Origin of the sequence: Viridibacillus sp. NPDC096237, from assembly GCF_050278625.1 — a bacterium.
Lineage (GTDB): Bacteria > Bacillota > Bacilli > Bacillales_A > Planococcaceae > Viridibacillus.
Map to the genome: position 1 here is coordinate 1 of NZ_JBNNTI010000021.1, position 57,671 is coordinate 57,671.

Sequence of the window (57,671 nt, forward strand, 5' to 3'; positions counted from 1 at the left end):
TTGTGCGATAAATTGCGCGCTACGTGAACTAAACAGGTTTGGTAGTGTGCCTTCGGGAAAATCGAAGAAATGGCGCCAACCATGCCTTTTAAGCCATCCGAGATAAAACGATTTTCTATTTGTCGATCTAACTGTTTCTTTCCCACACTTATACCTATTGTGCAAATGAACATTGTAATTGCCAAAACAAGTAGCATTTCGATAAGAGTAAAACCCTTCTGATTGTTACTATGACATTTAGTATGAAACGTCAACTTTTCCATCTGCTATCGTAATTGTTTTCCCTTCACATGTTTTTGAATCACTTGCTTTTAAATATTCTTTATTTTCTAATTCTGATATCGACGTCGGATATTGTCCTAAATCAATACGATAAGCCTCTACTTGTCCCTGTACCATTTTTACATAGGCATCGATTTACAATAAGCTGAAAATTGAAATCCAAAACTTATAAAAAATTTTAGATTCCAAGAAGGTTTTTGGAAAAATTTTAAGAATAAGTATTAATATAGTCAACAAATGAAGAAATTATTTAAATGAAGGAGAAAAATTTTATGAAACGGATAGTAACATTAATAGTAGTTATTATATTTGTAGGAATAGGAATCTCATATTATGTAAATATAGATAAAAACTATCATACATTAAAAGATTATTATGATTTTCCAGTTCCTAATAGTGCAAAGTTAGGAAATGAAAATTCCAGTGAAAATACCAATACTAAAAGTTATTTTTGGGATAAATCATCAGGCACTGATGTTCCACTTAGTTATAGATTAATGATTAAAAAAAGTGGCTGGAAACAAGTAGAATTCGAAGGAACTGTTATAACTTATAAAAAAGATGGAAAATTTATAAAGCTCGCTTTTTCAAGAGACTATATTGACATTGTAAAAAATGAAAATAAAAAATAACCATCTTTTTATATTTTCAAAAATTTGGCAAAATTATACAATATTTAACTAATGCCTCTTTTGATATTTGGTAAAATATAGTATAAATTAATTATATCGTTCAAACTAAATAAAAAAGGGGTATTTTAATGAAAAAAATATATTTAATGGGTTCTTTATGTTTGAGTTTCATATTCATTTTAATGTTTAATGTTGGAAATGTTTCTGCGGAAAAACTAGATAACAATACTAACGCATCTTCTGTTAAAGACGACGTCAATAGTTATACTTTGGCGGAAGTAGAAAAAATTATAGAAGACTACCTTGAATCTAATGGTAAAAATTTTGATCCTGGTTCCCCTCAATATTCTGATTTTATTTTTGACCAATATTTAAATGGTGCTAATCCTGAATTAGCAAATAGAGATGACTATCAAGCTATTGCTGTTTATTTGAGTGAATATCAATACCAGTTATTATTACAGGAAGAAAAATCACCTAGCAATCTTATTTCTATAGGAAGTAAGTTATATCCTGCTAAATTTGATTTAGGTAAAATCAAAGATTTAACTATAGGAGAATTAAACAAACAAATCTTGGAAGAAGAAGCTGCCGCTGAAATACTAAATTCTAATATTAAATATAGAAAGTAGTGTTATCTCTATCGGTGATAATGGAATTGGTTTTGATATTGATAGCGTTAACTTAGGGCTAGGATTAAAAATTATAGAGGATATTGCTAGATCACTGAATATAAAATATACTTTAAAATCAAATCAAAATGGAACATTATTTTCTTTCATAGCCGAAAGATATATAGAGTAAACTATTTACTTAATTAAGCTGGGATAACTAATATATGAACTAAACCCCGTATAGCGGACACATAATAAAGTGGCGCTATACGGGTTTTTTTCAGCTTAAAATCTCATTATAGGTATTACACTCCGTGGAAAAATGGAAATACATTTACCTAAAGATCACAAAACCTTATACACTTAAGTATACAGCATTTTAAAATGCAAGTGATGTAGTATTTACTCCACCAACCACCTTGATTGAATCTTTTAACAAGCTAATAAAAAAATACAGCAGGATATCGGCTCTGTAACTTAATATCTTAAAGAGACATCTACATAAATATTCGACAATCGCTTTTAGTTAGATTTAATTTTTCATAGAGTATCTTTTTTAATTGTTAATAAATTCAACACCAGTTGTACAGCCATAGCATCGTCTAAATAACCAATTGGAAATGTGTAATCTGGAATAACATCTACTGGTAGTATGAAATATATGAGCGCACTTCCAATTAAGGCTAGTTCAGCCGGAGTACCCTTCTTTAGGCGGAAATTCTCATACATTCCCTTCAAATTGCTAATAAACGGACCTATACTACCCACCTTCTGAACCTTCTCCTCAAAGCTATTCAGTATCGTTTCTTTCCCATCCTCTGTTTGTGTATATTGTTCATAATTAGCTAATTTCTTTTCAACACTTGCTATAGAAAAATTCTTATCATATAAATTAGCAGATTCGAGGAAGGTTTGAATGTTGTCAACTGAAGTATGAATATCTGAATCTAACTTATCCTGCTTCTGTTCAATATCATATCCAGCCGCAGCAAATAACTCTGAAAAGGGGACTCCAAGATGTTTGGAGAATTTTTGTATATGATCAGGCTTTGCTTTCCGTTTACCGTTGATAATTCGTGAGATTGTAGCTGGATCAATATCAGTGAGTTCACTAAGTTTCCGCATTGATAATGATCGTTCCTTTAATAAGTCTTTTAACACCAAACCAAAATCACTATTTTTTCTTCCTACAGACATATTCTATTTTCCTTTCAGTATAGTTCATGTTCAAAAAGAAGCAATAAAAGAGTCGTGAAGACGAGTTTTCGAATGTAGAAGCAAGTCTTTGAAAAAGCGACAGCTATTTTTTTAGCAGACTTTTTGAAAATCCTTTATAAATAATCAATGCGATTTGTTACAATTGTAGCATAAAAAAATGAACAAACTACTCATAAAAATTCTCAGATAACGGTAAGATTGAACTTGATTTTACTTTATGGTAACTATATTCTTTCACTTGATTTTTTTAAACAGCTGAGAAAAAAACGCTTACCATTTCCCCTATCATACTGCACTTCTATTTCTCCTACAATTTAGAAACTTAATTTGTAAAAGAGTATATGTGATTTTTTATCACCATGTATTTCAATCACGAAAACAAAGTTTTTTGAAACTTCACAGCCCTCTTAAACCTACTCTTAATCATTCTTCTATCCTAAAAGAAGTAATATCTTTTCAAAATGCTCTAAGTTAAACAATTAAGCCAGAACATTCTCTCCTTTTAAAAATTTGTAAAAAATGACAAAACATCAACTCTATAACCACTTATTCCTTATCCATCAACTATATGAGAGTGACAATAGTGAATAATATCCATCTTTTAATCTATACATTTGCTCCATCAAATATATTTCAAACTTGACGAATTGTCAACACCATAATTAGACTGATCCCTTCCCCATTAACAATACGAGAGGGGCAACGGTGCATAAACTTCATCTTGTTCATTTTTTCATAAAAATAAGACATTTTATTTCCAATGAAAGTTGGTGATATGTGCCCAAGCTACCAAAAGATGAATTTTACATAATTTCACTTTTACTAAACATATATTTTTTTGTACGTATATTTACACTGAATACCAATCCCAGAGCAAGCATATTGGTTAAGAGTGCACTTCCTCCATAACTAAACAGTGGCAAGGCAATTCCAGTAACCGGCATTAACCCGATTGTCATAGCAATATTTTGAAAAACTTGGAATGATATTAACCCAATAACCCCAGCACAAATATAGTAGCCTAACACATTATTAGAACTTAACCCGATGATCATTATTCGATAAAGCAATATAAAATACAATAATATTAATATAGATGCACCAATAAAACCAAATTCTTCACCAATCACTGAAAAGATAAAATCAGTGTGTGCTTCGGGGATTTTGCCACTTTGCACTTGTATCCCCTGGTTGAACCCACTCCCATACATTTGACCTGATCCAATACCCAGAACGGCTTGTTTTAGTTGATATCCATAGCTTAAGGCATACTCATCAGGACTAAGCCAGCCATATATTCTCTCCAATTGATGAGGTTTAATGATTTTTATAAAAATGTCATAAAAATTATTGTGTAAATAAACAAGAAAGCCGATTAATGCTATAAAACTGGAAACTACGAGTCCAACTATTTTGTAAGCTATTCCAGAAACAAGCATTAAACTAAGAGCTATTGCTCCAATGACAAGTGCGGAGCCTAAATCAGGTTGTACCAAAATAAGATAGAACGGAACAATTGATAACAAAAGTACTTTTATGGTAATGGAAATACTATGTTTAAATGAAAGCGCTCGATTTGCAAAACGTTTTAATATTACTGATAAAAATAAAATTAGAAACACTTTCATAAACTCAGATGGCTGTAAATCAAAAAAGCCGAAACTTATCCATCTTGTAGAACCATTTTTAAACGTTCCGAAAAAGTGTACAAGGATTAACAACACAATTCCTACAGAATAAAAAGGCAGTGCCCATCTTTCAAGCAATTCAAAGTCGAATAACGCCACTCCCACCAAAACAATTGCACCAATGCTGTACCAAATTACTTGTCTTTTCACATAATAATAAGGATCATGCGTTTGATATTGCCCTGATCCACTATAAACAGCAATCAAACTGTATATGAATAAACAGCATAAAGTAATCAGCAATATATAATCCAACTGAATTTCACTTCTCTTCAAATAATCCCCACCTTTCAAAACCTATAATACATCGTAATGAAACTCTATTTTTTTAATAGAAACATAGGCCGAATAGAATGTTTAAGTGAATGATGATTCCAGATTATAAGGAATTTAAATATTTTAACAATTCACTATAAAAGATAGCATCTCTGGACATTATTGGGCATCAACGTATTTCTTTTATAGGAGCCTCACCTAACAAGAATCATATTCAAATAACATCCACATCATATATATTTAAGTAGCGTGGTGTCAATGTGAATTACTGTCAATACTCGATAGAATGTCTACAGAATACGTTGAGTTTAAGTGTGACAATTATTCCTTCATGCTTAGAGACAATAAAATAATAGAACCATCATGTTTTTACAAATTGGTTTCTCGTCATCATTTTCCATGATCTCAAGATTATTCTTACTATCAACTATAAAAATGAATGAGTAAAGATAGATCAGGTTTTCCGAAGCTTACCGCTTGCTTTTCGCGGGCGAGCGCCGAGCCGCTTCGTCGCTACGCTCCTGCAGGGTCTCGTCTGTCTCGCTTTTTCCGCAGGAGTCAAGCGGACGCTTCTCCAAACCAATAAAATGCTTGTACAAAAAGAAAAAGACTGTAGAAAACTCGTTTTTCGAGTCTGTCTACAGTCTGAGCATTGCAAAAATGCAACGCTTTTAACAAAGCAATATAACCGTAAGAAACTAGCCATTAGTTAGCATTTTTCATCCGAACTATTTCCCGCATAGCTTCAAAAATTTGTATCTAGTATATAACATTTATCATTACTCGATAATGTCACATACACGTCCAATTTGACCATCTGTAAGACGGACTTTAATACCATGAGGATGGAATGAAGAATTCGTCAACAAATCCTTAACAACACCTCTTGTTTTATTGCCTGTTCGTTGATCTTTCTTTAAGATAACATCTACGACAAGTCCAGGCTTTACGTCACTTCGATTTTGTCCGTTCATTTGATAATTCCCTTCTCTGCTGCTTTGATGATTCATTTAGTATAGCATAATGATTCTACTGAATGGATAACAAGCAGCTAAAAACAATATAGAGTTTATTACCACAATATATGTATTAATTCAGAATTCTGTCTGTGCTTTTTTATCAATATCCTTCATTACTTTCCATCATTTATTTCTAAAGTTAATCTTAATGACAATAAAAATTGAGCTTACAAAAATGACTATCGTAAATAGCCATGCAACCCATTCACCAATATACTGTAAGCCGAACGGGAGTGCGATTACAATAACACCTATAAATATCGAAAAAATCCCCATATCTTTTGCAAGCTTTTCCTTGTCCCCTTTAAATTCAGATTCTTGGAAACCTGCGATTAAGCCAAGCTTTTTCTTTTTCCATATCAACCATCCACATAAGAACATAAGTAAACCCAAAATCAAACATATAAGAACAGCTATTAAAAACTCCGTATTTGAAATCATGTATTCAACACCCTCTTATAAATATTTATTGATTATTGCTTATTTCGACATTTTGTTTATAATAGTCATGAACACACAAAACTGTAACCTTCTTAATAATAGCATTTCATCCTTATTTTGTATATTTATGCAGATACTTAAAATTGATAGAAAACTTCTATCAATCGACAGAAGTTCTCTGTTACAATACTATTTTAAAAGAATAAAATGTCTGAAATAATTATTTCACTATATAATGCAATTGGACAAATTGTCCAAAGCGTTTTGTATCAATTAAAGTCAAATTGATTTGTGGATTTTTTTCTCTAAATAATGGAATACCAGAACCCAATATATGAGGTGTAACAGTTATAATATACTCGTCAATTAAGTTTTCTTTTATAAAGTCATCCAATATACTTGCTCCACCAACCATCCATATTTTAGCGCCTTTTTGATCTTTCAATTTTTTCGTAAACGCTACTACATCCTCATTTACAAAATCCACATATTCATTAGACCCTTGGTCAGAAGTCGTAAAGACATAGTTTTTCTTTTCAGGATATGGGAACGATTCTGCATGTTCGATTACATAGTCATATGTTCTTTTTCCCATAATAGTAGTGTCTATCGTTGCATACATCTCTGAATATCCATTATCCCCTTCCCCTTCTACTTCATATAACCATTGCAAGTCATCATCTTCTTTAGCAATAAATCCATCTAAACTAACACCTATATATAAAATAACTTCTCGTGACATAATTTTTGTCTCCTTTTATCTTTAGATTGTCCCTAATTGATAAAATCATAAGGTATAAACTATACTAACGATAAAACATGACAAGTAATGGCATGTTTAAAAAGAAAAGGTGAAATAAATGTCAAAAGCAAAACGATTGTTAGATATTCTTATGTTTGCTAATGCAAAAAGAAAGTTTACGGCACAAGAAATTGCGGATGAATTTAATATTTCCATTCGCACAGTTCATCGGTATATTTTAGATTTGAACGATATGGGCTTACCGATTTATGCTGAACAAGGACGGAACGGTGGATATACAGTATTACCTAATAGGCTGCTCCCTCCTATTTTATTTACAGAAGAAGAAGCTGTTTCAATCTTTTTTGCTTTTCAATCTTTAAATTACTATCGCAACTTGCCTTTTAATACAGAAATCAACTCCGTTGAACATAAGCTTTTTACTTCACTTCCGAACGATGCCAAAGTAAAAGTAGATAAAATTAGTTCCTATATCGCTTTTTGGAATCCTAAAAGGACAATTGAAACACCATTATTAAGAGATGTTTTAGACGCTTCTATTAAAAATAAAAATTTACATATTCAATATGAATCTAAATCGGGTAATAAAGCAAAGCATGTTCGTCCTATTGGTGTCTATGCCCATGATGGATTATGGTATTTGCCCGCTTATGATTATAGTAAGCAAAAAATATTACTGTATCGTGTTGATCGTATTCTTTCAATTATTTCAACTGAAAATAATGAAGATGAATTTATGAATTTAGAAGAATGGTTTGGCTCTTATGAAGTGAAAAATCCAATTCGGCTACACGTTCAATTGAAGATGGAAGGCGTACGCCAATGTAAAAGCGTGCCTAGTTTTGAAGGGCTTGTAGTAACAAACGAAGATGGTACTGGTTATATCGATTCTTTCATTGACCAAGGGGAGCTTGGCTTTATAACACCACTATTTTTTAGGCTTGGTATTCATGCACGCGTTTTAGAACCAAAGGAATTAATAGACGGTATGTGTTCACAAGCTAAAGAAATTTTAGTTATGTATCAAGATGGTAATTAAGGTATTATTTTTTATTAGTCTTGTCGATCTTCCGAAATCTGAATCTGAAATGTTTTTTTATAAGTCTTTTACTTCAACTAATCTGCCTTAGAGCAACAAAATTTTATCCAACACAAATTAAAAGCCAGGGTTAATGTGCTCTTGCTTCAGATTGAATACAAAACTTGATTTTGGTTTCTAGCCATCATTTTCAATCACCTCAAAATTATTCTTACTTTCAATTATTAAAATGAATGCGTAAATAGAAAAGTAGAAAGGTCATTTTATTGGTTTGGAGAAGCGTCCGCTCGACTCCTGCGGGAAAAGCGAGACAGACGAGACCCTGCAGGAGCTTAGCGACGAAGCGGCTCGGCGCTCGCCCGCGGAAAGCGAGTGGTAAGCTTCGGAAAACCTAATCTATCCTGTATAAAAATGAAAAGACTATAGAAAACTCGAATTTCTTCGCAGTTTGTCTACAGTCTGAAGTCTATTTAATTGAATGAATCAATAGAAAATTAGAAGGCAACATTTTATTGGTTTGGAGAAGCGTCCGCTCGACTCCTGCGGGAATAGCGAGACAGACGAGACCCTGCAGGAGCTTAGCGACGAAGCGGCTCGGCGCTCGCCCGCGGAAAGCGAGTGGTAAGCTTCGGAAAACCTAATCTATCCGGTTTAAAAATAAAAAGACTGTAGATAATCCGTTTTTTCCTAGTTTGTCTACAGTCTTACATCTATTAAAATGAATGAGTCAATGGAAAAGTAGAAAGTAGCATTTTCTTGGTTTGGAGAAGCGTCCGCTCGACGCTCGCCCGCGGAAATCGAGTGGTAAGCTTCGGAAAACCTGATCTATCCTGTTTAAAAATAAAAAGACTGTAGATAATCCGTTTTTTCCGAGTTGGCACATGAAGTTATTTAATGGCATCTGGAAGCATAGAAACAGGATTAACTGACTTGAAAATCACAATTGAAGGGGAATCTAACATACCTTTTTGGAATCATGATTTGAAAGTTAAAGCTTTTTGACACTATTAGAATCCATCGACATTAAACATTATTATGAAGATAACAAAGTTGATGAAGCTGATGAATCGTATAACAAAATCATCCAAACAGCTAAAGCGGCTTTTGGTTATGACTTAGTAAATTTTGATTGATTAAATTCCCCCTCAAATTGTTCATTAACTTAAACAGGAAATAACCTTCGAATAGCTTGTGCAGTATCTTTATGCTCGAAAATGACAAAAGGCATCGAGAGTGAGCTTCTTGATGCCTTTTGTCGACAGTCTGAAACCTGCAATAAGCAAGGTTTTTTAGGACTCTATTTTTATTTAATTTCTTTCCATAAAGACAATGCGAATATCCAATTTGGATCTCCATTTCCTTGATGGCTTTGAAGAGCTTCATATATTTTACCTTTGTGCTCTACTTTATCACCTTTTGTGTACGCTTTATGAGGATTCCAAATATCACCAGAAACTGATGTATCCGGTTTAATTGGATTAGAATCGGTACTTTTCCAAATTTCAGCTGTTAAGTTTGGATACCCTAGGGCCGCCACCTTTTGGATCGTATTATTATTTGGGCGTAATCCCCATTTTTCAAAAAATGGAATTAAATTTTGTTGAGCTGCTTTGGAGGCTTCAATCATAAATAATTGTTTCTTATCTTCATTATTTTTAGGTAATACACTATCAGACATATCTCTATACGATTGATGCAATTTTGGATAAAATTCTTCTCCATACGCTAGATTTAATTGCCATAGCATAGCAAGTTTAACAAAAAGATCACTAATCTCGTCATAATTCTTATTCTGCTGTTCTAAGTATTGAAAAACCTTAGGATAAACACCTTCTTTTTCTAATCTGGTCCGTTGACCAAATGCTTTTTCTACAGCAAGACTATAAATATTGTTCTGAACATCTGTCATATTATGAAATGCCCAAGGACTTTGTTGTCTCATATGCCCCGCCTCATGCCACGGGCCCCATCCATCATTTATAAATTTATCAATATCTAACACATGTTGGATTGCATCTCCTACATATGCAGTTCTATAAGGGTATGCATACATAAAATAATCTAGAGAATTGTTATCCTCAACATAATGTAGATAATGTTTATCTACTTGTCCTTCAGATAAGCCAGATATTTTATCTTGAATCCTAGTAGCTTCATCCAACTTTTTCAATAGTTGAGTAGGATCTGTGTTAGAGCCGATTAAATATTTTTTAACACGTGCCGGGCTAGCAGTTATCAATACACGCTCCCCTTTTAATTCCACCGTATGTGCATTTGGATATTGATTAAGCATATCTATTAAATCTTGTTTCGTATGCTTTCCAAGTTCATAGAGAGGGGTAGCCGTTCCGCCTGTTGTTACTGTTGTTTGAATGGTGCCTCCTTGTTGTTTATTGTAAAAATAAATCATCCCACCATTTGGAGACTGTATAGTGTTTGGACCAGGTTTTAATGTAAAGGATTTTATTTTTGAATCTTCTCTCCAAGAAGCATCATATGAAAAAGTTCCAATGTATGCTTCGATATTTTGATTTCCTGCTACCTGAATGATTATTTGTTCATTAGGCCTAGCGTATATCCCAGTCGGTTCATTAGGACTAAATTGTCTATCTCTTCTTTCGCTATTTTGGAATTTCGCGATATCTCCTTTTCCTGGAACTGAAAACTCCCGATTTTCCACTTTCGCAAATTTTTCGTTTTTTAACACGTTAGATACTTTCTGTTGCTGTGTTTGTTCTTCCGCAAAGACTTCTAATGAAGGCGTTATTCCGGTAGCAAACATAGAAAATAGAGCAGTTGCCATCACTAACTTTTTTGATTTTTGTTTCTGTCTTCTTTTCATCATATCTCTCCTACTATTTTTTATTTATTCAAATCAAGTATATACTATTACCTATATTTCCATAGTACCTTTTGATGCATTTTTTTACATTTTTTCTATAAATCTTCCAATATCAGCGCATTATAAATCATTCTTAACTCCTTATACAGATCAAATAAACATATCAATAAACACTTTGAATAGTATTATTAATACAAAATTATAGAAAATAATACCTTTATTGACATAATTTATTTATTATGTAAGACATCATTCAACGTCATATATGGAAAACGTAAGTGGCAATAGCCGACCATTTACGACATTCTGATGATATCAAGCAAATCTATGCGAGGCGTATAGAAACAATTGAACGTGTTTTTGCGGATGCTTACTTTTACTGCCATGAATTTGAAAAATATTGCTACTTGGACATGACAAGCTTTTTATAAAGAGAATATTGCTAGAAGAGTATGTTCTCTTTAGTAGGAGAATGCTATTTGCTGAACATAAAAAAAAGACAAAAGGCATCGTGAGTGAGCTTAGCTTCGGAAAACCTGATCTATCCTGTTTGAAAATAAAAAGAAAGAGAAAGAGTGTAGATAATCCGTTTTTTCCGAATCTGTCTACAGTCTCTATTTAATTGAATGAGAGTAAACAGAAAAGTAGAAGGTAGCATTTTATTGGTTTGGAGATGCGTCCGCTCGACTCCTGCGGGACCAGCGAGACAGTCGAGACCCTGCAGGAGCGTAGCGACGAAGCGGCTTGGCGTTCGCCCGCGGAAAGCGAGTGGTAAGCTTCGGAAAACCTGATTTCTTGCAGAATTAAACAACTTTATTTCCATAAAAATAGACTAAGAGCTGTGACAGCTTTTAGTCTACTGTTGCATTTATAATTAATTATCACTTTACATTAATTGTTCCATCTTCACTTTTGAGATCCAATGTATTAGTTGCATCACCAATTGTACCTACTTTAGATTTTTCAGTATTCGTGTTTATCTTCAAACCATCTAAATTCAGTGTTATATCAGATGAATTACTGCTAGCAGATACCATTAGTGAAGTAGGAACTTCTTTAAAAGATACCGCAATATCACCTGACTTTGTTTCTACAAGTAATGACTTTCCTTCTGCTGCATCTTCAACTTTTACTTCACCATCTTTTGAAGTAATTTTCATCTTAGTGCTGGCCACATTTTTAAGATAGTTATCACCAGAAGTAGATACTACATTTAAATTATTTAACGAACTGTTTTTTATACTTAGTTCCCCATCTTTTGAAGTAAATATACCTTTCTCTACTGACAGCCCTTCCATTTTCCCAGTACCGGAGTCGTTTGAAACTATAATATTTTTTATCTTTACAGCATTCATTTTTATATCACCAAAGCTATTATTCACTGAAAGCGTATCTAATACATTATTTGGGATAGAAATGTAGATAGTTCCTCTTTTTCCGAAACTGAAATTATTAGTAAAACTTCCACCTTCGTCTTGCTGATTAATTATTATTTTTTCACCATTATTTTCGATTGTTACTGGGTCACTCTTTTTGTCTTTTTGTTTTCCTTCAACTGAAATTGTTAATTTGTTTGATTCAGTATTTTTAAACTCAAGATCCCAAGATTCATTGTTTATGACTACTTCTTTAATCGCCTCTATTTCAACTGAAATTTCTTTCCTATAATTCTTTCCTTTTCCCGCCATCAAACTTAAAACTAATCCACCTATAGCTATGATTGCTATGGAAACTATAAAGATTTTTTTCACTTTTTATTCCTCATTTCCTTTTAAGCTAAATCTAGTTTTTCAACTTTATGGTAAGAAAGATAGCCTATTAGAAGTCCAAGTAGACATAGTGTAATTGGTACTCCAATGAATTGAAACAAATTAACCTGACTTCCACCATTAGATACATTTCCGTTAATTATGAAGCTAATTAATACTGCCGAGGTAATCGTTGTAGCCGTTGATTTTTTTCTCATACCAAAATAAAGAGGAATTAGGCTTACTCCAGCAATCATAAAAGCACTAATAATAGTTGTTGGCACTGTAGAGATCATATCACTCAAACTAACAGGTGTTTCAAAGAACCCAAAAGTTGGATTAAAGAAGTAAACTAATATACTTATGATAAAAGTAGAAATGATTATGCTAAAAAAACAGAATACAAAGACAATAGATAACTTAGCTTGCATTAATTTTTTTCGTTTCAGCGGATAGCTGAATAATAATTGAATCGTTTTGTTCCTGTATTCTTCAATTACTAAACGAGATAAAATGACACTCGAAAAAATTATAAATACGATTCTTATAAAAATATTAGCTAAAGACATGAATTCAACATAATCTGTAAACATCAGATCATCTTCAACTTTAGAACCCCACGCCATAAGAGAAACTGCCGCGAAGATTCCCACGATACAGATTATTAATCCTTTAAGATAACCAGATAACTGATTTTTTTTCCATTCTAATTTCATTAATTTAATCAAGTTAAACATCTCCATATAATGTTTTTTATTTTATTCTCAAGCAATAGTGACTAGGTTATTACCAATTCTTTTCTTGAACGTATTTCTAATTAAATCACATCTTCCTTCTCAATATTACGAATGGCTAAGTAAGCATTCATTACTCCGATGACGGCGAGTCCTAATTGAAAAGGAATGATAGTGACCATTGAAAATACAGGATTAGTAGAACAAGCAATCATCACCACTAAGAGCGATGAAAATATAGTGGTCGGAACAGAAAATTTTCGCATTCCAAAATACAAAGGAATCAAGCTAATTCCTGTAGAGGCCATGGAATATGGGATCATTTTGAAGACCTCAGTAAAATATTGACTGGCAGTGATTGAGAAAGGAACAAAGTGATAATAATCATTAATGATAGTAAATAGACCTCCAACAATAATATTAGTCAATAACATGGTGATAAATGTCAATGCAGATGTAATTAACAATTTGCTAGCAATCATTTTCTTTCGATTAACTGGATATGAGAACATAATTAATATAGTTTTATTTTTATATTCTTCAATAACTATTTTCGCAATTAATACTGCGGCAAAGACAATAAATGTAGCTCTGACCATTGCGCCTATCAATATAAAGGCATCTTGATGTGTTGTAACGATTAAGTCGCCTTCTTTTTGTGTTATATACATAATGAAACACAGTATTGCTGTCATGAGGATGTTTGCGATAATTGCGCTTTTTATATACCAACCAAATTTGTTTTTCACTAGTTCTAATTTGATTAATTTAAGCATGAATCCCTTCTCCGTTCATTAATTTCATGAAGTATTCTTCTAATGAGCTATGCTTTTTGTTGATACTTTCAATCTCAATATCATTCATAATAAGTGCCTTTGAAATCTCTTGTTGAGTTACAGTCATTTCATAAATGCGGATATTCTTTTCATTCATAATTTTATAATTATTTAATCCTAGATGATGATCTAAAATGTAAGCTGCTTTTTTAATATCTTGAACCGTTACCTCAATATAATCCGTTTGTTCCCCATTGATACTTTCCATCGAAACTTCTTTTAACAGTTTCCCATTTTGTATGACTCCTATTGTATCCGCCATTTGTTCCATTTCAGCTAATATATGGCTCGAAACTAATAGAGTAATGCCATATTCTTTACAAAGCATCTTAAAAAGATCTCGCAATTCTTTAATACCAATAGGATCTAGACCATTGATAGGTTCATCTAAAATTAACAGTTCTGGTTTTGTCGTAATCGCTCTAGCAATTCCTAATCTCTGTTTCATACCAAGAGAAAAATCTTTTACTTTTTTGTCATCGACATTGTGTAACTTCACAAGATCTAAAGCATGATCAATAGACTTCTTATCATAATAGCCCATGTACTCACAATGTAAGTAAAGATTCTCTCGAGCTGTTAGTTTGTCATAAAAAATAGGATATTCAATAATTGTTCCCATTCGTTTTAACACTTCATATGAAGTATTCGTTAACTTCTCACCGAAAATTTCTATATCACCACTTGTTGGTTTAATTAAATTTGTAATCATTTTCATAATCGTTGTTTTACCAGCCCCGTTCGGACCTAAAAACCCGTAAATTTCACCTTTTTTAACATTCATATTTACTCCGGAAACAACCTCTTTTCCTTCAAATACTTTTGTTAGTTGATTTGTTCTTAATATATATGTCATATTGTTTTCCCCTTTCGCTGTCTATTTTAATTGTATGGAACGATCTTCTCTTTTTTCTTACTCAATTCTTACAAAATCCTTAAGCTTAGAGAAAAGCACAAAGGGGACACTTAATAAAAGTCAACCCTTCCAATCAGAATGGGATATGAATCGTTGTTAATTTTCATAATCTTGAGGTAGTGGTTTGATTGACAATGAGTCCTAGAAAAAGAAAAAAGCTTGTAGAATGCTTCTTCCTACAAGCTAATATTTCATTCTTTTTAACATAATTGTAAATACTGTTTTGTCAAAAGGCTTGCTGGAAAGATGAATTTCCCCACCCAAAGCCTCCACAAGACGCTTCGTAATCGTCAACCCAAGCCCACTACCTTGATATATACGGTTTCTTGAATCTTCTAATGTGTACATACGCTCAAAAACCTTATCAATATGTGACTCAGAAATCCCTTTTCCTTTATCCCAAATATCAATGTACACATTCTTTTCATCGCTTTTTAAGGTCATACCAAGTGTTTTACCATCTTCGCCATACTTAATTGCATTTGAAATCAAATTATTTAATACTCTACTTAACACTTCTGTATTTCCATGTCCATATAACTGTTCATTTGGTATATCAATATCAACTGAGAAGCCCTTTGCAATAAGTAAATCGTAGAACGATAAAATATTTTCCTGACATACTTCATTCATATTAATTCTAGTTAACTCTATTTCTTTATCTCCTGACTCTAATTTCGATAAATCGAAGAATTTATGAATGAGTTCCATTACTTCAATCGTTTTTATATGTACCTTTTTCAATAAAACTTGTCGTTCATCCTCGGTCATTGTAGGATCTGTGTGTAACATTTCGACATAGCCAAGAACAACCGTCAGCGGTGTTTTCAAGTCATGCGATATATTAGAGAGCATTTTGCGCATAGACATTTCTACCTTCGCTTGATCGGCTTTTGTTGTCTGTATTGCTACTATTAAATGATTAATGGTAACTAATAACTTTTGCATTTCTTTATTGTCTGTCACAACTAATAACTTTTCAACTGTTTGCTTTTCTAAAATATTCTGTAGCTTCTCATATATGTATCGTAAATCCTCATCTTTATTTTTCTGCATTCTATATTGAAAAGAGATAAAACCTATTAATATAGCAATGATCATTAGCAAAAAAAATACCATTTTACATCACTTCCAACTTATATCCGATTCCCCACAACGTTTTAATGTATTCTGGGTTTGATGGATCATCCTCTATCTTTTCTCGCAGTCTTCTCATATGAACATTAATAACATTTTCATCGCCAAAATATTCTTCATTCCAAATGAGATTATAAATTTGAGCTTTTGAAAATACACGATTGCGATTCTTTGAAAATAGTTTTAATAGCTCAAACTCTTTAGAGGTAAGTTTAATGACTTCACCTTTCTTCCAAGCTGTAAAATTGATTATATCTATTTTCAAATCACCAATTTGTATAATTTTCTCTTCTACCTTTTGAGGAATTGAATATTTTGTCGAACGACGAATCCCCGCCTTCACCCGTGCAGACAACTCAATCATTGAAAAAGGCTTACAAATATAATCATCTGCTCCTAGCCCTAATCCAATCGCCTTATCCACATCTGTATCCTTTGCAGACATCATTAAAATTGGAACAGCACTACCTTCGCGGATCAATCTCACAACTTCTAAACCATCTAACTTCGGCATCATTATATCAAGAATGACTAAATCAAACGCACCTTTCATAAATTTAGCCAGTCCATCTTCCCCATCCGAAGCTGTTGCTACAACAAATCCCTCTTTTGTTAAATAGTTTTCTACCATTTCTTGAATAGAAATATCATCTTCGACAAGCAAAATATTAGATTGCATTCTTTTCTCACCTCTAGTTTATATATATAATTATACCGCAATATGGATTGCCTGTGAAAAAAAGGTTGTATTTTGATTTAGTAAAAATCAAGAATATCCAAATACCAGGATTTTTCATTTTTCTTTTTTGGTATCCTATACCCAATCTACAACTATGTGCATTAGTGTTAGTTCCAACAGAAGAGGGCCCCTTTTATAAAAGGCTCTTTTTTATGAGTGAAGTAATCGATGATATTCCATGTAATCATGGCAACAATGAAATATAAATATTTTTTTTGATAGATTTTAATAAACTCAGCACTCCCATTTCATGCGCTACTTTTATATTATTCATATATGTTTCTGGATATCTATTGAGGTAGAGCCGATTGATTATTTTCAAATAACTTCTTCAATAATTCTTCTTTAGTAAATTTTCCATAAAGACCATAAATATATTATTAAACCGACAATTCCTAACGTAATTCCTATTAATGCTTTAATTTTTGATTGAACTTTTAACCAAGTGAAAATGCTATGTACTACTATTCCAATAGAAAAGAGCAAACCGCTAATTATTTTCAAAAAAACTATGTCAAATATTCGTTCAATTAATAAAATTAGAATACTAAGTGCTATCAAACCGTAAGTAGAAAGAACGCTTTTTTTCGTCAACTCTTTCTTAAACTGATTTCGCTCTACTTCTGACATCTTCTTAAAAGCTCGCCTCATCATAACAGTTGGTATCAAAGTAAATAATAGCAATTGTATAATTGCATCTATTTTCATCAAATCCCACTTCCTTATACTTCATTGCCCTAAATTTCAAAACTTACTAATTTATCTAATTGTAAAATAAGATAAATAAAAAAACGAACAAGTGAAATATGAGGGCACTGAAAAAGTCCATAAAATAAATTTTAGCCATGGCTTTTTCTTCGATATCGTTAATTTCCGTTCCGGCGGACGCTTTCCTGGGGACGAACCTTGAGCCTCCTCGTCGCTAACGCTCCTGTGGGGTCTCAAGATGTTCGCTAGTTCCCCAAGGAGTCGCCGCCTGCACTCCAATCAACTAGTTTTATCGTTACGCAAACACCAAAGGAGCTTCGAGACCAACAAATTGGTAACTTGTGCAAGCTACACAAATTTAGATACGGTTATCGAAAAATCACAAAATCATTAACAGGTATTAGTGAGAAAACGGTGCAACGTGTTATGCAAAAATATAACTGGCAGTGCGGTGTAAAAGTAAAAAAACGTAAACGTACGGGCCAACCAGCTTATATCGCTCCCAATTTATTAGCCCGCGATTTTAGCGCAACAAAACCGTTAGAGAAGCTAGTAACAGATATTACTTACTTGCCTTTTGGACAAACCATGATGTATCTTTCAAGTATCTTAGATCTGTTTAATGGCGAGATTATTGCACAAATCATTGGATCTAAGCAAGATACAGCCTTTGTTTTATGTTTTACATACGCTCAATCAATTACCTAATTTACCAGAGGGCTGCATTCTGCATAGTGATCAAGGATCTGTCTATACATCTTATGTATATCAAAAAACAATCAAAGAAAAGGGAATTACCATGAGCATGTCTTGTAAAGGCACGCCCGTTGATAATTCCCCAATCGAAACGTTTCACTCTTCGCTAAAGTCTGAAACGTTCTACCTCGACGAAATTTATCGCACGACAAATGCGTGCGTAATAAATATGGTTGAAGAATACATTTATTATTATAACAATATCTGGATTAAAACGAAATTAAACAGCCAGTCGCCGGTACAATACCATCAACTAGCTGCAAAATAAGGTGTTTTCTTATTGTCTCAAAAACGATACTCAGTAGTGCCGGTGTTTACTATTAAAGAACATTACATTTACCTAGCTCATTATTGTCCTCTATTTTTGGCCTTCTTATTTCTATATTAAGCATAGATACTTCCTCCAATCACTTTTTCACTATTCTCATTTACATTTTTATGAATTTTAAATTCATTTTCACATAAACAAAGTAAAGGTAATTTAGAGCTGAGAAAATCTTAAACAATCTCTTCAATATCAGCTAAATCTTCGGTTGTAAGTTTTATCTCACTTGCTTTAAAATTTTCTAATATTTGTGCAGTCTTCTTCCCCCCAGGTATGACCGCTGTTACACCTTTTTGTGCTAATAACCAAGCGATTGCTAAATTGCCTACAGTTGTATCTTTCCTCTTAGCTATTTCTTTTAATTTCTCAACTTTTGATAAGTTAGCTTGGAAATTTCCATCTTTAAAAAGATCGACACTATTTCGCCAGTCTCCTGCATCTAATTTCAACTCTTTTGTATACTTTCCTCCAAGGATACCAAAAGCAAGAGGACCATAAGCAACAACAGCTATTTGATGAACGTTACAATATGGCAAAATTTCTGATTCAATATCACGGTTTAGCATGTTGTATTCAAGCTGTACTACATCAATATCCCCAGTGCTATTTGCTTCTTTTAACTGTGAAAGTGACACATTGGAAATACCGATAGCTTTGATTTTCCCTTCTTGTTTCAATTTCACCAATTCGGCAACAGCTAACTCTAGCGAAGCGCCAGGTTCAGGGAAATGGATATAGTAAATATCAATGTAGTCTAAGCCTAATCGTTGTAAACTGGCTTCACAAGCACTACGTAAAAAAGCAGGTTCATTGTTTACAGTTGATTGACCTTGATCATTTACCGTTCTTGCACCCTTTGTAGCTAGTATATACTGATTCCGTGGGAAACTTTGAAGTACCTCGCCTACTAATTCTTCTGAACGACCTGGGCCGTACACATCAGCAGTATCAATGAGTGTTACACGGTTATTTAATGCCACTCTCACTAACTCTTTTCCTTCTTCCTCATTCAAGTTTTCGTATAAATTATGTCCACCTACTGCGTTCGTTCCAAAACCAATTGTAGAAATTGAAATACCTTGTTTTTCGATTGTTGTATAGTTCATCCAAGATTCCTCCTTTTACATTTAGCGTGATAAGTAATGAGTTCTTCAGCAATTAAGCGACTATAACTGATGATTTTTTTGGAAAGCTGATTAAATTTTCGCCGTGATATATTTTCAGTTGAACCAGAAATGGCAAAGGCTGCTACAACTTCTTGGTTGATCATAATCGGGGCTGCTATACATCGCATACCGATTTCAGTTTCTTCATCATCAATAGCATAGCCACGTTTGTTTATTTCTTGGATATGCCGTAAGAATAGATTCTTTTCCTGAAACGTTTGAGAAGTCATTGGCGTAAAGTCGATAGTATCAATTAAGGATTGTTTATCTTCTTCGGACGGAAAAGCCAGTAGTACTTTTCCAATGGCGGAATGATGCACTTTAGATTTTCTCTTCCTTGACTGCACATCAATCTCAATACCCTCTCTATTCACAATTCGTTTCGTAACAAGTTGCTCATCTTCGATAACAGCAATATAAACATTTTCATGTATTTCTTTTACGACTTCAAATGGTGTTTCTAATCGATGCCAAGGAATCTTTTTAGGGTTCACAATGACCGTTTGAAAAAATGCCTGATTCACATAGAAATATGCCTTATCTTTCGTGATCAACTTGTATTCTTGTAAAATTGCTAAAATCCGATAAGTTGATGTAGAACTTAATTCAAGTGCATTCCCAATCTCAGTCGCTTTCAGTTTTGCATGCTGTTTTAATAACTCTAACATCCTAAGACCATTTTGCAATGTTCTTTGCTCAGTTGCTTTCAACTCACTCACCTCACTATATGTTTAGCATAATGATTGCTTGAGGAAATAGAAAATAATTGTACGATTTTTTCGTATATAGGGAAAATAGGCGGATGAATTGCTATTTTTTTGACTCTCAATAACTTGACTAAACGTAAAGACTATCACTTAATTCTTTTAATTGTGTACATCCTGATACCTTTTTCTCTCCATAAAATATATCACAATAAGGACTGAAAGAAGATTTAATAGCGTAGCTGTTAATATCAGCAATAGGCTTAAGCTATGATACGGATTACAATCAACAGTAACAAGATGTAACCACTCACCGCTGTATTTCGATTTAGATCCCAAATATCCACTTTGCATACACTTTTTTTAATTATTATTGAAGAATAGTTAAAATAATTGACTTTATCTGCAGAAACTATTTTCCTATACATTATTTTATAATAGGATATTTTCATATCATGATTAGGAAGCGATTTCTTGTTTTTCACAATATTTCTAGCTATTATTTTTGCTATACTATCAGTTTTAAATACCAATAAGCTAATCTGTTTAAAAGATTATCCATCAACAAGGCAATTAAATTTGCAAACTAAAATACTCATGACAATACCTATAATCGCCTTACTTATACTTTCAATTGTTATATACAATTTTCATTCTTTATATGAAGAATGAATGTCTCACGCATTACTTTTATTAAGTATTTGGATGCTAACTACCTACTCTATTTTTATTTATAGAAATATAAAAAGTCTAAATAATAATTTAACTACTACAATTACATTAGCTTTGATGAGCCTTATTGCAGCAATCTATTTCACTCCTCTTGATCGATATAATAAATTGTTTAACAGCCATTATTACGTAGTACCTTTCTTTATTAGCTTAAGCTTAATTGTCATTACATACATAAATCTAATTAGGATTAGGAAAGCTTTTTTCTCGGTACAAACAAACTAATTAAATTGTTTATAGAGGAAGTATATTAAGGCAGCCAAATATAGAGTAAACCCTTGAATCCGACCAAAACTGGTCTAATCCAAGGGTTTTTTATGTGTGAAATAACGTGAAAGAGACCTTCATAAACTAAAAGGGTCTGCACTTGTTTTCACTGTTTTTTTGAATCACACTCCACGTTTATTGTTTTTGACTATACTAATTGCAATACTTCAAAAGAGTTGGATTTTGAACACTTAAAATTTAATTTTTAAGTTGATTTGAATTCGTTTTTTATTATACAAGCCTAATATATATTGTAAAATTGCTAGGGTGGCTCTTAGGACAATGATTAAACAATGTCCTAAGAGCGTTTTTTCAACATCATGTCTCCCAATCAACTTACCCAGACTGTATAACCAGCCCAATCATCTTCCTCAATAACCGCAACGTAACATCCGTAAACTTCTCCACACTATCTGCCGCAACAGATTGAGGTCCGTAAATCATTCGGAACAACTGCAGCTGCTCCTCAGTAGGCATATCTGTATTCAAGAATAAATGCATAACATGGATGCCTTTCTTCTCTGCTTCCATCACCGCTTCTGCTGTATCAACAATTCCATTTAGCGCATAGCCAAATGCAGAGGGTTCCCCGTCTGAGAAAACGAGTAAAAAGCGATGCTTTTCATCGCAAGCTGCTAATCGCTTCATCATCCATCGAATGGCAAAGCCGTCACGATTATCTTCATGTGCTTCTAATGCCATTATGGCAGAGCCACTATCCTTTGCTCCGTCCTCTAATTTATGCACCCACTCAAATGTATTCGGTTGTTTTTCTTCCGTTGCCTCATACGCATCTTCGTAAAAAGAGACGATTTCATGTGTGATGCCCATCTTGCGTAGAACATCATGGAAAAGTAGAACCGCTTGCTTTGTTTCATCCATTTTATCAATCATGGAAGCTGAGCCGTCAACTAATAAACCAAACACTGCATCTAGAGGCTTTGCTGGTGAATTTTTCTTATAAAAGGGTTTTGGTCTTTCATCGATTAAAAAGGTTGTTAGCTTGGAGGAAAGTCGACCTTTTGTTAAATGATCTCGTCTGGCGATTTCCTTCTGAGCCATACGCTTTCTGAATTCAGCCATTAATGCCTTTACATAAGGCTCTTGCGCATTGCGCCAAGCGACTAAATCATCCATTGAACTTGCTTCTCGGGTCGTTTCAATTCTTCTCTCTTCATAGATAACGTTGCGATGTTCTTCGCCAAAGTATTTGCCAGCACTTTTTTTCTCAGGGGGCAATTTTTTCACATCGTTAGTATCATCTTGTTGAACAGAATCCTTTTGATCTTGTGCACCACCAATACCGACTTCAGAAATCTCTGCGTCTTCTCGTCCTTCTTCTCCTTCTGTTGACATGGCTTTTCCTTCGTTACCATGTTCTAGCTCATAGCGCATATGGACACCCTCATCAGACTGCGATTCTCGGTGCCATGTACGAAACAACTCTTCTATCGTTTCTTTTGCCTCGTCTTTGTCACCTTGTTCTTGTTCCGTCACACCTTTATGTTCTTTAAACTTCGCTGCTTCTGCTATAGAATCCATGACTGCATAGTAAGTATGCATTAAGTCCTTATCCAAATGCTCCAAAATCATAGCCATCATGCGATAAACAAGCCGAATACTATCTTCTGTAGAACGAGTATCATAAAGAGACTGCCAAGTGAATTGAAGAGTTTCAAAAAAGTCTGGCATACTAGATGTATCAAATTGCATAGAACCTTCATGTGCCATGATGAATAAGTAATTTAAAGTGGCATCGGCTAAAAAGCCCTTTTGTAAATTAACTTGAAGCTGTTGTTTATGAAACTCCAAATACACTCTTCGTCTTACATTAAATGCCTCACCTGTACCTGGCCGTTCCTTCTCAACCGCATCCATCAAACGAAATTCTTCTGCCATTAAAACAAGTTGTTCAAACAAATGTACATAAGATCCCCCTTGCAGTTCTTCAAGTAGTTCTAAAAAAGGTTGCACCGAAAAATAGCGCCAAAATCCTGCCGCTAGCAAATAGATATCAGATAATCGTCCTGCATGCATGATTTCTTTCTCACGATGACGCCAAAAAACACTCATTGAAAGTGCTTGCTCCTTTGGACGTAATTCTAACACTTGTCTCTCGGTTAAAGATAAGTATGGCGCATGAGATAGAGCTCGCGTTAATTGCTCATAATGGAGCATCTGGCGTGCATTAATCTGTTCATTATTAAATTGAATAAAGCGATTCATCTGTGACATGCGATATCAACCTCACTTCACCCACGTTTTAGCTAATTCCATTACGAGCTCACGTTCACCAATGTCATCCAATTTTTCTGCAACTGCATAACGAATTGCACGTAGTGGTTCAATATATTGAGCTAATTCAGTTGCGTCCAGTAAACTACGAATAGATGCGGCTTCTTCACTTAGTAAGCCATTCTGTACCTGTCCCTTCAAATCTTCTGCTAAATTGTACATAACATTTTTCAAACTTTGTGGTGCATTTGGGAAAGCATTCTCCCATAAATTTTTAAGTTGCTCACCAGCTAAATATGGAATGCTATAGGAAATAAAACGATTCTTCAGCGCCTCATTCATTGGTGCTGTACCGATGTAACCTTCATTGATTGCCGATAGCACATTAAAATGTGGATGTGCTTGTATTACTTCTCCCGTAAACGGATTCGTTAACATACGACGGTAATCAAGAACACTATGCAAAATCGGTAACGTCTCCGCCTTTGCCATGTTGATTTCATCAATATATAGTAAATGTCCTTCCTTCATCGCCTTAACAACCGGACCTTCCACAAACTCAATTACTGTTTCTCCGTCCTTTTGTACAATCGTCTTAAAACCAAGTAAGCTTTCTGCATCTAAATCAACCGAGCAGTTGATACTGTGCATCGGCTGTCCGAAATAAGCAGACACCGATTCAGCTAACTTTGTTTTACCTGAACCAGCTGGACCCTTTAATAGCACTGGTTTTTGCAAAGCAACACTTATTAATACATCTTGCCACAGCGTTGGATCTGGTGAAATATAGCCGCCATTTCCAATAAGTAATACCTGTTCTTCACTATATATACGAGCTAGGCGCTCATTTTTTACCTTTTCAACTAATTCATGCATGATTAGTTCCCCCTTGTTGTGCTTACATATGATAAAAAACGACTTTCGCATATTTTTGCGGAAGCCGTTTTTGGTTTGATATTACTTATTCAAAGTATTCTTTGTAGAAGCCACCAATATGTCCTGAATTATCGATTACAAAAATGAATTCTTCCGTTTCATTTTTCACTTCATATTCTTTTCCAACTGTTAGTACATTTGATACAAGGTATTTTTTTGCATCTGTTTGTTTACAAGTAACTGTTTTAATTGTTGGTGCGTCTTTCCATTTTAAATGTAACATGTAGAAACAACCTCTCTTATTAGAAAATCCTTAATGAATACGTAAATAGATTACATTCTCCTATTTTAAACGATTTTCACTGGATTGTGCGAGAAAAGCGCATAATTTTTTGAGAAATTGTAACTGAATACTAAAGTTATTTATAAACACAAGCCAAGCTTAACAACTTTTATTAGTTAAAGCTCTTCGTAATTAGTAAAAAATTCATATACAAAAATTCATCATTTTTAGTAACCCACTAATTGTAAGTAACACCATCAAAAGATATTTTATGTTAAAATAGGTTATATTTGAAAAAATATTTAGGAGGGAAGTAAATTGTTATACATAGCTTTGCTTACTAGCATTATTTTATCCATCATATTACCCACAATATCAAAGAAATTCAACCTTACTCAACATACAGGAGGTTTAGCAATTTTTGTTAGTTTTATAATTGGAATGTTTATCGTAAATGAGCAAATACACTATACAAATCCAATAATTATCAGCGCTTCCTTAATCGTTATTACATCAATACTCGTTCAAAACTTTAAATTATCTAATATTTGGACGTTATTTGGCCAAATTCTTGCAGCACTAATAGTTATTTTAATAGGCAGCGTAGAAATCAGCTTTATTAATCATATCGAATTAGGCTATTTAACAATTCCTTTCACATTACTATTTATTGTTTGTTTTACAAATACGACTAACATTGAAAAAAGTCCTGATGGCTTAATAACATCGCTTTCAATAATTACTTTAGTTTCTTTATCAATAATCGCATTTATACAAGGGGACTCGTTTGCTGCAACAACAGGATTGCTACTTATTGTATCTACTTTAGGCTTTCTGCTGTACAGCTCCATTTCATCAAAAGTTGACATTGGTAATACAGGAACTATTTTATTAGGTTTTATGATAGCTATAATTTCATTGTTCCTTGTTAAAACAAGCATCTTAGCGATTTACGTTCCACTATTTACTCTAGCTGTACCTATAGGTCTGTATTACTATTTCATTAAATACAACTTTACAAATAAACAATCTACGTTGATTTGTTGTACAGTCGCAATTCTACTTAGTATACCTGTATTTCTCCTTTCAACTTCAGTGTTGTGGTGCGTAATAATCGTATTAACAATGATCATAGTTATTTCTCAATTCTTCCATAAATACAGATTTATTTAGAAGAAAAATCGAGAAAGGCTTTCTTAAAACGATTGCTTTTGTAGGTTCTTAATAAGATTTATTATTTGGAACTAGAATAGAAAAAATTGCTTAACTTTATATATGATAATTCAAAAAATCTGATATAATCATTTTATATGGAAAACAATGTATAATTATTAACCAATTACTGAGAGGAAATAATCTTGAAAGGAGGTATAAGACAGTGGATAAATTAAGAAGTGACTCTTCAAAATAAAATTTTGAGGAGGATAATAAAAATGAAATTAACATTTAAAAATAGTAAAAGTATCGATAGTGAACAATTAAAAAATTTATATAACGATGTTGGTTGGACTGCTTATACAAAAGATGTAGCATTGCTTCAACAAGCATTACTTCAATCTTTAGAGGTCGTATCTGCTTGGGATGATAACAACTTAGTGGGGTTAATTCGTATAGTCGGTGATGGTTTAACGATAATTTATATCCAGGACATACTTGTATTAAATGAGTATCAAAACAAAGGAATTGCTTCTCAATTAATACAAGATGTTATAAAAAGATATGAAAGTGTTCGTCAAAAAGTACTGTTAACAGAAGAGGCTCCTGATGTAAGACACTTTTATGAAAAACAAGGCTTTCAATCTTGTGATAAAGGCGATTTAGTATCTTTTGCTAAGTTAAATTAGATGATACTTGTCTAGTATTTAGTAATAGAAATGTTATAAAATAGGTAGAGTTGATTCTATAACTCTACCTATTTGTATTTAATCACTGATAAAATTTAATATCGCCTAAAATCATGGTTGGACTGCTGTGAGGTGATATTCAGCCGAATTGTGGTATGCTAATACTATATTACTTGTACTTTTAGCACATGGAGGTGTCCTCATGTCCTTTGGTAGCTTACCGGGATGGTTTTTCGTCATCGCATTTGCCTTCTTCATTATCTTCTTTATCGTTGCAGAATGGAAAACAAGAAAATAACATGACTAAAAGCGATATGAGATGCTGTCTCCTATCGCTTTTTTATATAACAGTAATATAAATTTGAATTGGTTCATAACAAATGCATCTTCGGTATGACCTATAATATCCCCTGCATCATTCTTAATGAAAGGTGGTCGTAATACCTATAAGTACTGGATCAAGTTCTTATCTTTATAATTTATCTGCTCTAAAATCGAGGCAATTATATTTGGCCACACATCTTCTGAGCCATTCATCACCTTTAGTGCAATACCGATTCTTTCTTCTTTCGATCCAATTAACTGCACATGTTATACTACAAAATTGTTTACTTTTGATTTGTTACCGACCATACTGAAAGAATCTGTTTTAATCTATATAAAATGCCTTTGCAATAGGCAGGGCACTGAGTATCATTTTTGAGACAATAAGAAAAACACCTTATTTTGCAGCCAATTGACGGTATTGTACCGGCGACTGGCTGTTTAATTTCGTTTTAATCCGGATATTGTTATAATAATAAATGTATTCTTCGACAATATTTATAACACACGCATTTGTCGTGCGATAAATTTCGTCGAGGTAGAACGTTTCAGACTTTAGTGTGGAATGAAACGTTTCGATTGGGGAATTATCAACGGGCGTGCCTTTACGAGACATGCTCATGGTAATTCCTTTTTCTTTGACTGCTTTTTGGTATGCATAAATCGTCAATTCTTCTAATACTTGCTTAACTGGAATTCCTGCTAACCTCATTTCAATCGCCTTCATTTTTACTTCTACTGGATAGCTCACTCTAGTTCCCATAGAAAAAAACACCTCCACGTTGGTTTTTAAAGATAGGATACCCATTTTTCAACGAAAGGTGTTTTTATTTGTCTCATATTTATAGGTCAGTGCAAGAACTCGCTTCTTTTGAAGGACTTACGCTTCAGAAATTGTATTTGACATAACAATTGAAATAAGTGTATTAATAATGCAATAGAATTAATTGTAACAACCATGGTATTTCCTCCTGTTTCACTCTAATTGTTTAAAATCTATTTTCTCAAAATTAGGGTTTATAAACATATATGTCTTTCCTATTACGATGAAAATCTATCATATTATCAAAAGTACATCTAAATTATTTTATTAAAATAATTTTTTAGCTTGAATGACTTATATTATTTTCCGGGAAATATGTATTGAATTTTCTAAATATTTCAGTCGTTTTGATACTTAAAACTAGTTTAATATGCTTAGGAAATTGTATTTTTAATTAGATTCTTTTAAGCGTCGCCTTCTTTGCAGTTCTGCTCGAGGTATATCGTGTAACTGTTTAGAAGGAGAAATTATATACAAAAAATAGGCTACAATGTTTTATAAGCGAAGCGCAACTTGATAGCTTTTTTAGTGCAACTTAGCAGTTCTTAAGCGTTTCTCAGCTATTGCTTTGGCCTTACTCAGTAACAACATCCTATTTTCCACACTGTACGTCTATCATATTCTGTTTTCTACACGATACATATACGTGCAAAATAAGACTGGTACATTTAGATTTGTTTAATCCAGCGAAAAAGGATTCAATCCCACAGCGTGCTATATGTCGGTGATTACTCAGCGGACACGTCGAAAAGACTTCCTACACGGACTTCATGCCCAGTTACTGTTCCATTTTCGTAATATGTAAAATTATATGCAATTAATAGTTGATAATAATTCTCATTGTAACTATAATAATTACAGGTAGGTTAATATAACTAGATAAATATATTCACTGAACCTAAATTACAATATGAATGGAGATGTTATTGGGTATGAAAAAAGTCATTTTAGCTGGTGCATTAGGAATCGTAGCACTCGCAGGAACAAACTTATCAGGATTAGAAGCAACAACAGCTAGTGCGGCTATACAAGAGTTTAATACAACAGTTGAAGGAAAAGTAGGTGAAGTAAATACAGCTTACTTTGTTGTTGAAAGTAAACAATTAAAAGAAAATGTAACAGTATATACTGACTTTCAATCTAATGTAAAAGTAGGAGAGTATGTAATAATAAATAGTAAAGGCCCATTATTTCAAAATGCATTCACTACGAGTGTAACAGCTGATTCTGTCGAACATCTTGAGTTAGCACCTGGAAACTATAAAGACTTTGTAGTCGGTCATGTAAGTAAGTTATATCCTGCAGATGCAGATTTTGATGATCCAGCTGTAAAAGTTGATTATCCAACAGTTGATGGTAATGTAAATAGTGTTATTGTAACCTTGAGTGAAGGGCAAAGTTTTAAAATCAATGATCTAGTAAAAGTAGAAAGAGGGTTCTGGACTAAATCCATTCCAGCTCAAGCTACTGATGGAATTGAGAAAGTAAAATCTCATATTGATAGTGCTAAAAATTCAGACAATAATGACCAATGGATTTGGTCTTAATTTAGAAATATCTTTTGTTTAAAATATAAAACAATCTCATTTTTAATAAAAAACACCAACCCGAAAAACCTTTGTAGCAAAAAATCTACAAAGGTTTTTCGTATTTAGACACATAACAAAACATAGGAAAAGCGGAACATGCAAACATATTAACAGATTGGTGGAATATAGATTTGCATTGCATTTCTCTTCTTTATACATGATTTTTTCTGAAAAAATTATCGTTAAAGCTGCTATTACAATTGGTGGAGAAGAGCTCTAAACACTTTCGATTAGGTGTAACTTTTGATTATAAACATCCTTATTTAGCTGCAAGTGGAAAGAAGCCAGTTCGATCATTTTTTGCGTTTCTTGTTCAACTCAAGAACCCGCTTAATATACTCTTTTTTATTTTTTTTGAATAAGACCAAAACCAATCCCTGTAGGGTCAACTAAGTAAGCGAGAAAAAATTCATCAAACTCCATCTTATCTCTAACCACCTTAGCACCATTGTCTGTTGCTTTGGAAATAGCATCATTTATAGAATCAACCTCTATTTGAATACGTGTTCCATAAGGATAATCATTAGGTCCTTTACTTATCCCACCGTTGATTCCAGACTGCTCATTCTCAGTACCTTTATCCATAGAAACAGCCCAATAATCCCATTGCGGTACTGATATCTTCCATCCAAAAACATTGGAATAAAATTCTGCTGCTTTCTCTGGTTCCTGACTGTTTAATTCAAATCCAACAACTTTCCCCACTTTTAATCCCCTCTTTCAAAAAATCTAAAATGACTCATTTATATAATTCTCCATTTTCCAATAAAACACCTCTAATTAAAATTACCTTGTACCCTGTACCCTTCAACAAGAAAAGAAAAATCCTGTATTGTCACTACAGGATTTTAATCAAACTTTTTTATCGATTTCGTCAAGCTAGTTAGGTACCTTTATACTATAGATGCTAACATGAAAATTTCTTGTATTTTAAAGTCTGTCATCTTTACTAAATTTCCTTTTTACTCCAACAGTATTGTGCTGAACACAAAACCCATTATTACTTCGCTGGATTCGCTAATCTATTCAACCACTCTAGTGTCCACAGAAATGGTTTCAAATTCGACAGGAATCGTTTTTGTTTCTATCGTTACTGGTTTTCTGGAATCAGTAATGTCAGAAATTTTAGCGTATAGACGAGTTCCAAATTCTGTGCTGAACTGACCTATGCCTGTAGCTCTAATTCCAAATCTATCGTTCCCCACTGCGTTATCTCTGATTACCGGTTCAAATCCCTGTTTATCAGAGGCAAAGCTCAGCGCCGAATATAAAAGTTGAGGGGACATCGGTTGATTATTAAAATAACTAGTAGCATCCCCAAATAAATCTGCATTAATTTTATTTTCCCCCGAAACAGTAATTTTTTCAAACTTATATTCTACCTTATATTTTTTCCCTGCAGGAACTGGAATTCCTTGTGAAGGAACAGTAAACTTTCTCGTTTGTGATTTTTCTGTAGTGTTTGAAGTGGACATATTATAATCAACACTAAAACTATGTGAAGCTGTAAGCATCATAACAGACAGGGTTGCATTATAATTATAACCAAATGTCCAACCGGTTGTATTAGTTGTACTAGTTGTTTCTTTAAATTCGTGCTCGTACCCGCTGGTAGGCAACGTTACATCATGTCCTAAAGTATTTTCTAAAATATTTTCTCCCACCGTTAAAAGTTGAGAATTTTCGATCACAGAACTTTCTATATTGCTTCCATTTAATACAGCATCCTTTATAGTATGGTACCTATATTCTGTGCCTGGATGCGCAGCACTGATCGACATCTTTTTAACTCTTTCATCAAGATCCTGATATACACTATTCTTACTATGTTCAGCAGCTTTAGCGTTGACAGGCGCAGCCCCAAAAATCAATCCCATACTCATGGTTGATACTAATAATAAAGACGATAATTTTTTCATAGAGTATCCCCTCACTTCTAATTTATTTTACTTCAATCACAATTGAAGTATGTTATCACTAGTGTTGTATAAAAAAGACAGAAATTTCAGTTTATTCATACGATTCAAAGCCAAAAAAGTAAACACGCCAACATAGGTGATCAATCTATTTGGTTTTTATTCACAATTAAACAAGTACCATAATTTGTTTGTTAAGGAACCGCTTTTCCCTTGCTTTTTCGAAGCCGATTGTAGGCTCTTTCCATAAAGAAGCCCATAAATATCGGCTAATTTGCAGGATTTTTCGTTTACTCTTGGTTTCAATTTGCACTAAAACATTCAAGCAAAATACAATGTGGGCAATGAACACTTGATTATTAATCGTATTCTCACTTTGACCGTAGAACTTTTTAATGTTGAGATGTTGCTTGATTCATTTAAAAAACAACTCAATGGCCCAGCGTGATTTGTACACGTCTGAGATTTCATCGGGTGCTAAATCAAACCGATTTGTGATCAAGTGGAGTTCATTGCCTTTTGAATCGACGACTTTTAGTAAACGAAAAATTCTGCACGACTTTGTGTGGTACCGATTAACACCATTTGATCCGAAAAAATCGAGAAATCGAATGGGATTTTGAAGCTTTCAATTAGCAACCAATCATCCAATCTATTAATGATTTTACTAAGAACATGAAAACACCTCGCTTTCATAGTGAAATTTACTAGTATAATAGGATTATATATATATACAATACGAAGTGAGTTAAAATAAGCGTATAAGATTAAAATTCATTAGAGGTGATTATTATTGAATCATTAGATTACGGAAAAACGTTTAAGCTGATTAGGTTATCAAAAATCTATGACCAGTCCAAAGTTTCTATAGGGGTTCTACACCAAACCAGTTATTCGAAGTTTGAATTAGGTAAGATTGAGATTACTACTAAAAAATTTGTTGAATTATTGCATAACATTGAAATGAGTTTCGAGGAATTTGAATTTATACATCATTCTTATGACTATTCTTTACGTGATGATATCATTTATAAATTTAGTAATCTAAAATTTATAGATGAAACCCTATTGATTGAAATCATTTCAACATCTGAAACTTACTTAGAAAAAAAAGAAGACCGTTACATTAGAGATATTCTAAACTCTTCGAAGGGACTGTATGTACTAAAAAAAGAGAAGGATTTTAAAAAGGCTAGTTTTTATGCAGAACGGGTATGGAAAAGGCTCCAACAATCGGATACATGGTATTTGTCAGATATACGTTTGGTTAATAGTATTCTCTTCTTATTTCCTATAGACACTGCAATATTTATTGCTCAATTTGCAATAAGCCAGTTAGACAAATATAAAAAATATGATAATTATAAAAAACTAATCCTCCCTTTTAAATATAACCTTGTACATCTATTGTTAAAGGAAACTTATTTAGAAGAAGCATATAAATTAAATGAAGAATTAATCGAAGATTTTAAGGAAGAAAAAACCTATGTGCAAATCGCTTTATGCTATTTAAGAAAAGGTTTAATTCAAGATAAATTAGTAATTCAGAATAAAGAAAATTATATAGAAAGTGCTGAAAGTATTGCTATAATGTTCAATGATAGAAGCTTGCAGAAGCAACTAGAAAATGAAAAGCTTTATTTAAAAGAATTATTGAAGCTATAGAAGCAAAAATCCAACTCTTTTATTTGTAATTTTCGATTTATTCTAAATACTCCGTTTAATGCTGCCGACATATTACATATAATTTCTAATTTAACTATCTTACCCGGTTAGTACATAACCCACGAGCAGTATTTGATATTTATTATTCCATACATGTTCTGAAAACCCTCTATACACAAAATAAAAGCGAGACTAAAATAAAATCTTTAGTTCCGCTTTTATTTTATTCACTATAATGTTGCACATTTAATCAACTTTGTTGATATAGCTAAGTTTTTACTTTAATTCTTGATTTCCAATAAAATATTTTAGAATACTTCCTTCTCGAAACTGTTATACATTTACTTCGAAATCGACGATTACTTGTATGAAAGCTGCACCGTATTTCTCTAGTTTATTCGCTCCTACACCGTTCACATCTAAAAATTCATCTGCCGTTTTCGGACGTTTTGCACACATATCTTGCAACGATTTATCCGAGAAAATAACAAATGGAGGCACATTCGCTTCATCTGCCAATTGTTTTCTGATTTTACGTAGTTCTTCAAATAATGGATCGGTTTCAGCAATTTGTCGTGTGACAATAACACCTTTTCTTTGCACTTTAACTTTACCAAGTAAAACGTCTTTTCCTTTTTCAGAAACAAAAATCGTTGGCATGTTGCCTTGTTTCACTGACAATAAATCTTCCGCAATCATAAACTCGATGAAATTGGATACTTCTTTGACGGTCATATTTTTCATAATTCCATACGTGGAAAGCCTGTTCAAACCAAAGCTGATGACTTTTTGGTTTTGGGATCCGATTAACACTTGAGCTGTCATTGTTTTACCGAATTTTTGTCCCATACGGATGACACAGCTTAGTACTTTTTGAACATCCTCCGTCACATCGAAAATTTCTCGATCGTCTTTGCAGTTTGCACATTCCCCACATACTTCTGCATCTTCTTCACCAAAGTATTTGACGATGTACTGTTGTAAACAATGCTCTGTATGGCAATAATCGGCCATCCCTTGCAATTTAGCGAGTTCACCTGGAATCCGTTCGCGGTCCTGCGCTTGGTCGATTAAAAAACGCTGTGTTTGTACGTCTTGTGAGGCATAAAGAACGACACACTCACTCGGCAACCCGTCACGCCCAGCTCTCCCCGCTTCCTGATAATAACTTTCCATATTCTTAGGCAATTGATAATGAATAACATACCTTACATTGGATTTATCGATACCCATACCAAAGGCATTTGTTGCAACCATTACTTGTGCTTCATCTTTTAGGAAACGTGTTTGCTCCTGTTGACGGAAAGCTTCTGGTAAACCTGCATGGTATTTTGCCACGGAAATTCCTGCTTTCATCAACACATCATATACATGGTCTACAGCTTTTCTTGTTGCAGCGTAAATGATCCCGACTTCATTTACGTTTTTCTTTACGAAATCTTTAATATAGCGGTCTTTGTCTTGTCCTAGAACTACTGAAAATGAAAGATTACTACGGGCAAAGCCAGTAATAACCGTGTTAGCATCAGTTATTTGTAAAATGCGGCAAATATCTTCCCTTACTTCCGGTGTCGCAGTCGCTGTTAGTGCTAAAACAACGGGTTTCTCTTCAAAAATAGTCATTAAACGATTAATAGCACGATAGCTTGGACGGAAATCGTGTCCCCATTGTGAAATACAATGCGCTTCGTCTACAGCAATTAAAGGCACTTGTATATTCTTTAGCTCAGACAAAAACTGAGGCGATTCAAGTCGTTCAGGCGCAATATATAAAAGCTGATATCTTCCTTCATGTAAGTTTTCCATTGTTTCACGTAATTCACTTGCAGACAATGTACTATTAATAAATGCCGCAGAAATTCCTGCTTCAAGTAGCGTGTCTACTTGATCTTGCATAAGGGAAATAAGAGGTGAAACAACTATTGTCGTGCCTTCTAGTAACAGGGCTGGAATTTGGTAACAAATTGACTTCCCTCCACCTGTTGGCATCACACATAAGCTCGATTTTCTTTCTAAAACATTCGCAACAATTTGTGCTTGTCCCTCGCGAAATTCGTCATAACCAAAATACTTTTCTAGCAAATGCTGTGCTTCTTCGAACATTTACATACCCCTTTCAATACGTATATAAGTTCTTCTATTGTACCATTTATTAAATTGAAAGGCTTTTAGTCGTCCCTAACGAGATAAAGGAGAATAATGACTTATTAATTTTACAGATAAATGATATAATGCATGAAAAAAGATATATCAACTTCAATATAAAGGAGTTTTGTTTCTATGAAAAAATACTTATTGGCTTGTATTAGTTTTATTTTACTTTTTAGTTTAATTCCGTCCCTAACAAAAACAGCAACCGCAGTTACTATAGACAAAAATAAAACTTGTACGGTTGGGACAAAGAAAACAAAATACTTCGTAAACGTTCCTGTCACGACTTTATGGACATCCCCAAATCAAGTACGTTCTATAGACAAGCTGATTTATGAGAAAAATCCGGATGTCAGCTTATGGAATCGCAGTTTAACGGTTAGCCAGAAGCTTGATACATTGGGTCGTATTGATACACAAGCTCTTTATGGTCAAGAAGTGAAAGTAATAAAAAGACAGAAAAAATGGCTGAAAGTTGCTGTAACGGATCAATATTCTCCTAAAAGTAAACAAGGGTATATCGGTTGGGTCCCTGCTTCCCATATTATTTCAACGAAAAAGAATGCATCCAAATGCACTATCGTGATCGTAAAAGAAAAAGTGGCCAATCTTTATGCCTCAACAAAAAGTAAGCAAAAATCTATGCAAATTAGCTTCAATACAATTCTACCTGTCATAGGAGAAACAAATAAGTGGTATGTAATCCAAACACCAGCAGGTACGAAACGTTATATCAAAAAAGCAATCGTACATAAATATCGTAATTATGCTAGCATACCAAAACCAACTGCTAAGGATCTCATCACGACCGGTAAAGAATTTCTCGGTCTTCCTTATTTATGGGGTGGCATTTCAGCATATGGTTTTGATTGTTCTGGATTCGTTTATAGTATTTACAAACAACATGGTATATTAATTCCACGTGATTCATCAGTTCAAGCAGTGAATGGCAAGCCCGTTTCTTTAAAGAATTTAAAACCTGGTGATTTGTTATTTTTCGCCAATAATAATGGCAAAGGTAAAATCCATCATGTTGCTATGTATATTGGTAAAGGACAAATAATCCATTCACCTAACTATAATCGAAGTTTAGAAATTCGCTTATTACAAACTCAGCCTTATCAAAATGAACTAGTGTCTGCACGTCGATATTTAAAATAAAATTAGCCTCTTCTGTTATACTAAAATAGTAAAGTACACACTATTTAGGAGAGTTACAATGCGAGAAAAAAAGGCTAGAGGATTAAAGCGAAAAACAAATAGTATGATTAAACAAATTGAAGAAGAAATAATCAAATTTCCGACAGATTATTATCGTGGTTATTGGCATTTGCATTTACCTGTTAGTGAGACATTCATTGACTCAAATAAAACTCCCTTTGGCATTAAACGACTTTGCATGCAGACTTTGATTAATCAAGTTGAGTATTTAATCAGCATTAAACCTAAATCCGAGGAAACTTTACGGGTTGTTGCTGCTATCGATTGGCCACGATTATTTAGTTCTCAAATAATTGTATTTAAAGGCGAGGAACATTACAAAGGATTCTTTGATAGGAATGACGAACAGCAAAAATGGACACTTCTATCCGATGAACGTGATTTACAAAGAGAAATGGGTTTGTCCGTTCCCTCAAATTTACAAATTACAGGATTTAATGAACAGATTTTCGATGAGGATTATTATCATGAAGGTGAAATTTGGTTTATTGGTGAATTAGACTAGCATTGTAATAATAAAAATGACTAATAGCCACTACGTGAACAATCTGTACTGAATTCTCAAACATTTTCTTAAAAAACCTATAATTAATTGACACCCCTATTGTTCAGAATACTCAACAATTGGGGTGCCATTTTTATGCATATTGATTTTTAATATAAAAGACCATTCCGATTACGATGATACAGAAGATAATAACACCCACTGTCATAATCGTCCCCATAGATGCACCGTACAATTTAAACGGTTCTGGAGGCGCCTCATTTGATGGATCACTTGCTAAAAAGTTCGCTACTGTCATCATATGCAAAAAGCGTTTTTCTGAAAAATTATTATGTAATTCAATTTGCTGATCTGCTAAATAGCTTTGATTCCATTTTGTTTCGTCCTCTATAAGAATTTTACCATCATGAGCCATCCAAACAGCTAACTGTTGATCATTGATTTTAGCGACAGCTTTTGCTAATTCACCGTCATTGTCTTGTGGATGATTCATTAAATAAATGCGTAACTGATGTTGAATTTCCGCTACATCATTGCTTATAAGAATTGTTTCAAGTTGAGTAGGCATTGTGCTATCCCCTTTTTCCAAATACTAAGCGCTTACATAATTGTAGTACAGATAGCTCTTTTTCTAAATAGGGTTCACTGAATAGCCTTATATATTCTTTTTGCTTTTAAACTAATCTTCTTACAATATACAAATTTGATATACTACATAAGAATGAAATGATTTAATGGAGGTATTACATTGACTACAAAAGGTTATTTAGCAAATGGATTATTTGGATTAGGCGACCGCTTAGTAAATGAAATGATAGCAAAAGCAGTACGCTATGCAGTGCCAGGTGTGGATTTATATGTACCACAAGAAAATATGGCTATTAACGATAAGTCTTCATATGCTAATAGTTTAGCAATTGCTGGAGCTGATATTGAAGCTCTAAAAGCAAGTGATTTCTTAATTGCTGTCATTGATGGTGTTGAGATTGACTCTGGTGTTGCGGCTGAAATTGGCGCATTTTCGATGCTAGGTCGCTCTATTTTTGCTCTATACTCTGATACGCGCCAGCAAGGTCGAGATAATGCAAGAAAAATCGATGCTTTAATTGCAGATGGTACGGAAAACCAATTTGCCTATCGTAATCTGTTTGTTATTGGTTTGATTAAACAAAACGGTATGATTGCTGCTTCAATTGAAGAATTGATAGAAGGAATGCGTGAGAGTGGTATAGCTGTAAAGGATGAAACAACTATAAATAGCTAATAAGTCCGTGGTTAGAATACTATCACATTACGAAAAAGAAAACTAATAAGGAATATCCCTCATCCTATTGAATATACATAGAAAGATTTTATTATGGAGGATGATTGAGGTGAATAATGTGATAGATGGTATAAATTATTGGATTTATTATGTTCCAAAAGAATTTAAACGAATGTCTGAAGTAGATGTGTCTAAAAAATCTTCATCAACTAAATGGTCAAAAAAAGAGATACTAGGGCATCTGTGTGACTCAGCTATTATTAATATTGAACGATTCATTAAAATTCAGTATGAAAAACAGCCATTTGTCATTCCCACTTATCATCAAGATAAATGGGTTGCTATCCAGAAGTATCAAGATACTCCTATCGAGGAAATTATAACTCTATTCTACGCTTTAAATAAGCAGATCATCACGATTATCAACAATATCCCTGATGAAAAACGCTCCTATCTATGTGACATAGGAAATAATGAACTTAAAACATTAGAGTGGCTCATTCAAGATTATTACGAACATATGGAACATCATCTTAAAAAACAAATTTTCAAGTAAAATTAATAGTAAGTTATAGACATTAAAAAGGTGCTTCAAAAGCCAAATATCTGGCTATTGAAGCACTTTTTATGTTAAAGATAGATTGTGATTTTCTATTTTCAATCCTTGAGTCAAAATTCATTTCAAAAACTTCCCTGTCAAGTACTATTTAGTCATCTATTTAACACTAGTTCTAATATCATTAATCACTTCAGTAAGCCTTTTATATGTATCTGAACGATTGGGTACGCAAATTTAGACATTACAACGTCTACATATGCACACCTTTTAAAATAGCTGCACGAAAAGGATTCTAAGTAAACTACTGACATTTTTGAAGTATCATTTCTATGTATCAAGGGTTTGAAGCGTATTTTAGTTGGTTCAAATTAACCTATCTGAACCTCTCGACGTCCCAGGAGGGATTCGAACCCCCGCCCCTTACCTATATGAGAAGTTGATACTTCGCTACTTGCTTAGGTGTGCGATCAACTACAAGTTTACCGCCATGACTTTACAGATTCAGACGGTCCTGTTAGAACAACAAGCTTGTATTTTGGAATCGAAAGTGACACATTCTTTAGATTCTTTTCTCAAGTACCTTTCAAATAAATCCTCCTCAACATACTACAGCCTCTCGGTAATTGCAGAGACAATTTTATTTATTCGGAGGACTACATTTCAGAATGTAAATCGCACTATTTCTTTGATTAATTTTTTGCATCATCTTGGTTATCTGTTACAATTACTCGTGAATTCCCCATCATGAAAACAAAAACGACTGCAATGATAATTGGAATCAGTGCTAGAAGAAAAACATGTGTAACTGAGCTAGACATAGCATTTACGATGATGTCTAGAACTTCAGTAGGTATTTTTTCACGTACACTAGGTTCAAAAATCTGTCTTATATCACCAACATTAAACATTGCTGAATTGGCACTTTCACCCATACCTTTAAAACCTTCAGATAGTTTGCTAGTAAATACATTGTTTTGAATCGTACCAAAAATTGTAATCCCCATCGTCATTCCTAGCGTGCGTAGGAACGAGTTGGTTGAATTCGCAGTACCTCGATAACGAGCATCTAGATTATGCTGAGAAGCAGTCGGTAACAATGAGAATGAGAAGCCCATCCCAAAACCTACGAGAATCATATACAGCGTAAGAATAATTCGAGCCGTATCGGGTGTAAGTGTACTAAGTAGGAACATACCTGCGAAATAAGAAATAACGGAAATAATCATTAAGTTACGGTAGCTTATTTTCGTTAAGAAAATACCACCACATGCGCTTCCTGCAACGGAACCCAACATCATAGGCATGAGGATTAGACCCGCATTAGTTGCGGAAGCCCCGTATACAGCCTGCACATAAATAGGAATATATACTGTTAAAATAATAAAGGTTCCACCATATAAGAAAGCCAAAATTTGCGAAGATGCAAATAGACGACGCTTAAATAAGAAGAACGGAAGTATTGGTTCTTCTGCTTTTAGCTCTACGAAAAAGAATACAATAAAGAAAACAGCGAAACTAACTAGCAATGAAATAATCGGTGCTGAGTTCCAATCATACTGTTTACCGCCCAGTTCCAATGCAAACATAAGGCTGATTACTGCGAGCACCAGCGTTGCCGCTCCCCACCAGTCAATCTTTTGCTTCGTATGTACTAGAGATTCCTGGTAATTCTTCATAATTAATAAGAATGAAACGATACCAATTGGCAAGTTAATATAAAATACCCATTCCCAACCAATATTATCTGTAATATAGGCACCTAAAAGCGGTCCAACAACACTAGCAATACCGAATACCGCGCCCAAAAGACCAGTCATTTTCCCTCGTTTTTGGGGTGGGAATATGTCAAATACAATAGTAAATGCGATTGGCATTAAAGCGCCGGCACCAATTCCCTGAATAGCTCTGTAAATACTAAGTTGCTCAATCGTTTGAGCAACTCCACAAAGTGCCGAACCAATTACGAATACCGTTAATCCAAAAATAAAAAATCTCTTTCTGCCATACATATCGGATAATTTCCCAAAAATCGGCATACCTGCCATTGTTGTAACCATATAAGCGGACGTAACCCAGACAAATTTGTCCATCCCACCTAGTTGCGATACAATCGTTCCCATAGCAGTCGCTACTATTGTATTGTCAATTGCTGACATAAAAATCGCCAGTAATAGGCCGGTCACAACTAACTTTATATTGTTATTTGATGCTTCCATCTATAAACCCCTTTACAAATTATTAATGACTCCATTAGAATGAACTTGAATAATAACACACTCATCAAATATCTTGTTTACCTAATATCTTGACCATCAAGGTATTAATTATTTTAAAAGGAGGGTTATTTTTTGTCAAGTCAGCAAAATGATCAAACCGCAAATCCGCAAGAACATTTCACCTCACTTATGCGTGGACTAGGCACCCGAACTTTATTACATCAACAAAATGTAGCTGCCTCTCTCGGGTTATATAATATGGATTTTAAATCTCTAGATATTCTACGCGAAACGGGTCCTATTACCGCTGGAGAACTATCAAAAAAAACCGGGCTTACTACTGGTAGCATTACCGCATTAGTAGACCGTCTTGAAAAAATCGGTTATGTTCGCAGACAAAATGATCCTAAAGATCGTCGCAGAGTCATTATTGTTCCAGAGTATGAATCTAAAGAAGAAGTCCGTAATACGTATGAACCGCTTCATAAAGCAATGCTTGAACTCGCTTCTTCTTATACACCTGAGGAACTTGCTCTCATTTCACAATTTATTGGAAAAGCAAGTACTGTCTTAGAAGAGCAAATTCAACATCTCAGCACTTCTACACGTAACAACTCTTCTAAAACAACACGCTAAAAACAAAAAGGACGGTATCTTTTAAAGTCGAATAACTTAGAGGTACTGTCCTTTTGTACATTCTTCATCTATTACGGAGAATTTGTTTCTATGCTTATCTCCATTTACTCCGTTACTTTTTTAGAAACAACTGGTCAATTTTTTTATGTATTTGCCATGTCATCATATGCTATCATCGCTGCTCCGATGATTTCCTCTTGGTTGCCAAAACAAGATATCGTCATTACAGTTGTAATGAAAAAAGTACATCACCTCAAATAAGTGATGTACTTTTTTAGTTATCCCCTCATCAAAGCTTGATATTACTTGGCAAAGGTTGGCAGTGTATCTTTTTCAAATACATCTAATAATTTGTTGTAATCTTCATCTTCAATCACATAATAAAGTGGTACTTTCGCTACATAATCAGAATATAAAATACGCTTATTTTCCTCATCTAACCACATATTATAATTCACAACAATTAGATTCTGCGTTTTATTCTTAAATTGTATATATTGATAAGGTAGACTATTCACTTCTTCATCGCTTAATTTTAAATTAGTTCCATTATTAAAAATATCCATCAGTTCTTTATACTTCGGTTCAGTATCAATTGATTTTTTTACAACTACATTGCCTTTCTCTGTTACATTTCCTAACTCAATTACATTGTTTGATTCCATACAGCCACTTAGAACGAACAAAATACAAAACAACATGAGAAGTTTCTTCATTACTCTATCCCCTTTTAAAAGGTATGAAAAGTATTTCCGTAGTTGTATTATGATTCCCAAATCCCCACAAAATATTACCTCTTTAATATCATTATTTAACTATATAAGTTAAAATTTTCCCAAAAATCGGCAGAATTCAAAAGTGATTCTTATGATGAATAAATCAAAACGTAAAAAATCTATCATCAATATAACTTCCCTATAAAGAAGCACCTTCCCATGGTATTCTACAATTATTAGACCTATTCGTTAATGGACTATACTAAATAATTTTACACATGGAAAAAATTTCATTATAGTAACTTCTAAGTACTCCTTTTAGAAATTTGTACATGTTATATTAATTCTATAAACTTTAGAAAGAGTGAGCGTATTATGCAAATAGTAATAGAAGCAGAACGATTAAAGTTAGCTGTATTTGAAGAGACATTTGTTGAAGATATGAAATATTTTTGGGGTGACTCTGAAGTAATGAGTCAGTGTGATGGAGCTACTTCTCATGAAAAGTTACCACATATTGCAAAAGTATATGCTGACTGCTATCGTACACATCAGTTATCTGTTTTTGCAGTCATTGAAAAAGAAACAAATGAAGTTATAGGGGCCGCAGGATTTAATATTACGGATTCTATTGAAGAAATTGAGCTGATTTATCATTTTAAGAAAAGTGCTTGGGGTAAAGGATTTGCGAGTGAAGCTAGTCAGGCATGTTTAGAATTAGCAAACAATCATCCTTTAGTAAATCGAGTTTGTGCTTCTGCTGATCCAACCAACAAAGCTTCTTTAAAGATTTTAGAGAAGTTAGGTTTGGTTTTTAAAGAAATGCGCTTTTTTGATGATGTACAACAAGAAGAGCCTTATTATGAAATAACGATTAATAGAAATAAACCTTAATATTATTATAAGAGTTAAATAATATTATAGAAGACAATATTTAAAGCCATACCGCTATTGCGAAATGGCTTTTCTATTTTATTCGTTTTCTTTAAATACCTTTTTCAGAACTGCTATCATAAATTCGAGATCCTCATCAGTACAAGACACAGGAGGGCTAATCGTTAGAATATTGTTATAGTTAGCTACTGTCCCCGTTCTTACCAAGGATTAACCATTTTCCTTACAGTCAGAGACAATTTTTAATACATGTGCATAAGATGCTGGTTCCATCGTTATTTTATCTTCTTCCATTTCAACCTCTTGAAAGAAACCCAGTCCGCGAATATCTCCCATATATGGATGTTCAGCTGTTATTAATCCGAAAATCGTCAATACTGGAATCATCGAGTTTCTTAGTACATCGTGTAGTTTTAAATTTAATGCAACACTAGTGAATTATTCCTTATAATTAATGATGTAGTAAAAATTCTTTTGTAGTGCTTACATTTGAATAATATCCATTTAATGCTGCTACAAAAGCAAAATGGACATGCTCTGGAGGAACAATTTGATCTTGTACTTTTAATTCTTTTGTAGTGCAGGCATCTTCTATTAGAATACATTTAAAACCTATATCTTTTGCTGCTCTTATAGTTGCATCTATACACATATGTGTCATCATCCCTATAATTACTAACTCCTCAACTTTCTTTTCTCTTAACTTGTTTAGTAAATCTGTTTCTAAAAAACTGTTTGGAAAATGTTTAATAATAACTTCCTCTTTCATCTTTTTTGGTAGGACGAGATCATGGATTTCAGCACCTTTTGTATTTGGTAAGAAAAATGTAGCATCTGATCTATTTGAAAAATGTTGTATATGGAAAATTGGGTACTCTTTGTCTCTAAACCATGTTAATACCTCTTTTGCTTGCTGAGCTGCTTCTAAAGGTTTATGCAATTCCATTTTACCACCAGCAAAGTAATCGTTTTGAATATCGATTATTAATAAAGCTTTTTTCATTTTAATTCCCCCTAGTTTTGTTCCATGTAATATAATCAAATTATAATTAATAATCCTAATTGGTAGAATACTCTAGTGAAAAAGATTTGTTGTTTTCTGTTTCACGTTGAAAGGAATGTAAAATGCTTCTAGATAAAATCGATATTCAAATAATAAACCTATTATTAAAAAACTCTCGTATGACTTGGAAAGAAATCGGTGAACAAATCCATATGACAGGACAAGCAGTAGGGAATAGGATAAAAAAGTTAGAAGAAAATGAAGTTATTAAATCCTATTCCATCATTGTTGATGAGATGAAATTAGGTAATCATACTTTTCTAGCTTTTATAACAGTTTTTATGAAAACAACCAATCATACTAGTTTTAAAGATTTTCTAAAGAATAGGAATGATGTTTTAGAAGCCCATAAGATTTCGGGTGAAGGCTGTTATCTGTTAAAAGCAAGTGCAAAAACAGAAGAGCAATTAAATGATTTATTAGATAATATTCTTGATTATGGAAATTACCGATTAAATCTTTCAATAAACATCATTAAAAATGGAATACTATAAAATTAGTTTAGTCGTTAATCATCACTATCCACAATTTCTTGCTTTACTTCGCTTAAAAGTGTTTATTTTCTGAATCATAAAAGATTCTTTCTTACTCTGAGTTAATCGCAGACTCCATTTTTCTCACAAGATGTTCATGAGGTACTAGCTGATCTAAAGCAATCATTTCAATTTGATCTCTTTCAGGATTTTTCCCTCGTCATCATTTCTCATAACCTCAAAAGATGTGTTTTTATTACATTTTTAGTTGATTGGAGCGGAGGTGACGACTCCTGCGGGAAAAGCGGGACAGTCCAAGACCCTGCAGAAGCGTAGCGATGAAGCGACTTGGCGCCCGTCCGCGGAAAGCGTCTACCGTAGCGGAAATCAACGGTCTTATCTATTTTTTATAAAAGAAAAAGGCTGTTTTCGAAAAGATTGTTGCTATTCAACTAACGTTGCAGGTTCGTTCAACAAGAACCTGATTAGGCATTACTCTCATCTCATACTTCTTAAAAAACATATTATATAAGAATGTGGAGGTGAATTTATGTCCAAAAAAATTATTAGAATGAAACCTAACGAATGGTGTCCACCGGTTAAGTACAAAGCACTTAATAGTTGTTGTCCTACAGCCGCCCCCTCTTTGAGTATTTGTGACTGTTGTGTTTCCCCGCTTCAGTCCGTCTTAAAACAACTTGTTGGGCAAACTGTAATTCTTGCCACCATTGTAGACCAGGTAAATGCACCGCCCTTCTTTTTTTTATTCACTATTACTAAAGTGAATGATTTTTTAGTTACTGTTACAGATGGGGCAACAACCTATGCGGTAAATATTTCTGATGTTATAGGGGTAGGGTTTTTGACGCCGGGACCTACAATTAACTTGTTGCCACCTGTTGGTTCTGGGTGCGAATGTGATTGTCGTGAACGACCAATTAGACAATTGCTGGATACACTTATCGGTTCTACAGTGAATCTTTTAGTAAGTGATGGTGATACTGCAACTAATTTTAACGTGGAACAAACAGGTCTTGGCATAGTGCTAGGTACTTTACAAATAAATTCTGATATATTTAGATTTGCAATTTCAACTTGCAAAATTACGGCAGTGGGGCAGGTTAATTGAACTCGGTCATTGACTATTGTTCAATTAAGTAATTAAAAGCAACAATCTTTGAGAAAACAGCCAAGAAAAAAGACTGTAGATAAATTCGTATTTCTTCGACTTTGTCTACAGTCTGAAAGGGTCTCGTCATCATTTTTCATCGCCTCAAAATATTTGTTTTTATTACATTTGTAGTTGATTGGAGCGGAGGTGGCGACTCCTGCGGGAAATGCGGGACAGTCCAAGACCCTGCAGGAGCGTAGCGACGAAGCGGCTTGGCGCCCGCCCGCGGAAAGCGTCTACCGTAGCGGAAATCAACGGTCTTATATATATATTTAAAAAACCAGATTCTCCTTTGAGAATCTGGTTTTTAAGCATATTATAATTTAAATTTCTTAACTTGGAGGTTGAGTTCTTCTGCAAGTTCAGCAAGATGATCTGAACTATTTGAAATTTCTTCCATCGAACTTGTTGTTTGTTGCACAGTTGCAGTTGTTTCTTCGACCCCTGCTGCAGATTCCTGAGAGATAGATGCAATTTCGTCAATTGAATGATTAATTTGTAAAGTTGTTTGTGAAATACCACTTAAATTATTTGTAATGATAGATATATTATCAACCATATTATCAATAGCAGTTGATATATTGTTGAAAGTTTCACCTGTTGAAGCGATTTGCTCTGTTCCTTGAATTACCTCTTCATATCCACTACGTAGAGATGCCGTCACATTCTTTGTATCTTGTTGAATCTTTTGAACAATACCTGCTATGTCAGTTACTGAAAACGTTACTTGTTCAGCTAACTTTCTTACTTCATCAGCTACTACAGCAAAGCCTTTTCCTTGTTCTCCAGCACGCGCTGCTTCAATTGCCGCATTTAGAGCAAGTAAATTCGTTTGATCTGCGATACTAGTAATAACAGATACTAATTTTGAAATTTCTAAAGATTGCTCTGCCAAGGTCTCTACTTTTTGCACTGAAGCTTGAACGATATCGTCAATTTTACGCATTTGTTCAGTTGAAGCTATCATTAGTCTGCTACCTTCATTTGTAAGACTTTGAACATTCAAAGAGTGATTGTTCATCTTATTACCTTCAAAATTTGCTTCTTTAACTTGTTGACTAAACGATTCTATAACTGATGCTAAATCACTAGCGTTACTTGCTTGGGATTCTGTTCCTTCAGCAATCTCTTGCATAGTTATTGCTATTTGTGAACTGCCCGTTTTTACTTCTAATGCGGATTGTGCAAGTTCTTCACTATTTGATGCAACTTGGTGAGACACAGATTGAATGTTACTCAAAATTTCATGGACATTATTGCTCATCTCATTTGTAGATTCAATTAATTGTCCAATCTCGTCATTAGTCGTTTTTGGAAGTTCTGGCTGACTTATATCTCCCTGTGATATCTCTGTCATACGTTTTGCTACTAGCTTAATTGGTTTTACGATTAAGCGAGCAGTAATATAAGCCACGATTACTGAAACGATAGTAAGTAAAATAGACGAAATAATACTTATTAATTGATTTTTTTCTCCATTTTCAATCATTTCTTTACCTATTTTCTTAATCTCCACTTCACGTGTTGCTGCTAACTCTTCATAGCTTTTCTGTATTTCACTGGCTTGTTCGTCTACAGACTTCAAATTATCTGCAGCTAGTATCTTATTCCCACGATCGTATTCTGCAAATACATCTTCTTTTACATATGTACGCCACACTCTTGCTTTTTCCACTATTTCATCTAACTCTATCGAAGATGTTAATTCTTTAACAATTGCTTCATTTTCTTCAGCGATATCTGTATAATCCTTAAATTTTTCTTTATATTTACTGTCACCAGAAATAATGTACCCTCTTGCTGCCGCCATTCGATTTGCAAATGATGAAGCTAACTTATCCTCTGCTGCTAAAATTTCTAACTCAAACTCTACAATTTCCTTCGTTGATTTTGTTGAGTTTTGCTGCATAACATAACTATAAAAATTATACCCCGACATCATAATAACAACGATCATAAAGCCAAATGATATTTTCGCTCTTACAGTTTTGAAATTTTTAAACCCTAGTATTTTCCCCAACTTCACTCTCACACCTTTAATTTGATATATGTGTTGCTATAAAAAATGACTCCCTATTTATTTAGATATATTTCGGAAATAATTAATATTCAAAATATAAAATAAGTAAATACTTGGAATTTAATCGATTATTGTCAAATAATCTTCATCTAGAATTATACTTCATTATATCAAAATATAGTATTAATTCACCATAACTTTATTCACATGAAATTAAAATATTTTAGAAAGATAATAACAATTCAGCCTATAAACATAGTAAACACATGAACATTAAGATACACAAACAAAAAGCTAACTCATGATTTCCTCTTCATGAGCTAGCCTGATTTTTGTTATAAATATATTACTGAAGTTAGCTTAAAAATTCAAATTCCCTACTCAAAATCTTCCTTCTGTAATAACTTATTCGACAACCATAAGCCAAACCCACCAATACTGATGAAGAGGATTGCACGAATAAGTAAATCTAAATAAGAAAGGTCAAAGAAGATTAATTTTGCAATACCAAAGACTAACAAGCTGAATCCTGTAGATCGAATGAATTTTTGCTTCCTCTGTGCACTAAGCCATAATGCAACACATGCTGTGATGAGGATTATTATCGTATGACCTGTATATAAAAACCTTACACCAAAATAATGTATTGTATGAATTTGCGATATCAATGTGATAACTGCAATCATATTTACAACAAGTCCGATAGAAATAACTTGCTCAACAAAATTTCTTATTTGCACTTGCCATTTTCTAAAGTAATTCTTCCCTTTACAAATTGAATATATTAAGTAACTAAAGATAATAGTATAAGCAATTCTAAAGACAAAATTATAAACTACTACTTGGTCAGACAAATCCTCTACTAATAAAGCAAAAATCATTGAAAAACAGAAACTAAGTAGGAATATTATCGGCAAAAATCTTCCGATAAATTTCTCCTTTATAAATAAGATTGCAACAGTAGTAATAGCTAATACAATTAATAATAAGTATGGTAATTCACCTTCTACATTGAAATACTCATAATCTAACTTTGCAATATAGGAAAATACATATAAGCTAATTAAAATAGGCACAATCTCTAATATTGCTATCTCATCCATAGCTTTTTCAAAACGACCTGATATATTTTTGGGACGCATTGCAAATATAAATAAGACGAACATATAAACAATAATGACTAATTGATTGATATTTGAGAAACTCCAGAATGGAATGACTGAACCGTCTAAAAAGGCTACTAAAACTACAATTGTAAATAACAAAGAATTTGTTACTTTCATCAAGCTAGCACGTAAACGAAGTGCTAAAAGCAAACTGATAAATGCAGTAAATGGAAGAATGAATTCTTTCAAATTCGTTGCTAATTCCAATTGAATGATGAAATTCATCGCAGCCACTAACGCCACGGTATAGAAAATATCAACAAGTCTACTATTCTTTTTCAAATAAGCATAACTTCCAAGACCAACAAAACCACTCATGTAAATCAGTAAGAACAAGCTACTATAATCATCAGCTATTAAATTAATGAAAAATAAACTAATCATACTAATACCAAACACTATACCCTCAAATAACGTCGATGACTTTTGACCTGCCTCATAAAAACGAATCCAGCTGTACATGAAGATACCTAATACAATTAAAAATGTACAACCAAATACAAATTCAGAATAATTATTCATAAACCCAACAATTAAAACCGCCATTTGTGAAAAAAACAACCCTGTATACAGTGCAATTTTTTGATGATGCTTCCAAATAACAATTTGTATACTTGCAAATAATAAGACGATAAAGCCTAATATAATGGTCTCACCAAATGCCATATATTCTAGTAAATATGGAAGAAGTAACGATGTGAATACTACAAATATCGTTAGCACTTCACTTTTTTTCATATAGCTTATGACAATTCCGTATGTAATATATAGAAGTGCAACCAGTAGTGCGATAAGTAATGGTAGAACATCATACAAAATGGCCCCTGCCGCCGTCGTTAAAATACCGATGATAAACGCACCGCCGTATAGCGTAATATACAGCGCTTTTTGACGTTTCTTTTTATATTCCATAATGTATGCCAGGCCAACTAGGGCTAGGGAGAATACATACGCTAATGCAATTTTAAAGCCATTTGCAAGAATGCCATAATCACTAATTAATTTTAGTCCCCATAAAACACCAAATACGATCATGATCATGAAAACTTTCGGTAATGACCATACTAGCATCTCTTCTAAAGTCTTTTCTTTTCTAGGTTTTTGAAGAGGTGTTTCATTCACCTTTACATTCTGGACATACGTCCTTTCAAGTACTTCTTTCTTAATTGCAGTTTTTTCTGAATTTATAATATTAGCTTTTTCTACTTTTTGGATTGGTGAAACAATTTGATTTTTTAGCTGAGCCATTTCCTGCTTTAAAATGGAAACCTCCTGCTCTAGCTCATTTACACGCTTTTCTAAATTATTTGAATGCAATTACACTCACCCCCTATATAATATAAAAGTTATTATACATATTAATTTTACACAAAACAACAACTTTTGTTAAAATAATTGTAAAATTACACTACACATGTATGTTTTCCTGAGGAATTCACAAATAATGTTTATCAATTTATTGAAAAGAGAGTGGCATGTCACCACTAGTCCATTTAAAACCTCTTCATAACATATGAAAAAGCTTCCGACGTTATATCGAAAGCCTTTTAATAAAAACATAACAATTTGATTCTATTTTCATCATTCCATACACTTTCTTCAAATCTTTTAATACAAAGTAAAAATGGAACTAAATAAAATCTTGAGCCCCACTTTTATTCTTTTTATTATATTGGTGATATGTTCATTTTTTGACTCTAATTTTTGACTTTAGATTTTATTTCTAAAGGCATTGCCGAAGTTAAAATAATTCTTTCGACATCCGCTACCTGCTCTTCTGCAAGATCCTCATATTGTGTGACCTTCCTCGTATCAGGTGCAAAAATAGCTAGAATTAATGAGCTAGAATTAATGATAATAATAAACCACCAATCATTAAGCTTCCGAATACATAAGGGGCTGCTCCGTATTTCGCACTCATTGAAGCCCAAAGCATTGGTCCGAAGCCTACGATTGCGGCTGCAATTTGGTAGCCGACAGATAAGCCCGTATAACGCACTTTAGCTGGAAATAGCTCTGAAAATAGTGTCCCTTGAGTTGAAAAAATCGTCGCCCAAAGAATACCTAATAGAACAACCTGCATAAAGTAGAACATCGTTACACTTTGAGGAATCATGATGAAATAAGGAATAGATAATACTAGCATACCAACTAAACCGGCGATATAAATTGTCTTTCTACCAATGTAGTCAGATAAATAGCCAACTATTGGAATCGTTAATATCATCGTTGCACAGCTAATCGTCAACGCCATTAACGCTATATCTCTTGAATAGCCCAATGAAGTTGTCGCATACACTAATATAAAGGACATTAAAAAAACATTAAAAAAACCATCACCTAACTTTAAGCCAATAATACGCAATACGTCACGCCAGTTGTATTTGAATGTTTCGACAATCGGTACCTTCGCCAAGTCTCCTTGGTCCTTTTGGCGTTGGAACTCTGCAGTTTCTTCAATACCACTACGAATCCAAACTGCTAATATTATTAACACCGCACTGAACAAAAACGGTAATCTCCAACCCCAAGCCATAAACTGCGCCTCTGTCGTTAACGAACTTATTAATTAAAACTAAATGTCCCAGCAACTAAACCTAAAGGAACACCTAATTGTGGAATCGAGCTGAATAGACCGCGCACACCTTTTGGAGCAGATTCAGTCGCTAATAATACAGCTCCACCCCATTCTCCACCTAAGGCAATGCCTTGTATCAAGCGCAGTACTACTAATAGAATCGGTGCTAGTAACCCTACCTGGGCATATGTAGGTAAGAGCCCAATTAAAAACGAGCTTCCTCCCATACCTAGCAAAGTCAACATAAGTGAAGCTTTTCTGCCCATCTTATCACCCATATGTCCAAAAATAACACTCCCAATAGGACGTGCCGCATAGCCAACTCCAAACGTAGCAAAGGCGATTAAAATGGAAACCGATGGATCTCAAGTAGGAAAAAATAACGTTGAAAATACTAACCCGGTTGCCGTTCCATAAAGGTAAAAATCATACCACTCAATAACAGATCCAGCTAAACTTGCAAAAAGTATTCGTCTCTTTTTCATATAAACCCTCCCTTTGTTAGCTCATTAACTCGTACGGATTGATTGTCTTAATACATGTTTTTGGATTTTACCAACTGGTGTTCTTGGAAAATCTGAAACAAACTCATTTCATCAGGCCCTTTAAATTTTGCTTTTTTTAATCTACAGAATTCAATAAACATATCCTCGTTCACTTGTGCATCCTCATTCAAAATAACAAACGCTTTGATCGCCTCATCATACTAAAAATGTTCTTTGAGAAAACATCTCTGTTCTTTCTTCTAGTAAACTCTTCAATGTGTTATGACCTATAATATCCAATTTCCTTCCCTCCTCAAGAAATTTATACACTTTCATATAAAAAATGGAATTCCACAGACCCGTGGTCACTGACTATAGATTTTATAATAATTACTCTCATTTATGAAGTCAATAATTTTCTGAATTTTCTAATTATTTTTTATTTTTATATTTGAATAGGGTAAATTGGAGTTATATACTTTCTTATAGGGAGAAAGCTATGAACCAAATGTCACAAAGGAAAGAGCAAGCACTTATAACGAAGAAGAAAATACTAAAATCCGCCCTTGATTATTTAGTGAATATGAGTTTAAAAATGTCACAATTGATCAAATCACTAAAAAAGAGCACTTCCAAAGGTGCATTCTATGCCATTTCGACTCTAAATACGGTGTTTTTTAGATAAGTTTAAAGAAATTGACCAATTTTATGAAGAATTTACGAAGATTCGAGGGGCAAACGATTTATTTACAAGATTCACTCGGCAAAGATTTAATGCGTACAGTTTATATGAGTGTACTTATTGAAACTGATTACAACTTTATCCATGAGAGCGGTCAGTTTATCCGGATTAATGGTTTAGGGAAGTCATAAAAAGACCAAGTGGATATTTGATGCTATTTTTTGCTCCCTTAATAGCAGTCGAAAAACACCACTTCCATATTGTTCATTCTACAAAACAACATTTACAATCCACATAAAACAACAAAAAAGAGTTATCCTAAAAGTCAAATCGACTTTTCAGGATAACTCTTACTTATGTATGGGTCAGGACGGAATCGAACCGCCGACACTTAGAGCTTCAATCTAATGCTCTACCAACTGAGCTACTGACCCGTTTGGTTGCGGGGACAGGATTTGAACCTGTGACCTTCGGGTTATGAGCCCGACGAGCTACCGAACTGCTCCACCCCGCGATAATATTATTAAAAACTCTATTCAAAAACAATGGAGGAGGAAGAGGGATTCGAACCCCCGCGCGGTATGACCCGCCTGTCGGTTTTCAAGACCGATCCCTTCAGCCAGACTTGGGTATTCCTCCGTACTTTGGAGCGGAAGACGAGGTTCGAACTCGCGACCCCCACCTTGGCAAGGTGGTGTTCTACCACTGAACTACTTCCGCATATGTTATGTGCTCTTTAGTACATAAATTAATTTAACACATAATACATTTATCCGTCAACAGGTAAATGATATGTTAGAATATTTAATTTTTAAGATATATTAAAATAACAAAAACCGAGCATTCCCTTTTGCACTACTCCTAATATATTTCTTCTTTTATCATCGACCAGTTTACTATAGTTTTCGAGACGTTTTCATTTATTCTACTTCATCCAATTTATACTTCTAGACTATTTCGTTTAGACTAGTTTTTATCTTCTTCAATAAACACTGTATTATTTTTATATAGTAAAACATCTATTGTTTCATTATAATTCCCGTGTTCACTTTTTTTCTATTAAAAACGCCTCATACACCCATTTTCTGATGACGAGACGCTACTCTCAAATTGAAGAGTAGTTGGATTAACAAATGCACTTCCATCTTATTCAGCTCGATTATATTAATGCTAATGCATTTAATCACTTGATCTTATATTGTTCTTTCTCAATATTGTATGGTGATTCCCCATATCCCCATACATATTCCCCTAAAAAATTAACCTTTTACCACCTTGCTTGAACTTATATACTGTATTAATTTGTATAACAATTCAGGCATTTCTTCAAATGCACTTTTCACGTGTAAGCGTTCTGAAATTTGATGTGCATCTTTACCAAAGGGCCCTACATTTAATACCGGCGCTGTGAATTGTTCCATTTCTTTAAATGGAATTGAATATGTTTGTCCCCATACGGGCGTATTTTTTTCATACGTTTCCCAATCTTTATCTGCTGTAAATTGACAGTAACTTAGGTCACAAATACCATTGAAATAATGAATATGTTCTAATGGAATATCATATTTCTTGGCTTCTTCTAACAATAATGAAATCGCCCCATGCTGGGCTTTCACATCCCAAATATTGTTCTCATTGAGCACCATTACTAAATTCCCAATAATACTAGCAATTCAATTCCTCCATCGGCACATCCGCTTTCGGAACATCTGCCTTTTGAATAACACGATTATAGTAATCCTCTGTGTATATGGGCATTTCTCATAGCGTTAGTTTGTTAGAATCCTTTAATTCATCTATTTTCGTTAAAATCGTCCTAAAGCAGGACAATATTCCCTCTTATATTTATTAACCAGCAAGGAGAAGTGCTATTGGAAAATAGACTACTAATGGATGTAATGACAATCAATTTAATCACCTTTCTTTTGTTAATCGTACTCTCTTTCTGAAAAACGTCTGAAATTTTATTTGTACTTTAAATTGGTTCCTGTTGGAGATGTTTTCTGTATGGCTATCTCTTTCATTACCACTCATTACTAGTAGGGAACTTTTTTGGTGACCCATAAAATTGATGGTTGGCAAAAACAGAACTTGCAGGCACGTATATAATTCTAAAAATACAACTTAAAAAGAGCGACGGCCATCATTGGCTACCGCTCTTTAAATTCCTCTAAATTTAACTGGTGAATGGAGTTGGTGCGGGTAGTGCGTTAAATAATCTAGCTATTATTTAACGCACTAATGCTTGCCATCAGAAGTTACGATCACTATTTCAGCATTCGTAATACCTGGTAACGATTTCGTCATCACCGGGGAATGATATGCAACAATTTTCATGCCTGCCTTCAATTCCGTTTCTCCTCCCAGCATTGGGATTACTTTGGTATCTTTCGAAATGTTCAGAATCACATCATTATCTTTGGATTGGTCAGAACCCACATTAATATAAACTTGCCCTTTCGCTGTGAGATTCGATGCAACGATTGTACCTTCAACTTTATTGCTTTCTATTGCTTTAACAACAATTTTATTGGCATATGTTTGAGCCGGATAGATCATTGTTATCATTTCACCGTAGTAAACATCAACACGAACATCCTCTTTTAACGCATCTAACGTTAATGAAGTTCCCTCTTGATCGACAATTTGAGTGTTCTTATCCACCGATAAGATTACATAATTCACTCCGCCTTTTTCCATCGGGTTCCCAATCACGGTGATCTTGTTATCTGTTACATTCGTAATAATACCATTTGTACCTAGAGCATCTTCTTGAACCGCTTCTTCAGTTGCCAAGTTGACCACGACATAGTTCGTTGTCGATTGAGCTGGAATACTCATCGTAACTGCAGGACCATAGAATGCTTTGACACTCATACCTGGCTCGATTTCACTTACTTTGACTACTCTTCCATTTTGGTCTAAGATCTGGGCTTTTTCAGCGAAGTGCAAGACGATCGTTTCTTTATTCGAAGTATAGATATCAGTACCTTTTACGACAATCCCACTTTCTTTCACTTCAGATACAGTACCATTAATTCCTGTAAAGTATTGGTCTTGGACAACAAGTTTTATTGCTTCCCCGCGTGCTGGGAGACTCTTAGTAATGTTAGGACCGTAGAATGCTTTAACAACCTTTTTAACATCAATAATCTTTTTTAAAGACACCTCTTTGCCTTTAGAGTCAATTATTTTAGTACTTTCGGTGATGGACAAAATGATTTCGCTCTGATCTGTCGGAGCAAGACCATACCCTTTAACAGTTATGAAATTGCCTGTTTCATTGTCTACAAAATCTGTAATCTGGCCTATTGTACCTGGAGTAGCTTTCACCTGATTTTGGGTAATTCCTTGACCATTATGAATCGGCTTGGATGGAACGTCCTGTGCACTTGCTGTTACCGGGATTATTGCCATCGCTATAAAAGACGCTGTTGCTAAAACTTTTTTCATAATTATTCCCTCCTATTATTTGTGTATAATTCGTTCCCTACAATAAAAGTAAAACATAATTATGGGTTAAATGTCAAATATTGGATAAAATGATATGCAGTACAGATTTTGAAATGTTCGCAAGACCAGAACAGATTCTAGTATTATTTGCATCTCCCATCCTAATCTGTTCTACCATTAGTATTGCAAGAAACATATGTTATTTCAATGACAATATGGAAATATTATCTATTTCAGGTGAATTCATCTAAAACAGTTCACATTATCGACTCAAATAATTAAAAAGAGAGTAGAACCAGACTTTCACCTCAGATACTACCGTTGATTGTAATTAACTTTATAGAGTTAAAATTATTTCCACTGCCCCCCAGATTTAATGAGCTCCCATTGGTTCTGCATGGTATTTTGAAATAATTGACGTGTATCACGGTTTTCATGAAGTATCGTATTTTCTAACTTAATACACGATTTCTCTACATCACGCAACCGCTTTTCTTTATCGTGGTCACTTTCCTCTAATTTTTTAATTCGACCTTCATGGTTATCAAGGAGGAACCCGTACTCTAATGATTTTTCCAAAGGCATACACCTCTTTTTCTTCAAAATAAAAACGCACCCTGTATGTAGATGCGTTGAAGAATTGTATATAAAAATAGCACTCGCTTGAGTGCTTAGTAATATTACAGTATTAGAAGGATTATCTTTCTGATAATTCAAAGCTAGAAATATAACGTGCGTTGATTGTAATTTTTTTTATACGTCCATTACCAACTTTATTGTCAAAATGTAACATACGTTTCTCTTCAATCGTTTTAACGAAACCATTCTCTACTTCTTCTAATGTCTCATCAATGTATGTTTCGATTTCCTTCCCACTATGCATTGAGATTTTCGCATATATCATACATAATTCCCTCCCTCCATATCTATTATTCTACACAGGCGAAAAGAAATTTATGCTGTTTTATGCATAAAAAAAACGCGAGTTATACTATGTTTACTGTGCTAATTCTTCTAGACCCTCTACTAAAATTTCTTTTACTCTTTCTTTCAAAGAACTTGGAACATCTACATATCAACGCTGCTGTCGTGGATAGAATAAACGCACAATCTATAACAACCTCTAAAGTAAGTGTGAGTGAAACTCCGGCAACAGTGGTGAGAACTACAGCACTTATTACGGAGTCTTTCGCGCTCATTGTCTGAGCAAGATACTGTAAATCAAGTTTAAGAAATTGTTTAATCTGCACCATTGCCTTCCTTAAGATACCATCACAGTCA

At 33.7% G+C, this 57,671-nt stretch carries 55 protein-coding genes, 4 tRNA genes and 8 pseudogenes (1 of these 67 running past the window's edge); 22 read left to right on the plus strand and 45 right to left on the minus strand.

The window, feature by feature from the left end:
• The 3 genes and pseudogenes from ACQKMD_RS12585 to ACQKMD_RS12595 form a co-directional block, all read right to left on the minus strand.
• Positions 1 to 107, minus strand: a pseudogene (locus ACQKMD_RS12585) (transposase); the annotation flags it as partial.
• Positions 108 to 188: 81 nt separating this feature from the next.
• Positions 189 to 263: pseudogene (locus tag ACQKMD_RS12590) on the minus strand (type II secretion system protein); the annotation flags it as partial.
• Complete coding sequence (locus tag ACQKMD_RS12595; RefSeq protein WP_427752471.1) at positions 238 to 399, minus strand: hypothetical protein; 162 nt, start codon at positions 397 to 399, stop codon at positions 238 to 240. The pseudogene ACQKMD_RS12590 and the gene ACQKMD_RS12595, both read right to left, overlap by 26 nt.
• Before the next feature lie 155 nt (positions 400 to 554).
• On the opposite strand from ACQKMD_RS12595, the gene ACQKMD_RS12600 reads away from it, so the two are divergent.
• From ACQKMD_RS12600 to ACQKMD_RS12610, 3 genes and pseudogenes are all read left to right on the plus strand, one after another.
• Complete coding sequence (locus ACQKMD_RS12600) at positions 555 to 914, plus strand: hypothetical protein (RefSeq protein ID WP_427752472.1); 360 nt, start codon at positions 555 to 557, stop codon at positions 912 to 914.
• A gap of 128 nt (positions 915 to 1,042) precedes the next feature.
• Positions 1,043 to 1,546: a hypothetical protein gene (locus ACQKMD_RS12605; protein WP_427752473.1), complete on the plus strand. Its 504-nt coding sequence runs from the start codon at positions 1,043 to 1,045 to the stop codon at positions 1,544 to 1,546.
• Positions 1,547 to 1,553: 7 nt separating this feature from the next.
• Positions 1,554 to 1,718: pseudogene (locus ACQKMD_RS12610) on the plus strand (two-component sensor histidine kinase); the annotation flags it as partial.
• A gap of 350 nt (positions 1,719 to 2,068) precedes the next feature.
• Here ACQKMD_RS12610 and ACQKMD_RS12615 read toward each other — a convergent pair.
• The 5 genes from ACQKMD_RS12615 to ACQKMD_RS12635 form a co-directional block, all read right to left on the minus strand.
• Complete coding sequence (locus ACQKMD_RS12615) at positions 2,069 to 2,725, minus strand: helix-turn-helix domain-containing protein (protein ID WP_427752474.1); 657 nt, start codon at positions 2,723 to 2,725, stop codon at positions 2,069 to 2,071.
• 824 nt (positions 2,726 to 3,549) lie between these two features.
• Complete coding sequence (gene rodA, locus ACQKMD_RS12620) at positions 3,550 to 4,710, minus strand: rod shape-determining protein RodA (RefSeq protein ID WP_427752476.1); 1,161 nt, start codon at positions 4,708 to 4,710, stop codon at positions 3,550 to 3,552.
• A gap of 779 nt (positions 4,711 to 5,489) precedes the next feature.
• Positions 5,490 to 5,684 (minus strand): YwbE family protein, encoded by a 195-nt coding sequence (locus ACQKMD_RS12625; protein ID WP_427752477.1) that lies wholly within the window; start codon positions 5,682 to 5,684, stop codon positions 5,490 to 5,492.
• A 168-nt stretch (positions 5,685 to 5,852) separates the two neighbouring features.
• Positions 5,853 to 6,170, minus strand: coding sequence for a DUF3784 domain-containing protein (locus ACQKMD_RS12630; protein WP_427752479.1), 318 nt, complete (start codon positions 6,168 to 6,170; stop codon positions 5,853 to 5,855).
• Between the two features lie 220 nt (positions 6,171 to 6,390).
• Complete coding sequence (locus ACQKMD_RS12635) at positions 6,391 to 6,912, minus strand: dihydrofolate reductase family protein (RefSeq protein WP_427752480.1); 522 nt, start codon at positions 6,910 to 6,912, stop codon at positions 6,391 to 6,393.
• A gap of 118 nt (positions 6,913 to 7,030) precedes the next feature.
• On the opposite strand from ACQKMD_RS12635, the gene ACQKMD_RS12640 reads away from it, so the two are divergent.
• Together ACQKMD_RS12640 and ACQKMD_RS12645 are read left to right on the plus strand one after the other, a co-directional pair.
• Positions 7,031 to 7,972: a helix-turn-helix transcriptional regulator gene (locus ACQKMD_RS12640; protein ID WP_427752481.1), complete on the plus strand. Its 942-nt coding sequence runs from the start codon at positions 7,031 to 7,033 to the stop codon at positions 7,970 to 7,972.
• A 998-nt stretch (positions 7,973 to 8,970) separates the two neighbouring features.
• Complete coding sequence (locus tag ACQKMD_RS12645; protein WP_427752482.1) at positions 8,971 to 9,105, plus strand: hypothetical protein; 135 nt, start codon at positions 8,971 to 8,973, stop codon at positions 9,103 to 9,105.
• A 170-nt stretch (positions 9,106 to 9,275) separates the two neighbouring features.
• Here the strand turns inward: ACQKMD_RS12645 and ACQKMD_RS12650 are convergent, their stop codons facing one another.
• A complete protein-coding gene (locus ACQKMD_RS12650) occupies positions 9,276 to 10,814 on the minus strand; it encodes a M60 family metallopeptidase (protein ID WP_427752483.1) in 1,539 nt (512 codons plus the stop codon).
• A 248-nt stretch (positions 10,815 to 11,062) separates the two neighbouring features.
• Here ACQKMD_RS12650 and ACQKMD_RS12655 point away from each other — a divergent pair.
• Positions 11,063 to 11,231 (plus strand): annotated as a pseudogene (locus ACQKMD_RS12655) (IS5/IS1182 family transposase); the annotation flags it as partial.
• A 464-nt stretch (positions 11,232 to 11,695) separates the two neighbouring features.
• On the opposite strand, the gene ACQKMD_RS12660 reads toward ACQKMD_RS12655, so the two are convergent.
• The 7 genes from ACQKMD_RS12660 to ACQKMD_RS12690 all read right to left on the minus strand — a co-directional run bounded on the left by ACQKMD_RS12660 (position 11,696) and on the right by ACQKMD_RS12690 (position 17,632).
• Positions 11,696 to 12,565 carry a DUF4097 family beta strand repeat-containing protein gene (locus ACQKMD_RS12660; protein ID WP_427752484.1) on the minus strand — a complete coding sequence of 290 codons (870 nt, stop codon included), beginning with the start codon at positions 12,563 to 12,565 and terminating at the stop codon, positions 11,696 to 11,698.
• A 20-nt stretch (positions 12,566 to 12,585) separates the two neighbouring features.
• A complete protein-coding gene (locus ACQKMD_RS12665; RefSeq protein WP_427752485.1) occupies positions 12,586 to 13,290 on the minus strand; it encodes an ABC transporter permease in 705 nt (234 codons plus the stop codon).
• Positions 13,291 to 13,379: 89 nt separating this feature from the next.
• Complete coding sequence (locus tag ACQKMD_RS12670) at positions 13,380 to 14,072, minus strand: ABC transporter permease (RefSeq protein WP_427752486.1); 693 nt, start codon at positions 14,070 to 14,072, stop codon at positions 13,380 to 13,382.
• Positions 14,065 to 14,988, minus strand: a complete 924-nt coding sequence (locus tag ACQKMD_RS12675; protein WP_427752487.1) for an ABC transporter ATP-binding protein — start codon at positions 14,986 to 14,988, stop codon at positions 14,065 to 14,067. Before ACQKMD_RS12675 ends, ACQKMD_RS12670 begins: the two co-directional genes overlap by 8 nt.
• Before the next feature lie 243 nt (positions 14,989 to 15,231).
• Complete coding sequence (locus tag ACQKMD_RS12680; protein ID WP_427752489.1) at positions 15,232 to 16,167, minus strand: sensor histidine kinase; 936 nt, start codon at positions 16,165 to 16,167, stop codon at positions 15,232 to 15,234.
• Position 16,168: 1 nt separating this feature from the next.
• Positions 16,169 to 16,864 carry a response regulator transcription factor gene (locus tag ACQKMD_RS12685; protein WP_427752491.1) on the minus strand — a complete coding sequence of 232 codons (696 nt, stop codon included), beginning with the start codon at positions 16,862 to 16,864 and terminating at the stop codon, positions 16,169 to 16,171.
• A gap of 405 nt (positions 16,865 to 17,269) precedes the next feature.
• Entirely contained in the window at positions 17,270 to 17,632 is a 363-nt protein-coding gene (locus ACQKMD_RS12690) for a hypothetical protein (RefSeq protein ID WP_427752493.1), read from the minus strand.
• Between the two features lie 306 nt (positions 17,633 to 17,938).
• Here ACQKMD_RS12690 and ACQKMD_RS12695 point away from each other — a divergent pair.
• Positions 17,939 to 18,656, plus strand: a pseudogene (locus ACQKMD_RS12695) (IS3 family transposase); the annotation flags it as partial.
• A gap of 230 nt (positions 18,657 to 18,886) precedes the next feature.
• On the opposite strand, the gene ACQKMD_RS12700 reads toward ACQKMD_RS12695, so the two are convergent.
• From ACQKMD_RS12700 to ACQKMD_RS12720, 5 genes are all read right to left on the minus strand, one after another.
• Complete coding sequence (locus ACQKMD_RS12700; RefSeq protein ID WP_427752494.1) at positions 18,887 to 19,819, minus strand: aldo/keto reductase; 933 nt, start codon at positions 19,817 to 19,819, stop codon at positions 18,887 to 18,889.
• Positions 19,816 to 20,589 (minus strand): IclR family transcriptional regulator, encoded by a 774-nt coding sequence (locus tag ACQKMD_RS12705; RefSeq protein ID WP_427752496.1) that lies wholly within the window; start codon positions 20,587 to 20,589, stop codon positions 19,816 to 19,818. The genes ACQKMD_RS12700 and ACQKMD_RS12705 overlap by 4 nt, the downstream gene beginning before the upstream one ends.
• Positions 20,590 to 21,918: 1,329 nt before the next feature.
• Positions 21,919 to 23,817 carry a vWA domain-containing protein gene (locus ACQKMD_RS12710; RefSeq protein ID WP_427752498.1) on the minus strand — a complete coding sequence of 633 codons (1,899 nt, stop codon included), beginning with the start codon at positions 23,815 to 23,817 and terminating at the stop codon, positions 21,919 to 21,921.
• Between the two features lie 12 nt (positions 23,818 to 23,829).
• The gene (locus ACQKMD_RS12715; RefSeq protein ID WP_427752499.1) at positions 23,830 to 24,693 is read right to left on the minus strand and encodes an ATP-binding protein; all 864 of its coding nucleotides are present in this window, start codon (positions 24,691 to 24,693) and stop codon (positions 23,830 to 23,832) included.
• 85 nt (positions 24,694 to 24,778) lie between these two features.
• Positions 24,779 to 24,976, minus strand: coding sequence for a DUF6501 family protein (locus ACQKMD_RS12720; protein ID WP_100797522.1), 198 nt, complete (start codon positions 24,974 to 24,976; stop codon positions 24,779 to 24,781).
• Positions 24,977 to 25,294: 318 nt separating this feature from the next.
• Between ACQKMD_RS12720 and ACQKMD_RS12725 the strand changes: the two genes are divergently transcribed.
• Positions 25,295 to 26,149 (plus strand): MraY family glycosyltransferase, encoded by an 855-nt coding sequence (locus ACQKMD_RS12725; protein ID WP_427752501.1) that lies wholly within the window; start codon positions 25,295 to 25,297, stop codon positions 26,147 to 26,149.
• Positions 26,150 to 26,409: 260 nt separating this feature from the next.
• Positions 26,410 to 26,820, plus strand: coding sequence for a GNAT family N-acetyltransferase (locus ACQKMD_RS12730; protein WP_427752503.1), 411 nt, complete (start codon positions 26,410 to 26,412; stop codon positions 26,818 to 26,820).
• A 444-nt stretch (positions 26,821 to 27,264) separates the two neighbouring features.
• On the opposite strand, the gene ACQKMD_RS12735 is transcribed toward ACQKMD_RS12730, so the two are convergent.
• Together ACQKMD_RS12735 and ACQKMD_RS12740 are read right to left on the minus strand one after the other, a co-directional pair.
• Positions 27,265 to 27,408, minus strand: coding sequence for an asparaginase (locus ACQKMD_RS12735; RefSeq protein ID WP_427752505.1), 144 nt, complete (start codon positions 27,406 to 27,408; stop codon positions 27,265 to 27,267).
• Between the two features lie 133 nt (positions 27,409 to 27,541).
• Positions 27,542 to 27,811: pseudogene (locus ACQKMD_RS12740) on the minus strand (IS3 family transposase); the annotation flags it as partial.
• A gap of 1,088 nt (positions 27,812 to 28,899) precedes the next feature.
• On the opposite strand from ACQKMD_RS12740, the gene ACQKMD_RS12745 reads away from it, so the two are divergent.
• Positions 28,900 to 29,514 carry a hypothetical protein gene (locus ACQKMD_RS12745; RefSeq protein WP_427752507.1) on the plus strand — a complete coding sequence of 205 codons (615 nt, stop codon included), beginning with the start codon at positions 28,900 to 28,902 and terminating at the stop codon, positions 29,512 to 29,514.
• Between the two features lie 387 nt (positions 29,515 to 29,901).
• Here the strand turns inward: ACQKMD_RS12745 and ACQKMD_RS12750 are convergent, their stop codons facing one another.
• The 3 genes and pseudogenes from ACQKMD_RS12750 to ACQKMD_RS12760 all read right to left on the minus strand — a co-directional run.
• Positions 29,902 to 30,261, minus strand: coding sequence for a VOC family protein (locus ACQKMD_RS12750; protein ID WP_427752509.1), 360 nt, complete (start codon positions 30,259 to 30,261; stop codon positions 29,902 to 29,904).
• Positions 30,262 to 30,578: 317 nt separating this feature from the next.
• The gene (locus tag ACQKMD_RS12755) at positions 30,579 to 31,475 is read right to left on the minus strand and encodes an ETX/MTX2 family pore-forming toxin (RefSeq protein WP_427752511.1); all 897 of its coding nucleotides are present in this window, start codon (positions 31,473 to 31,475) and stop codon (positions 30,579 to 30,581) included.
• 191 nt (positions 31,476 to 31,666) lie between these two features.
• Positions 31,667 to 32,069 (minus strand): annotated as a pseudogene (locus ACQKMD_RS12760) (transposase); the annotation flags it as partial.
• Positions 32,070 to 32,255: 186 nt separating this feature from the next.
• Between ACQKMD_RS12760 and ACQKMD_RS12765 the strand changes: the two are divergent.
• The gene (locus tag ACQKMD_RS12765; RefSeq protein ID WP_427752513.1) at positions 32,256 to 33,137 is read left to right on the plus strand and encodes a hypothetical protein; all 882 of its coding nucleotides are present in this window, start codon (positions 32,256 to 32,258) and stop codon (positions 33,135 to 33,137) included.
• Between the two features lie 333 nt (positions 33,138 to 33,470).
• Here the strand turns inward: ACQKMD_RS12765 and recQ are convergent, their stop codons facing one another.
• Entirely contained in the window at positions 33,471 to 35,240 is a 1,770-nt protein-coding gene (gene recQ, locus ACQKMD_RS12770; RefSeq protein WP_427752515.1) for a DNA helicase RecQ, read from the minus strand.
• A gap of 177 nt (positions 35,241 to 35,417) precedes the next feature.
• On the opposite strand from recQ, the gene ACQKMD_RS12775 reads away from it, so the two are divergent.
• Together ACQKMD_RS12775 and ACQKMD_RS12780 are read left to right on the plus strand one after the other, a co-directional pair.
• Positions 35,418 to 36,449 carry an NlpC/P60 family protein gene (locus ACQKMD_RS12775; RefSeq protein WP_427752516.1) on the plus strand — a complete coding sequence of 344 codons (1,032 nt, stop codon included), beginning with the start codon at positions 35,418 to 35,420 and terminating at the stop codon, positions 36,447 to 36,449.
• Positions 36,450 to 36,507: 58 nt separating this feature from the next.
• Positions 36,508 to 37,014 (plus strand): DUF3916 domain-containing protein, encoded by a 507-nt coding sequence (locus tag ACQKMD_RS12780; protein WP_427752518.1) that lies wholly within the window; start codon positions 36,508 to 36,510, stop codon positions 37,012 to 37,014.
• A 133-nt stretch (positions 37,015 to 37,147) separates the two neighbouring features.
• Here ACQKMD_RS12780 and ACQKMD_RS12785 read toward each other — a convergent pair whose 3' ends face one another.
• Entirely contained in the window at positions 37,148 to 37,582 is a 435-nt protein-coding gene (locus ACQKMD_RS12785; protein ID WP_427752520.1) for a hypothetical protein, read from the minus strand.
• A gap of 180 nt (positions 37,583 to 37,762) precedes the next feature.
• On the opposite strand from ACQKMD_RS12785, the gene ACQKMD_RS12790 reads away from it, so the two are divergent.
• Positions 37,763 to 38,278, plus strand: coding sequence for a nucleoside 2-deoxyribosyltransferase (locus tag ACQKMD_RS12790; protein WP_427752522.1), 516 nt, complete (start codon positions 37,763 to 37,765; stop codon positions 38,276 to 38,278).
• A gap of 109 nt (positions 38,279 to 38,387) precedes the next feature.
• Complete coding sequence (locus tag ACQKMD_RS12795) at positions 38,388 to 38,834, plus strand: DinB family protein (RefSeq protein WP_427752524.1); 447 nt, start codon at positions 38,388 to 38,390, stop codon at positions 38,832 to 38,834.
• A 692-nt stretch (positions 38,835 to 39,526) separates the two neighbouring features.
• Here the strand turns inward: ACQKMD_RS12795 and ACQKMD_RS12800 are convergent.
• The gene (locus ACQKMD_RS12800; RefSeq protein WP_427752526.1) at positions 39,527 to 41,053 is read right to left on the minus strand and encodes an MDR family MFS transporter; all 1,527 of its coding nucleotides are present in this window, start codon (positions 41,051 to 41,053) and stop codon (positions 39,527 to 39,529) included.
• A gap of 189 nt (positions 41,054 to 41,242) precedes the next feature.
• Between ACQKMD_RS12800 and ACQKMD_RS12805 the strand changes: the two genes are divergently transcribed.
• Positions 41,243 to 41,689, plus strand: a complete 447-nt coding sequence (locus tag ACQKMD_RS12805) for a MarR family winged helix-turn-helix transcriptional regulator (protein ID WP_427752553.1) — start codon at positions 41,243 to 41,245, stop codon at positions 41,687 to 41,689.
• Positions 41,690 to 41,779: 90 nt separating this feature from the next.
• On the plus strand, positions 41,780 to 41,950 hold the full coding sequence (locus ACQKMD_RS12810; RefSeq protein WP_427752528.1) for a hypothetical protein: 171 nt from the start codon (positions 41,780 to 41,782) through the stop codon (positions 41,948 to 41,950).
• Between the two features lie 41 nt (positions 41,951 to 41,991).
• Here the strand turns inward: ACQKMD_RS12810 and ACQKMD_RS12815 are convergent, their stop codons facing one another.
• The gene (locus ACQKMD_RS12815) at positions 41,992 to 42,405 is read right to left on the minus strand and encodes a membrane lipoprotein lipid attachment site-containing protein (protein ID WP_427752529.1); all 414 of its coding nucleotides are present in this window, start codon (positions 42,403 to 42,405) and stop codon (positions 41,992 to 41,994) included.
• 375 nt (positions 42,406 to 42,780) lie between these two features.
• Between ACQKMD_RS12815 and ACQKMD_RS12820 the strand changes: the two genes are divergently transcribed.
• Complete coding sequence (locus tag ACQKMD_RS12820; protein WP_427752530.1) at positions 42,781 to 43,299, plus strand: GNAT family N-acetyltransferase; 519 nt, start codon at positions 42,781 to 42,783, stop codon at positions 43,297 to 43,299.
• Between the two features lie 210 nt (positions 43,300 to 43,509).
• On the opposite strand, the gene ACQKMD_RS12825 is transcribed toward ACQKMD_RS12820, so the two are convergent.
• Positions 43,510 to 43,686 (minus strand): hypothetical protein, encoded by a 177-nt coding sequence (locus ACQKMD_RS12825; protein WP_427752531.1) that lies wholly within the window; start codon positions 43,684 to 43,686, stop codon positions 43,510 to 43,512.
• 64 nt (positions 43,687 to 43,750) lie between these two features.
• Positions 43,751 to 44,302 carry a cysteine hydrolase family protein gene (locus ACQKMD_RS12830; protein WP_427752532.1) on the minus strand — a complete coding sequence of 184 codons (552 nt, stop codon included), beginning with the start codon at positions 44,300 to 44,302 and terminating at the stop codon, positions 43,751 to 43,753.
• 122 nt (positions 44,303 to 44,424) lie between these two features.
• Here ACQKMD_RS12830 and ACQKMD_RS12835 point away from each other — a divergent pair, with 122 nt between their 5' ends.
• A complete protein-coding gene (locus tag ACQKMD_RS12835) occupies positions 44,425 to 44,856 on the plus strand; it encodes an Lrp/AsnC family transcriptional regulator (protein ID WP_427752533.1) in 432 nt (143 codons plus the stop codon).
• Between the two features lie 631 nt (positions 44,857 to 45,487).
• Positions 45,488 to 45,964, plus strand: a pseudogene (locus ACQKMD_RS12840) (hypothetical protein); the annotation flags it as partial.
• A gap of 358 nt (positions 45,965 to 46,322) precedes the next feature.
• On the opposite strand, the gene ACQKMD_RS12845 reads toward ACQKMD_RS12840, so the two are convergent.
• From ACQKMD_RS12845 to ACQKMD_RS12860, 4 genes are all read right to left on the minus strand, one after another.
• Positions 46,323 to 48,026 carry a methyl-accepting chemotaxis protein gene (locus ACQKMD_RS12845; protein WP_427752534.1) on the minus strand — a complete coding sequence of 568 codons (1,704 nt, stop codon included), beginning with the start codon at positions 48,024 to 48,026 and terminating at the stop codon, positions 46,323 to 46,325.
• Positions 48,027 to 48,403: 377 nt separating this feature from the next.
• On the minus strand, positions 48,404 to 50,509 hold the full coding sequence (locus tag ACQKMD_RS12850) for a DUF2339 domain-containing protein (RefSeq protein ID WP_427752535.1): 2,106 nt from the start codon (positions 50,507 to 50,509) through the stop codon (positions 48,404 to 48,406).
• A 517-nt stretch (positions 50,510 to 51,026) separates the two neighbouring features.
• Positions 51,027 to 51,728, minus strand: a complete 702-nt coding sequence (locus ACQKMD_RS12855; protein ID WP_427752537.1) for an MFS transporter — start codon at positions 51,726 to 51,728, stop codon at positions 51,027 to 51,029.
• A gap of 29 nt (positions 51,729 to 51,757) precedes the next feature.
• Entirely contained in the window at positions 51,758 to 52,120 is a 363-nt protein-coding gene (locus ACQKMD_RS12860) for an MFS transporter (RefSeq protein ID WP_427752554.1), read from the minus strand.
• A gap of 634 nt (positions 52,121 to 52,754) precedes the next feature.
• Here ACQKMD_RS12860 and ACQKMD_RS12865 point away from each other — a divergent pair.
• Together ACQKMD_RS12865 and ACQKMD_RS12870 are read left to right on the plus strand one after the other, a co-directional pair.
• Positions 52,755 to 52,940, plus strand: a complete 186-nt coding sequence (locus ACQKMD_RS12865) for a hypothetical protein (protein WP_427752538.1) — start codon at positions 52,755 to 52,757, stop codon at positions 52,938 to 52,940.
• A 23-nt stretch (positions 52,941 to 52,963) separates the two neighbouring features.
• Positions 52,964 to 53,128 carry a hypothetical protein gene (locus ACQKMD_RS12870; RefSeq protein ID WP_427752539.1) on the plus strand — a complete coding sequence of 55 codons (165 nt, stop codon included), beginning with the start codon at positions 52,964 to 52,966 and terminating at the stop codon, positions 53,126 to 53,128.
• Positions 53,129 to 53,298: 170 nt separating this feature from the next.
• On the opposite strand, the gene ACQKMD_RS12875 is transcribed toward ACQKMD_RS12870, so the two are convergent.
• From ACQKMD_RS12875 to ACQKMD_RS12915, 9 genes are all read right to left on the minus strand, one after another.
• Positions 53,299 to 53,371: transfer RNA gene (locus tag ACQKMD_RS12875), tRNA-Phe, on the minus strand.
• A 3-nt stretch (positions 53,372 to 53,374) separates the two neighbouring features.
• Positions 53,375 to 53,451, minus strand: a tRNA-Met gene (locus ACQKMD_RS12880).
• 32 nt (positions 53,452 to 53,483) lie between these two features.
• Positions 53,484 to 53,576 (minus strand) — tRNA-Ser (locus ACQKMD_RS12885).
• Between the two features lie 6 nt (positions 53,577 to 53,582).
• Positions 53,583 to 53,657 (minus strand) — tRNA-Gly (locus ACQKMD_RS12890).
• Between the two features lie 539 nt (positions 53,658 to 54,196).
• On the minus strand, positions 54,197 to 54,583 hold the full coding sequence (locus tag ACQKMD_RS12895; protein ID WP_427752540.1) for a hypothetical protein: 387 nt from the start codon (positions 54,581 to 54,583) through the stop codon (positions 54,197 to 54,199).
• Positions 54,584 to 55,175: 592 nt separating this feature from the next.
• Positions 55,176 to 56,390 (minus strand): peptidase, encoded by a 1,215-nt coding sequence (locus tag ACQKMD_RS12900; protein ID WP_427752541.1) that lies wholly within the window; start codon positions 56,388 to 56,390, stop codon positions 55,176 to 55,178.
• 351 nt (positions 56,391 to 56,741) lie between these two features.
• Positions 56,742 to 56,969 carry a hypothetical protein gene (locus ACQKMD_RS12905; RefSeq protein ID WP_427752542.1) on the minus strand — a complete coding sequence of 76 codons (228 nt, stop codon included), beginning with the start codon at positions 56,967 to 56,969 and terminating at the stop codon, positions 56,742 to 56,744.
• A 118-nt stretch (positions 56,970 to 57,087) separates the two neighbouring features.
• Positions 57,088 to 57,294: a hypothetical protein gene (locus tag ACQKMD_RS12910; protein ID WP_427752543.1), complete on the minus strand. Its 207-nt coding sequence runs from the start codon at positions 57,292 to 57,294 to the stop codon at positions 57,088 to 57,090.
• Between the two features lie 357 nt (positions 57,295 to 57,651).
• On the minus strand, positions 57,652 to 57,671 hold the end of the coding sequence (locus ACQKMD_RS12915; RefSeq protein ID WP_427752544.1) for a phage tail sheath C-terminal domain-containing protein. 262 nt of this gene lie beyond the right edge of the window; the window shows 20 of its 282 coding nt (coding positions 263-282); its start codon lies beyond the right edge, outside the window — the gene reads right to left on this strand; it ends in the stop codon at positions 57,652 to 57,654.

Coding starts and splice junctions, on each gene's coding strand:
- ACQKMD_RS12775 (WP_427752516.1), top strand. CDS start 35,418: ATGAAAAAATACTTATTGGCTTGTATTAGTTTTATTTTACTTTTTAGT.
- ACQKMD_RS12640 (WP_427752481.1), top strand. CDS start 7,031: ATGTCAAAAGCAAAACGATTGTTAGATATTCTTATGTTTGCTAATGCA.
- ACQKMD_RS12835 (WP_427752533.1), top strand. CDS start 44,425: ATGCTTCTAGATAAAATCGATATTCAAATAATAAACCTATTATTAAAA.
- ACQKMD_RS12670 (WP_427752486.1), bottom strand. CDS start 14,072: ATGCTTAAATTAATCAAATTAGAACTAGTGAAAAACAAATTTGGTTGG.
- ACQKMD_RS12600 (WP_427752472.1), top strand. CDS start 555: ATGAAACGGATAGTAACATTAATAGTAGTTATTATATTTGTAGGAATA.
- ACQKMD_RS12780 (WP_427752518.1), top strand. CDS start 36,508: ATGCGAGAAAAAAAGGCTAGAGGATTAAAGCGAAAAACAAATAGTATG.
- ACQKMD_RS12730 (WP_427752503.1), top strand. CDS start 26,410: ATGAAATTAACATTTAAAAATAGTAAAAGTATCGATAGTGAACAATTA.
- ACQKMD_RS12715 (WP_427752499.1), bottom strand. CDS start 24,693: ATGCATGAATTAGTTGAAAAGGTAAAAAATGAGCGCCTAGCTCGTATA.
- ACQKMD_RS12815 (WP_427752529.1), bottom strand. CDS start 42,405: ATGAAGAAACTTCTCATGTTGTTTTGTATTTTGTTCGTTCTAAGTGGC.
- ACQKMD_RS12615 (WP_427752474.1), bottom strand. CDS start 2,725: ATGTCTGTAGGAAGAAAAAATAGTGATTTTGGTTTGGTGTTAAAAGAC.
- ACQKMD_RS12690 (WP_427752493.1), bottom strand. CDS start 17,632: ATGAAAATAGATGCAATTATACAATTGCTATTATTTACTTTGATACCA.
- ACQKMD_RS12865 (WP_427752538.1), top strand. CDS start 52,755: ATGAACCAAATGTCACAAAGGAAAGAGCAAGCACTTATAACGAAGAAG.
- ACQKMD_RS12900 (WP_427752541.1), bottom strand. CDS start 56,390: ATGAAAAAAGTTTTAGCAACAGCGTCTTTTATAGCGATGGCAATAATC.
- ACQKMD_RS12635 (WP_427752480.1), bottom strand. CDS start 6,912: ATGTCACGAGAAGTTATTTTATATATAGGTGTTAGTTTAGATGGATTT.
- ACQKMD_RS12700 (WP_427752494.1), bottom strand. CDS start 19,819: ATGAACTATACAACAATCGAAAAACAAGGTATTTCAATTTCTACAATT.
- ACQKMD_RS12895 (WP_427752540.1), bottom strand. CDS start 54,583: ATGGTGCTCAATGAGAACAATATTTGGGATGTGAAAGCCCAGCATGGG.
- ACQKMD_RS12805 (WP_427752553.1), top strand. CDS start 41,243: ATGCGTGGACTAGGCACCCGAACTTTATTACATCAACAAAATGTAGCT.
- ACQKMD_RS12830 (WP_427752532.1), bottom strand. CDS start 44,302: ATGAAAAAAGCTTTATTAATAATCGATATTCAAAACGATTACTTTGCT.
- ACQKMD_RS12720 (WP_100797522.1), bottom strand. CDS start 24,976: ATGTTACATTTAAAATGGAAAGACGCACCAACAATTAAAACAGTTACT.
- ACQKMD_RS12870 (WP_427752539.1), top strand. CDS start 52,964: ATGAAGAATTTACGAAGATTCGAGGGGCAAACGATTTATTTACAAGAT.
- ACQKMD_RS12785 (WP_427752520.1), bottom strand. CDS start 37,582: ATGCCTACTCAACTTGAAACAATTCTTATAAGCAATGATGTAGCGGAA.
- ACQKMD_RS12810 (WP_427752528.1), top strand. CDS start 41,780: ATGCTTATCTCCATTTACTCCGTTACTTTTTTAGAAACAACTGGTCAA.
- ACQKMD_RS12710 (WP_427752498.1), bottom strand. CDS start 23,817: ATGTCACAGATGAATCGCTTTATTCAATTTAATAATGAACAGATTAAT.
- ACQKMD_RS12680 (WP_427752489.1), bottom strand. CDS start 16,167: ATGGTATTTTTTTTGCTAATGATCATTGCTATATTAATAGGTTTTATC.
- ACQKMD_RS12910 (WP_427752543.1), bottom strand. CDS start 57,294: ATGATATATGCGAAAATCTCAATGCATAGTGGGAAGGAAATCGAAACA.
- ACQKMD_RS12595 (WP_427752471.1), bottom strand. CDS start 399: ATGGTACAGGGACAAGTAGAGGCTTATCGTATTGATTTAGGACAATAT.
- ACQKMD_RS12745 (WP_427752507.1), top strand. CDS start 28,900: ATGAAAAAAGTCATTTTAGCTGGTGCATTAGGAATCGTAGCACTCGCA.
- ACQKMD_RS12825 (WP_427752531.1), bottom strand. CDS start 43,686: ATGATTCCAGTATTGACGATTTTCGGATTAATAACAGCTGAACATCCA.
- ACQKMD_RS12855 (WP_427752537.1), bottom strand. CDS start 51,728: ATGGCTTGGGGTTGGAGATTACCGTTTTTGTTCAGTGCGGTGTTAATA.
- ACQKMD_RS12800 (WP_427752526.1), bottom strand. CDS start 41,053: ATGGAAGCATCAAATAACAATATAAAGTTAGTTGTGACCGGCCTATTA.
- ACQKMD_RS12605 (WP_427752473.1), top strand. CDS start 1,043: ATGAAAAAAATATATTTAATGGGTTCTTTATGTTTGAGTTTCATATTC.
- ACQKMD_RS12675 (WP_427752487.1), bottom strand. CDS start 14,988: ATGACATATATATTAAGAACAAATCAACTAACAAAAGTATTTGAAGGA.
- ACQKMD_RS12625 (WP_427752477.1), bottom strand. CDS start 5,684: ATGAACGGACAAAATCGAAGTGACGTAAAGCCTGGACTTGTCGTAGAT.
- ACQKMD_RS12630 (WP_427752479.1), bottom strand. CDS start 6,170: ATGATTTCAAATACGGAGTTTTTAATAGCTGTTCTTATATGTTTGATT.
- recQ (WP_427752515.1), bottom strand. CDS start 35,240: ATGTTCGAAGAAGCACAGCATTTGCTAGAAAAGTATTTTGGTTATGAC.
- ACQKMD_RS12685 (WP_427752491.1), bottom strand. CDS start 16,864: ATGCAATCTAATATTTTGCTTGTCGAAGATGATATTTCTATTCAAGAA.
- ACQKMD_RS12650 (WP_427752483.1), bottom strand. CDS start 10,814: ATGAAAAGAAGACAGAAACAAAAATCAAAAAAGTTAGTGATGGCAACT.
- ACQKMD_RS12755 (WP_427752511.1), bottom strand. CDS start 31,475: ATGAAAAAATTATCGTCTTTATTATTAGTATCAACCATGAGTATGGGA.
- ACQKMD_RS12820 (WP_427752530.1), top strand. CDS start 42,781: ATGCAAATAGTAATAGAAGCAGAACGATTAAAGTTAGCTGTATTTGAA.